The 57,671-nt window shown below is 43.1% G+C and carries 52 protein-coding genes, 3 pseudogenes and 1 riboswitch; of the genes and pseudogenes, 6 read left to right on the top strand and 49 right to left on the bottom strand.

Features of this window, described 5'->3' with window-relative positions:
• Positions 1–182 precede the first annotated feature (182 nt).
• The 4 genes and pseudogenes from ACTQWB_RS05115 to ACTQWB_RS05100 form a co-directional block, all read right to left on the bottom strand.
• A pseudogene (locus ACTQWB_RS05115) lies at positions 183–383 on the bottom strand (carboxymuconolactone decarboxylase family protein); the annotation flags it as partial.
• Positions 350–700, bottom strand: a pseudogene (locus ACTQWB_RS05110) (LysR family transcriptional regulator); the annotation flags it as partial. The pseudogenes ACTQWB_RS05115 and ACTQWB_RS05110, both read right to left, overlap by 34 nt.
• Before the next feature lie 37 nt (positions 701–737).
• On the bottom strand, positions 738–1,940 hold the full coding sequence (hydF, locus tag ACTQWB_RS05105; protein ID WP_441500850.1) for a [FeFe] hydrogenase H-cluster maturation GTPase HydF: 1,203 nt from the start codon (positions 1,938–1,940) through the stop codon (positions 738–740).
• A gap of 57 nt (positions 1,941–1,997) precedes the next feature.
• Positions 1,998–3,371, bottom strand: coding sequence for a sodium-dependent transporter (locus ACTQWB_RS05100; protein WP_441500851.1), 1,374 nt, complete (start codon positions 3,369–3,371; stop codon positions 1,998–2,000).
• A gap of 208 nt (positions 3,372–3,579) precedes the next feature.
• On the opposite strand from ACTQWB_RS05100, the gene ACTQWB_RS05095 reads away from it, so the two are divergent.
• The gene (locus ACTQWB_RS05095) at positions 3,580–4,101 is read left to right on the top strand and encodes a hypothetical protein (RefSeq protein ID WP_441500852.1); all 522 of its coding nucleotides are present in this window, start codon (positions 3,580–3,582) and stop codon (positions 4,099–4,101) included.
• A gap of 83 nt (positions 4,102–4,184) precedes the next feature.
• On the opposite strand, the gene ACTQWB_RS05090 is transcribed toward ACTQWB_RS05095, so the two are convergent.
• From ACTQWB_RS05090 to ACTQWB_RS05070, 5 genes are all read right to left on the bottom strand, one after another.
• A complete protein-coding gene (locus tag ACTQWB_RS05090) occupies positions 4,185–5,558 on the bottom strand; it encodes an MATE family efflux transporter (RefSeq protein WP_118580280.1) in 1,374 nt (457 codons plus the stop codon).
• 164 nt (positions 5,559–5,722) lie between these two features.
• On the bottom strand, positions 5,723–7,750 hold the full coding sequence (gene yicI / locus ACTQWB_RS05085) for an alpha-xylosidase (RefSeq protein WP_441500853.1): 2,028 nt from the start codon (positions 7,748–7,750) through the stop codon (positions 5,723–5,725).
• 25 nt (positions 7,751–7,775) lie between these two features.
• Complete coding sequence (locus tag ACTQWB_RS05080; protein WP_118580283.1) at positions 7,776–8,609, bottom strand: carbohydrate ABC transporter permease; 834 nt, start codon at positions 8,607–8,609, stop codon at positions 7,776–7,778.
• On the bottom strand, positions 8,606–9,502 hold the full coding sequence (locus ACTQWB_RS05075; RefSeq protein ID WP_295303885.1) for a carbohydrate ABC transporter permease: 897 nt from the start codon (positions 9,500–9,502) through the stop codon (positions 8,606–8,608). The genes ACTQWB_RS05080 and ACTQWB_RS05075 overlap by 4 nt, the downstream gene beginning before the upstream one ends.
• A gap of 94 nt (positions 9,503–9,596) precedes the next feature.
• The gene (locus ACTQWB_RS05070; protein ID WP_173717309.1) at positions 9,597–10,844 is read right to left on the bottom strand and encodes an ABC transporter substrate-binding protein; all 1,248 of its coding nucleotides are present in this window, start codon (positions 10,842–10,844) and stop codon (positions 9,597–9,599) included.
• Positions 10,845–11,053: 209 nt separating this feature from the next.
• Between ACTQWB_RS05070 and ACTQWB_RS05065 the strand changes: the two genes are divergently transcribed.
• On the top strand, positions 11,054–12,814 hold the full coding sequence (locus ACTQWB_RS05065; RefSeq protein WP_441500854.1) for a sensor histidine kinase: 1,761 nt from the start codon (positions 11,054–11,056) through the stop codon (positions 12,812–12,814).
• Positions 12,801–13,559 carry a response regulator transcription factor gene (locus ACTQWB_RS05060; protein WP_441500855.1) on the top strand — a complete coding sequence of 253 codons (759 nt, stop codon included), beginning with the start codon at positions 12,801–12,803 and terminating at the stop codon, positions 13,557–13,559. Before ACTQWB_RS05065 ends, ACTQWB_RS05060 begins: the two co-directional genes overlap by 14 nt.
• On the opposite strand, the gene ACTQWB_RS05055 is transcribed toward ACTQWB_RS05060, so the two are convergent.
• The 19 genes and pseudogenes from ACTQWB_RS05055 to ACTQWB_RS04965 all read right to left on the bottom strand — a co-directional run bounded on the left by ACTQWB_RS05055 (position 13,552) and on the right by ACTQWB_RS04965 (position 35,431).
• Positions 13,552–14,415, bottom strand: coding sequence for a YitT family protein (locus ACTQWB_RS05055; RefSeq protein WP_441500856.1), 864 nt, complete (start codon positions 14,413–14,415; stop codon positions 13,552–13,554). The genes ACTQWB_RS05060 and ACTQWB_RS05055 overlap by 8 nt on opposite strands.
• Before the next feature lie 131 nt (positions 14,416–14,546).
• The gene (locus ACTQWB_RS05050) at positions 14,547–15,647 is read right to left on the bottom strand and encodes an ABC transporter ATP-binding protein (protein ID WP_441500857.1); all 1,101 of its coding nucleotides are present in this window, start codon (positions 15,645–15,647) and stop codon (positions 14,547–14,549) included.
• A 1-nt stretch (position 15,648) separates the two neighbouring features.
• Entirely contained in the window at positions 15,649–16,701 is a 1,053-nt protein-coding gene (locus tag ACTQWB_RS05045; RefSeq protein ID WP_441500858.1) for a FecCD family ABC transporter permease, read from the bottom strand.
• Positions 16,702–16,809: 108 nt separating this feature from the next.
• Positions 16,810–18,009: an ABC transporter substrate-binding protein gene (locus tag ACTQWB_RS05040; RefSeq protein WP_441500859.1), complete on the bottom strand. Its 1,200-nt coding sequence runs from the start codon at positions 18,007–18,009 to the stop codon at positions 16,810–16,812.
• Between the two features lie 17 nt (positions 18,010–18,026).
• Positions 18,027–20,537, bottom strand: coding sequence for a hypothetical protein (locus ACTQWB_RS05035; RefSeq protein WP_441500860.1), 2,511 nt, complete (start codon positions 20,535–20,537; stop codon positions 18,027–18,029).
• A 209-nt stretch (positions 20,538–20,746) separates the two neighbouring features.
• Positions 20,747–20,938, bottom strand: a riboswitch (cobalamin riboswitch).
• 54 nt (positions 20,939–20,992) lie between these two features.
• On the bottom strand, positions 20,993–22,423 hold the full coding sequence (locus ACTQWB_RS05030; RefSeq protein ID WP_441500861.1) for a VanW family protein: 1,431 nt from the start codon (positions 22,421–22,423) through the stop codon (positions 20,993–20,995).
• A gap of 29 nt (positions 22,424–22,452) precedes the next feature.
• Positions 22,453–22,767: pseudogene (hisI, locus tag ACTQWB_RS05025) on the bottom strand (phosphoribosyl-AMP cyclohydrolase); the annotation flags it as partial.
• A 312-nt stretch (positions 22,768–23,079) separates the two neighbouring features.
• Complete coding sequence (hisB, locus tag ACTQWB_RS05020) at positions 23,080–23,667, bottom strand: imidazoleglycerol-phosphate dehydratase HisB (protein WP_441500862.1); 588 nt, start codon at positions 23,665–23,667, stop codon at positions 23,080–23,082.
• Positions 23,664–24,977: a histidinol dehydrogenase gene (hisD, locus tag ACTQWB_RS05015; protein WP_441500863.1), complete on the bottom strand. Its 1,314-nt coding sequence runs from the start codon at positions 24,975–24,977 to the stop codon at positions 23,664–23,666. Before hisD ends, hisB begins: the two co-directional genes overlap by 4 nt.
• Positions 24,978–25,044: 67 nt before the next feature.
• Positions 25,045–25,680, bottom strand: coding sequence for an ATP phosphoribosyltransferase (hisG, locus tag ACTQWB_RS05010; protein ID WP_441500864.1), 636 nt, complete (start codon positions 25,678–25,680; stop codon positions 25,045–25,047).
• Positions 25,677–26,813 (bottom strand): ATP phosphoribosyltransferase regulatory subunit, encoded by a 1,137-nt coding sequence (gene hisZ / locus ACTQWB_RS05005; protein ID WP_441500865.1) that lies wholly within the window; start codon positions 26,811–26,813, stop codon positions 25,677–25,679. Before hisZ ends, hisG begins: the two co-directional genes overlap by 4 nt.
• 244 nt (positions 26,814–27,057) lie before the next feature.
• Positions 27,058–27,603, bottom strand: coding sequence for a Holliday junction resolvase RecU (locus ACTQWB_RS05000; protein ID WP_226822611.1), 546 nt, complete (start codon positions 27,601–27,603; stop codon positions 27,058–27,060).
• Positions 27,604–27,605: 2 nt separating this feature from the next.
• Positions 27,606–28,175: a signal peptidase I gene (gene lepB, locus ACTQWB_RS04995; protein ID WP_226822609.1), complete on the bottom strand. Its 570-nt coding sequence runs from the start codon at positions 28,173–28,175 to the stop codon at positions 27,606–27,608.
• Position 28,176: 1 nt separating this feature from the next.
• Complete coding sequence (locus ACTQWB_RS04990; RefSeq protein ID WP_441500866.1) at positions 28,177–29,157, bottom strand: RluA family pseudouridine synthase; 981 nt, start codon at positions 29,155–29,157, stop codon at positions 28,177–28,179.
• A gap of 137 nt (positions 29,158–29,294) precedes the next feature.
• Positions 29,295–29,906 carry a hypothetical protein gene (locus ACTQWB_RS04985; RefSeq protein ID WP_226822605.1) on the bottom strand — a complete coding sequence of 204 codons (612 nt, stop codon included), beginning with the start codon at positions 29,904–29,906 and terminating at the stop codon, positions 29,295–29,297.
• Between the two features lie 10 nt (positions 29,907–29,916).
• Positions 29,917–31,842, bottom strand: a complete 1,926-nt coding sequence (locus tag ACTQWB_RS04980) for a YgiQ family radical SAM protein (protein ID WP_441500867.1) — start codon at positions 31,840–31,842, stop codon at positions 29,917–29,919.
• Positions 31,843–32,002: 160 nt separating this feature from the next.
• Complete coding sequence (locus ACTQWB_RS04975) at positions 32,003–32,845, bottom strand: GTP pyrophosphokinase (protein WP_295303843.1); 843 nt, start codon at positions 32,843–32,845, stop codon at positions 32,003–32,005.
• 123 nt (positions 32,846–32,968) lie between these two features.
• Positions 32,969–33,802: a M23 family metallopeptidase gene (locus tag ACTQWB_RS04970; protein ID WP_441500868.1), complete on the bottom strand. Its 834-nt coding sequence runs from the start codon at positions 33,800–33,802 to the stop codon at positions 32,969–32,971.
• A 177-nt stretch (positions 33,803–33,979) separates the two neighbouring features.
• Positions 33,980–35,431: an aminoacyl-histidine dipeptidase gene (locus ACTQWB_RS04965; protein WP_441500869.1), complete on the bottom strand. Its 1,452-nt coding sequence runs from the start codon at positions 35,429–35,431 to the stop codon at positions 33,980–33,982.
• A 145-nt stretch (positions 35,432–35,576) separates the two neighbouring features.
• Here ACTQWB_RS04965 and ACTQWB_RS04960 point away from each other — a divergent pair, with 145 nt between their 5' ends.
• Complete coding sequence (locus ACTQWB_RS04960; RefSeq protein ID WP_441500870.1) at positions 35,577–36,506, top strand: hypothetical protein; 930 nt, start codon at positions 35,577–35,579, stop codon at positions 36,504–36,506.
• 11 nt (positions 36,507–36,517) lie between these two features.
• Here the strand turns inward: ACTQWB_RS04960 and ACTQWB_RS04955 are convergent, their stop codons facing one another.
• From ACTQWB_RS04955 to ACTQWB_RS04905, 11 genes are all read right to left on the bottom strand, one after another.
• Positions 36,518–37,153, bottom strand: coding sequence for an ATPase (locus tag ACTQWB_RS04955; protein ID WP_441500871.1), 636 nt, complete (start codon positions 37,151–37,153; stop codon positions 36,518–36,520).
• A 17-nt stretch (positions 37,154–37,170) separates the two neighbouring features.
• Positions 37,171–37,659: a pantetheine-phosphate adenylyltransferase gene (gene coaD / locus ACTQWB_RS04950; RefSeq protein WP_441500872.1), complete on the bottom strand. Its 489-nt coding sequence runs from the start codon at positions 37,657–37,659 to the stop codon at positions 37,171–37,173.
• Positions 37,660–37,668: 9 nt separating this feature from the next.
• Positions 37,669–38,223 (bottom strand): 16S rRNA (guanine(966)-N(2))-methyltransferase RsmD, encoded by a 555-nt coding sequence (rsmD, locus tag ACTQWB_RS04945; protein ID WP_441500873.1) that lies wholly within the window; start codon positions 38,221–38,223, stop codon positions 37,669–37,671.
• Positions 38,220–38,615, bottom strand: a complete 396-nt coding sequence (locus tag ACTQWB_RS04940; protein WP_021926957.1) for a methylglyoxal synthase — start codon at positions 38,613–38,615, stop codon at positions 38,220–38,222. Before ACTQWB_RS04940 ends, rsmD begins: the two co-directional genes overlap by 4 nt.
• Before the next feature lie 149 nt (positions 38,616–38,764).
• Entirely contained in the window at positions 38,765–40,900 is a 2,136-nt protein-coding gene (locus ACTQWB_RS04935; RefSeq protein WP_441500874.1) for an ATP-binding protein, read from the bottom strand.
• 95 nt (positions 40,901–40,995) lie between these two features.
• Positions 40,996–41,424: a hypothetical protein gene (locus ACTQWB_RS04930; RefSeq protein WP_441500875.1), complete on the bottom strand. Its 429-nt coding sequence runs from the start codon at positions 41,422–41,424 to the stop codon at positions 40,996–40,998.
• 23 nt (positions 41,425–41,447) lie between these two features.
• A complete protein-coding gene (locus ACTQWB_RS04925) occupies positions 41,448–42,611 on the bottom strand; it encodes a MalY/PatB family protein (protein WP_441500876.1) in 1,164 nt (387 codons plus the stop codon).
• Positions 42,612–42,716: 105 nt separating this feature from the next.
• Complete coding sequence (locus ACTQWB_RS04920; RefSeq protein WP_441500877.1) at positions 42,717–44,282, bottom strand: Y-family DNA polymerase; 1,566 nt, start codon at positions 44,280–44,282, stop codon at positions 42,717–42,719.
• Between the two features lie 59 nt (positions 44,283–44,341).
• Positions 44,342–45,418 (bottom strand): endonuclease/exonuclease/phosphatase family protein, encoded by a 1,077-nt coding sequence (locus ACTQWB_RS04915; protein WP_441500878.1) that lies wholly within the window; start codon positions 45,416–45,418, stop codon positions 44,342–44,344.
• A gap of 95 nt (positions 45,419–45,513) precedes the next feature.
• A complete protein-coding gene (locus tag ACTQWB_RS04910) occupies positions 45,514–46,314 on the bottom strand; it encodes a MerR family transcriptional regulator (RefSeq protein ID WP_441514604.1) in 801 nt (266 codons plus the stop codon).
• A gap of 62 nt (positions 46,315–46,376) precedes the next feature.
• Positions 46,377–47,726 carry an MATE family efflux transporter gene (locus ACTQWB_RS04905; protein WP_441500879.1) on the bottom strand — a complete coding sequence of 450 codons (1,350 nt, stop codon included), beginning with the start codon at positions 47,724–47,726 and terminating at the stop codon, positions 46,377–46,379.
• A gap of 279 nt (positions 47,727–48,005) precedes the next feature.
• Here ACTQWB_RS04905 and ACTQWB_RS04900 point away from each other — a divergent pair, with 279 nt between their 5' ends.
• Positions 48,006–48,239: a small, acid-soluble spore protein, alpha/beta type gene (locus ACTQWB_RS04900; protein ID WP_441500880.1), complete on the top strand. Its 234-nt coding sequence runs from the start codon at positions 48,006–48,008 to the stop codon at positions 48,237–48,239.
• Positions 48,240–48,372: 133 nt separating this feature from the next.
• On the opposite strand, the gene ACTQWB_RS04895 is transcribed toward ACTQWB_RS04900, so the two are convergent.
• The 10 genes from ACTQWB_RS04895 to ACTQWB_RS04850 all read right to left on the bottom strand — a co-directional run bounded on the left by ACTQWB_RS04895 (position 48,373) and on the right by ACTQWB_RS04850 (position 55,978).
• On the bottom strand, positions 48,373–48,879 hold the full coding sequence (locus tag ACTQWB_RS04895) for a hypothetical protein (RefSeq protein ID WP_441500881.1): 507 nt from the start codon (positions 48,877–48,879) through the stop codon (positions 48,373–48,375).
• A gap of 31 nt (positions 48,880–48,910) precedes the next feature.
• A complete protein-coding gene (locus ACTQWB_RS04890) occupies positions 48,911–49,459 on the bottom strand; it encodes a GNAT family N-acetyltransferase (protein ID WP_441500882.1) in 549 nt (182 codons plus the stop codon).
• A 91-nt stretch (positions 49,460–49,550) separates the two neighbouring features.
• A complete protein-coding gene (locus ACTQWB_RS04885) occupies positions 49,551–49,733 on the bottom strand; it encodes a cysteine-rich KTR domain-containing protein (RefSeq protein ID WP_441500883.1) in 183 nt (60 codons plus the stop codon).
• Positions 49,734–49,781: 48 nt separating this feature from the next.
• On the bottom strand, positions 49,782–50,426 hold the full coding sequence (locus tag ACTQWB_RS04880; protein ID WP_441500884.1) for a TetR/AcrR family transcriptional regulator: 645 nt from the start codon (positions 50,424–50,426) through the stop codon (positions 49,782–49,784).
• A 165-nt stretch (positions 50,427–50,591) separates the two neighbouring features.
• Positions 50,592–51,590, bottom strand: a complete 999-nt coding sequence (locus tag ACTQWB_RS04875; RefSeq protein ID WP_441500885.1) for a helix-turn-helix domain-containing protein — start codon at positions 51,588–51,590, stop codon at positions 50,592–50,594.
• Between the two features lie 261 nt (positions 51,591–51,851).
• Positions 51,852–52,268 (bottom strand): helix-turn-helix domain-containing protein, encoded by a 417-nt coding sequence (locus ACTQWB_RS04870; protein ID WP_441500886.1) that lies wholly within the window; start codon positions 52,266–52,268, stop codon positions 51,852–51,854.
• Complete coding sequence (locus ACTQWB_RS04865; protein ID WP_441500887.1) at positions 52,261–53,367, bottom strand: acyltransferase family protein; 1,107 nt, start codon at positions 53,365–53,367, stop codon at positions 52,261–52,263. The genes ACTQWB_RS04870 and ACTQWB_RS04865 overlap by 8 nt, the downstream gene beginning before the upstream one ends.
• Positions 53,368–53,533: 166 nt before the next feature.
• Entirely contained in the window at positions 53,534–54,145 is a 612-nt protein-coding gene (locus ACTQWB_RS04860) for a GNAT family N-acetyltransferase (protein ID WP_441500888.1), read from the bottom strand.
• Positions 54,146–54,175: 30 nt separating this feature from the next.
• Entirely contained in the window at positions 54,176–54,658 is a 483-nt protein-coding gene (locus ACTQWB_RS04855) for a DUF2284 domain-containing protein (RefSeq protein WP_441500889.1), read from the bottom strand.
• A gap of 15 nt (positions 54,659–54,673) precedes the next feature.
• Positions 54,674–55,978, bottom strand: coding sequence for an HD-GYP domain-containing protein (locus ACTQWB_RS04850; RefSeq protein WP_441500890.1), 1,305 nt, complete (start codon positions 55,976–55,978; stop codon positions 54,674–54,676).
• Between the two features lie 545 nt (positions 55,979–56,523).
• Here ACTQWB_RS04850 and ACTQWB_RS04845 point away from each other — a divergent pair.
• A complete protein-coding gene (locus ACTQWB_RS04845) occupies positions 56,524–57,573 on the top strand; it encodes a GGDEF domain-containing protein (protein ID WP_441500891.1) in 1,050 nt (349 codons plus the stop codon).
• Positions 57,574–57,671 lie beyond the last annotated feature (98 nt).

The following is a 57,671-nucleotide window of genomic DNA, read 5'->3' as shown; positions in this document are numbered from 1 at the left end:
TAGTTTATTAATTCCTTTCTGTTTCAATATAATTATTTCTATTTTAATACTTAAAGTCTGGTTTATGTCAAGGTCTATTTATCATAATGTACCAGTACCCGCTTAAGAAGACTTTTAAATCAGGAAAAATAAAAACACCCACAAACAATGCTGATTGCAGGTGTTTTTATAAGAGTGTGTGATTACTTCAGTTTCCCATATTCTTCCGCTGAAACAGCTTCACACCATTCATTAGAGGTCTCGGTACCTGGTACCTCTACGGCCAGATGACTGAACCAGCTATCCGGTGCAGCGCCGTGCCAGTGTTTTACCTCTGCAGGAATGTTAATGCAGTCGCCTGGCTTCATTTCAATGGCTTCTTTGCCTTCTTCCTGGTTTTTGCCAGAATCTCAACTGCCATAAACTCACCACAGCCAATGGTGATCTTTCCCTCCATGGTTTCATTAGTGCCTTTGAACTCACTTAGGATCTTGTCTTCCAGATCTACGATCTCAAGAGCCCGTCTTTTTAACAGCAAGCCTTCATTCGTAAGGGTGATGCAGTGTCCGCTCCTGTTAAACAGCTTTGCTCCAAGATCTTCCTCCAGGGCAGCAAGCTGTCTGGAAAGTGTTGGCTGGGTGATATTTAATTGTTCTGCAGCTTTGGTAAAGCTCTGCTCTTTGGCTACTGTTAAAAAATAGCGTAATACTCTTAGAACCATAATGACTGCCTCCAATAGCTTTTTTCATGACATATGATCAAAGCATATCGTGGATTTCCGGGAATATCCGCAAGCTGCGTTCTAATGTTCCGGTAACCATTGCTATTACAGTTCCATAATTGGTAAAAGGAATTCCCTGGTCTATAGTACAACGCATACGGTACTGGACCTCCCGCTCTGTAAGCATGCAGCCTCCACAGTGGACAACCAGCGCATAAGGACTGACATCTTCCGGGAATTCACGCCCGGAACAAAATTGGAAATTCAGATTTTTTCCACTATATTCCTGCAGCCATCTGGGAAGCTTGACAGTACCGATATCATTGCACTGACGATGATGGGTGCAGCCTTCAGAAATCAGGACCGTATCTTTGTCTTTTAGATTTTTTAATGTGGAAACACCGCTGACAGCTGTTTTTAGAAATCCTTTATAATTTGCCATCAGTATGGAAAAAGAGGTCAGTGGAATGAAATCTGGAGTAACTTTTCCTACCAGGGCAAAGACCTGGCTGTCGGTGATGACCATAGCAGCTTTATTCTGAATGCGCTCCAGTGTATCCTGCAGCTCATGCTCCCGGACAACCAGTGCTACTGCACCAGCCTCCAGCACATCGCGGATTGCCTGCTGCTGAGGCAGGATCATTCTTCCCTTAGGAGCGGATTCATCAATCGGACAGACCAGAATTACGAAATCCATGGGCTTTAACAGCTGTCCAACCAGTTTGTGCGTTATAGAATCTGTTTTCATCAAAGAGCCAATCTGTTCTTTTAATTCCCAGATGTTAGTTTTTTTAATTGCACTTACCCAGATTTCGTTTTCCTTGGCTTCTGGCACAGATGGCATCAAATCAGCTTTATTGTAGACCACCAGATAAGGAAGCTCTTTCTGGCGAAATAAATTTACCAGCTGGCAGTCTGCATCGTTCATTCCAACTGTACCATCCACTACCAGAACTGCGATATCCGTTTTATTTAGGATTTTCTTTGTGCGCTGCACACGCAGTTCTCCAAGCGCTCCTGTGTCATCAATGCCAGGGGTGTCTATGATCACTACAGGACCAAGCGGTAAAAGCTCCATGGATTTCGTCACAGGATCTGTGGTAGTTCCTTTTATTTCTGATACAATGGAAAGCTCCTGATCGGTCACAGCATTGACAACGCTTGATTTGCCTGCATTGCGACAGCCGAAAAAGCTGATGTGCAGACGGTTTGCAGATGGAGTCTGGTTTAAATTGCTCATATGGTTTCCTTTCTGTAAGAACCAGCCTGAAGCGGGTTTGAAAATTATTCCTGTAAGTTACATGGAAATCCATCCAAATGCATTTGCCACAGAGCTAAGCAGAATGATCGCTACAAAAATCGGACAAAGATACCGGATCATAAAATTAAAAATTTTTTTCCTGCGGAAAGTTCCACCGGATACAGAAACCTCTTCTTCTATTTTTTCTACTCCGATAACTCTGGAGATTAAAAGGCAGGTTGTAAAAGCTGCAATTGGCATCATTACGGAATTGGTCAGAAAATCAAAGAAATCCAGGAACTGCATTCCGATGATCTTTACAAAGCCAAGAGGTCCGTAACCCAGTGAGGAAAGACTGCCTAACAGGATCATAATGATACCAACGATCACGGTAGCTTTTTTGCGGTTCCATTTCAGCTCATCCTGGAAAGTAGATACCGCACTCTCCGTAAGGGCAATGGAACTGGTAAGTGCTGCGCACAGCACAAGTAAAAAGAACAAAAATCCAATTGGTGTTCCAAATCCCATACTTGCAAAAACTTTGGGAATGGTAATGAACATTAATGCAGGTCCCGCTTGGAGAGTATCCGGATCTCCACCGGAAAAAGCAAATACAGCAGGAATGATCATAAGCCCTGCCATGATTGCAATGGCAGTATCAAATACTTCCACATTCGTTGTAGAACCTTCGATGGAAACATCCTTTTTCATATAAGATCCAAAGGTTACAAGAATACCCATTGCGATGGACAACGAATAAAACATCTGTCCCATTGCAGCTACTACCGTCATCCAGGAGAAATTCTCCAGGTTTGGTACAAGGAAATATTTCACTCCTGCAAGAGCGCCAGGCCTTGTTACCGAATAAATAGTGATCAGAATGGATAAAAATACGAGAACCGGCATCATAAATTTGGATACACGTTCTACTCCGTTGCGCACTCCGGCATAAATGATTGCAACTGTTAATAACGCAAATACCAGGAAACAGATCTCAGCAGATTTGCCATTTGAAATAAAATCAGAGAAATAGCCATTCTCTGCAAGCTTCTGACTGTTGCCTTTCATATATTCCAGGAGATATTTGATTACCCAGCCACCGATAACCGAATAATATGGAACGATCAAAACAGGTATGATCGCATTGATCCAGCCTCCAAAGGACAGCCATTTCGATTTGCCGAATTTGCCAAAAGCACCTACGGGGCTTTTTCTGGTCATACGGCCAAGTGCAGTTTCTGCAATGATCATAGAGTAACCAAAGGTTAATGCCAGAATAATGTATACCAGCAAAAATATTCCGCCGCCATATTTTGCTGCCAGATAGGGGAAACGCCATATATTTCCCAGACCAACAGATGCCCCGGCAGCAGCCAGCACAAATCCTAATTTTCCAGAAAACGAGCTTCTTTCATGATGATGTTTTTCCATAAGATTCTACCTTTCATTTCTTCATAAATTATAACTGTTCTGAGTCAGTTATCTAAAAATAATATTTCTTAGATGATACCATGGTTTTGGATTATTGGCAAATAATATATAAAAAAACAAAAAAAGATGTGTGGATTGTTGCTTTTGATGGTATAAACTCTTATAATGAAAGCATCAATTACCATATATGTTATGGAGGGTGCGGATTATGAACGAAGAACTTTTTAACGAAGCAACAAGATCAAATGTATTGACCAGGAAGCTGATCGACCAGCTTCAGGAGAGCATGACCTACAGCAGTATTTCCTTTATTAACTGGACAATTGAAACCTTGTCCCTGATCAAGGCACGTCTGCAGCGCGGGGACCGGATCACAGACGAAGTCAGCGGGGAAGTTTACACCTTGTATTCTTTCCAGCAGTTTGTGGAGAAGAATTTCTCTTCTTACATAGCAAGCCAGGTGTTTAAAGAGACTTCTAAGCCTGAGAAAATTTACTTCTCACTGAAACCATGTGAAGAAGGCTACTCTCTGGTGGCAGCTGACTCAGACAGCAATAAGACATATGCCTGGATTTCCAGCCTGAGCAAACGATTCTCACTGGTAGAAATGATCGCTACCGGAATTGTATATGTGAAAGATACTCGTACCAATACCTATCAGCCATTTATTTCCGGAAAGGGGAAATATTGTAAGTATGATAAGGAAAAGGGAATTCTGGTAGAAATCTAACCAAAATGGACACAGATCACAATGCCATTATTGGAGGTTCAGTAATAAAGACATTACAGTCTGTGTCCATTTTTCATCAGATCCTATTGTTCAAAAATATCTTCCCGGGTAATATTTTTCGCCCACTCTCCCTTTCGGTAATGATGGAAAACCCAGGGCCATTTCACGAATTCGTCTGTACAGAGCAGAAAGTAAACCCACAACACCGGAAGCTTCAGTACAAAGGCAGCGAAGAAACCTAGCGGCACCGCATATACCCACATATCTACCGTGTCACAGATTAAGCCAAATTTCGTATCGCCCCCTGCCCGAAAGACACCTGCAATCAGCGCAGTATTTACTGCGGATCCCATAATATAGTAGGTGTTAATGAGAAGCATGTATTTCAGATAATGCATAGCGGTGTCATTCAGGGAAGCAAATTTCATCACAAAAGGAGTGATGGCAAGGACGATCAGCCCTCCAAGTGCACCGGTGATCACAGTCAGCTTCAGCATTCTGGAAGCGTATCGTCTGGATTTTTCCAGGTCTCCTTTTCCCATGATCTGCCCAAGAAGAATGGTTCCCGCACTTGCAATGGCAAAACAGAATACAGAGCCAATGTTCCGCACCACAGTAACCAGGGAATTAGCGGCCACCGCGTCAGTGCCAAGGTGTCCCAGGATTACAGAATACATGGAAAAAGCAACGCTCCAGGACAGGTCGTTTCCAAGTGCCGGAAGTGACAAACGGATAAAGTCCTGAAACAATACTTTACTGCGAAGGAACATATATGCCAGATTCAGCTTCACATTTTTACTAAAGGAAGATACAACCACACAGCCAATCAGCTGGATCAGTCTTGATGCAGCGGTGGCGATTGCAACGCCGGTTGCACCAAGCTTCGGAGCACCGAACAGGCCGAAGATAAAAACTGCATTTAGGAATATATTCAGAATAAATGCCAGCATATTCAGCGCCATACTGATGGTTACTCTTCCAATACTTCGAAGAACTGCCAGATAGATCTCCGAGATTCCCCAGCAGATATAGGTAACGCCCATAATGCGGATATAGGAGGAACCAATGGTGATCAGCTCAGGATCATTGGTAAATAGCCTCAGCATCATCTGAGGCGCAGTAAATGCAACCAGGGCAACCAACAGGGAAATCAACACAGAGAAACGAAGTGCGATTCCCTCTACTACATGAATCGCCTGAAAATCCTTTTTACCGGCATATTGGGAGCACAAAAGAGAGGCTCCGGTACCGATGCCATAATACACCATAAATAAAATATTGGAATAATTGGCTGCCAGGGATACCGCCGAAATAGCGGACTGCCCCACGTAATTCAACATGATCACATCCGCTGAATTCACAGCCGCACTGAGCAGATTCTGTATAATAATTGGAACCGCCAGCCGGAAAATCTGCGGATAAAAATCATCTTTTCCAATTGAAAGTATTCTTTTCATTTTCCCTCCTTAGTAAATACCTATATTTAAATAAACTATTTGGTATTATACTGTTTTTCTGTCCCAAAAGCTATCCCTTTTCTGACAGAAAATAACAATATTTTGACATTAAAAAGGCACTGTCTGGGACAAACATGCCAGACAGTGCCTGTAAAATCTTTCTATTAAATAACTTTTAGTAAAGGATCTCCTTCTCTTACATACAATGGCAGACTGAAGTAATCAAAGGTTCCGGTATGCCACTGGTTTCCCTGTGCAGGTTCTTTGGTAAGAAGATGTACCCAGTTTCCTTCTGGAAGATAAAAATCCTGTTTTCCATCTGAGGAAAATACAGGTGCAACCAGAATGCGGTCTCCCAACATATATTGCTGATCCAGATATGCGCAGTTTCTGTCTTTTGGGTATTGCATGTGCATTGGACGCATTACGGGAAGCCCTTTTTCATGGGCAGTCTGTGCAAGGCTGTAAATATAAGGCATAAGCTTCCATTTCAGCTCGGTAAAGTATTTCAGAACCTCACAGGCCTCTTCATCATAATTCCATGGAACACGATAAGAACTGGATCCGTGTAAACGACTGTGGGAAGATAAAAGTCCGAAAGCCACCCACCTTTTGTACAGATCAGCTGAGCCATCATCCTCGAAGCCGCCAATATCGTGGCTCCAGAAGCCAAAGCCGCTGTCCATAAGGGAAAGCCCGCCCCTTAAGGTTTCGGCCATGGAAATATACTGGCTGGTTGAATCTCCGCCCCAGTGTACTGGAAATTTTTGTCCGCCTGGTGCTGCACTTCGTGCAAAAAGAACAGCTTCGCTTTCTCCTTTTTCTTTTTTCAGAAGCTCAAATACGCACTGGTTATAAAGATACGTGTAATAATTATGCATTTTTTCCGGATCAGAGCCGTCGAACCATTTTACATTGGTAGGAACACGTTCTCCGAAATCTGTTTTGAAACAATCCACTCCCACATCCAGAAGTGCTTTCAGCTTACTCTGGTACCAGCTGCATGCATCTGGATTGGTAAAGTCTACCAGTCCCATACCAGCCTGCCACATATCCCACTGCCAAACTCTTCCATTGTCTTTCATCAGAAGATAGCCCTTTTCCATGGCTTCTCCAAACAGAGGCGACTTCTGTGCAATATAGGGATTGATCCAAACACAGATTTTTAAGCCTCGCTTATGAAAACGTTCCAGCATACCTGCCGGATCCGGGAACATATCTTTATCCCAGGTGAAGTTGCACCATTCGAAGCCTTTCATCCAGAAACAGTCAAAATGGAAAACTGAAAGAGGAATATGGCGCTGTTCAAATCCATCAATAAAGCTGTTTACCGTAGCCTCGTCGTAGTTGGTGGTAAAGGATGTGGTAAGCCATAAGCCAAAGGACCACTTAGGCGGCAATGCCGGTCTTCCGGTAAGGGCTGTGTATTTTTCTATAATTTCCAAAGGGGTAGGACCATAAATAACAAAGTATTCCAGTTCCTCATCTTCTACAGAAAACTGTACGGTTTCCACCTTCTCACTACCTACCTCGAAGCTGACACGTCCCGGATGATTGACAAAGACGCCATAGCCTTTGGTCGTATAATAGAACGGAATATTCTTATAGGAAATTTCACTGGCTGTACCGCCGTCCTCATTCCAGATATCCACGGTCTGGCCATTTTTTACCATAGGGGTAAACCGTTCCCCAAGACCATAAACCAGCTCGCCAACACTTAAATTAAGTCCGGAGACCAGATAGTTCATGCCTTGTTTATGATGCATCATTCCCGTAGTTTTGCTCTTGATACAGGTAAGCTCCCTTCCATCTCCATAAAACTTCATTTCAGGGGAACCAGTTTCAAATTCCAGGGAAAGATTTCCTGACTTTAACGTCCATTTTTCTTTGCCGGAAGCTTTCTCACATTCACGTTCCGGACTTTTATCTAAATCACCATACAATTCAAATGATGGGCTTTTTACGTAATTTCCAGCGTGATTTACCATGTGGATTCCCAAAATGTCCTTTGCTGGTGCGGTGAAGGTATAGGTCATCATTCCAATGTTTAAAGTATCCCCACGTCCCAGGATCTGTTTATAGGGGGCAAAAGCCAGGAGTTCGTTTTCCCGCTCTTCTACCTCATAAATGTCTCTTACATAATCAGCCTGAAATTCATCTCTCACAAGCCAGAAGCCATTGGTAAACTTCATCTTCCATTCCTCCTTTGAAAATCGGTCAGCCTTTTACGGCTCCAGCTACAACACCCTTGATAATAGATTTCTGGAAAATCAGATACAGGATCAGCGCCGGGATAATGATCAGGATCGCAGCAGACATAATGTTCTGCCATTCCATTTTGTACTGTCCCATAAAGCTGTAGGCTGCAAGCTGCAGGGTTTTGCTGCTCTTTCTTCCGCCCAGCATAAGAAGGGGAAGAAGAAAGTCATTCCAGATCCACATTACATTGATGATCGTAACCGTCGCAGTACAGGATTTCAGCATTGGAAAGATAATACGGGTAAAAAGCTGAAACTGGTTGCAGCCGTCAATAAGTGCGCTCTCTTCCAGTTCCAGGGGAATGCCCTTGGCAAAGCCCTGATACAGGAAAATACTCATTGGGGCACCAAGCCCCCAGTAAATAATGGCAAGTCCCCATATTTTCCCATTGATATGTAAAGTGGTGGCTACATTTACCAGAGTAAGCATAAAGGACTGGAACGGGATCATCATAGGCGCAATGCAGAACAGGAAACAGAAACGGCTGTAGCGTGTTTTCACACGTGCCATTTTATAGCCTCCCATGGAAGCGATCACGATAATGCCGAGAGTTCCTATTACTGTGGCGATGAGTGTATTCAAAAAAGTAGCTGGATATTTCATATCATGAAATACATTTTTTATATTGTCAAGAGTAAAAGCAGATGGAAGGCTCATAACATCTGTCATGATTTCCTGATAGCTTTTAAAGGCATTGATTCCCACCAGGAAAAGAGGGGAAAGATATAAAAGCAGAAAAAGGATCAGGAATAACTGTATTACACCGTGAAGTGCTTTGCTTTTTTTACTCATGCCTCTACCTCCTTGCCTTTAAAGAAATTAACCTGAATTACGGAGATCACCAGAACGATGATAAAAAGAATTACACTTTTGGCGCTTCCATATCCATAGCGGCTGTTGTTAAATGCAGTGTTGTAAATATCAAGTGCAATTGATGTAGTGGATGTTCCCGGACCGCCGCCTGTCAAGCTGAAGATCAATTCAAACATTTTTAAGGAATTGGCAACAGAATGGAACATGCAGAAGGAAATGGACGGCATGATCAGCGGGATAGTAATTGAGAAAAATCTGCGGACTGCTCCTGCCCCATCCAGGTCTGCGGATTCATTTAGTTCCGTTGGTACTCCCTGCATACCTGCAACGTAGATCAGGATATAAAAGCCAAGGCTCTGCCAAACAGAAACAATGATGGTGGAGAACACAGCCAGTTGGGAGTCTCCCAGCCAGCTAAGACCGAAAATTCCCCATCCGGTTATGGACATAAGTGCTTCAAATACTCTGGTACAGATAAATTTCCAGATAAATCCAATGATAACAAGGCTTATGATATTGGGAATATAAAAAGCGGCTCTGAAAAATCCTTTGCCTTTGATCTTGGATTCCAGAAGTGCGGCAAAAAAAATGGCAAGTACATTTACGATCAGTACTGTTCCAATGGCATAGATAAAGGTATATTTCAGCGCACTGACAAAGGCTGGATCATTGGTAAAAAGCCGGATATAATTTTCGAGTCCGATAAATTCCGATGTTTTTCCAATACCGTTCCATTTACGGAAGGAATAATAAATACACATAACGAAAGGAATTCCTACAAACAGCGTGATGAAGAAAACTGCAGGGGCTACATATCCTGCGAATTCCAATGCTGTTTTTCTGGCCCTTCGTTTCTGGCTGTTTGCCTGCATAAAGAAACCTCCTGTCCTTTTCGGAAAAACAGGGCTGCCGAAATTGTCAGCCGCCCTGTTTTCGTTTTTATTCACGCGATCATTTTATAATAAATTACATTGCATCGTAAGCATCAACAAATAACTGGGTAAGAACCTCTTTTGTCTCGTCGCGGTCTGCATTTCCTGCAACATAGTTCTGGAATGCGGTACCAAATGGCTCTTCTACACCTTCTGGTCCTTTAAAGATCCACCATGGACATGTTACGGAATTATCCTGTGCAGCTGCTGTTTCTGCTGCAAGCTGTGTATCAGGTGCATCTGCTCCGGTAAGTGGGGAGATATCGCCGATAACTGATGGAACCCAGCTTCTTCCATAATCAGAAGTACACATGTAGTTCAGGAAATCAAGAACCGTATCAAGATTTTCGGAATCTTTTGCTACACGGAAGGTAAGGTTGGACTCAACTGCGAGAACTGCTTTTTCGTCCATGCGGGGCATATAAACATAACCCATATCAATATCAGGGGCAATGGCGCGGATACTTGCCTCGTCCCAGGAGCCATTGTGGATCATGGCAACTTTTCCTGTTGCAAAATCGGAGCACTGAAGATCATTGGTGGACTCCATTGGCTTGTCACCGCTGTACTCCTTGATCAGATCCAGAAGATCAAGTGCAAAATCAACCTGCGGAAGCTCGCCGAATTTCAGATCTCCGTTTTTCACATCTTCAAAGAGCTTGTCATAATCGCCGTCATAGGCATCACTCATAGACGGATAAACGGTCTGTGGAAGGATCCACCACTCACCAAATCCGGAGCTAAATGGCTGAATACCTGCATCTGTCAATTTCTCACAAACGGTGCGAAGCTCGTCTAAGGTAGTTGGAAGTTCTGTGATTCCAGCCTGCTCAAATAATGCTTTGTTATAGATAAAGCCATGGGACTGAACCAGGAATGGCATTCCTGTAATATGGCCATCTTCTGTTACAGATGTAAGGGTTGTCTCGGAAAAGTTTTTCATAAACTCTTCGTCATCCAGGTTATAAATATAATCTGCATATAAAGTATTGTCGCTGTATGCACTGGAAAGGAACAGGTCCGGAACCTCACCGGAATTTAATCTGGAACGGAGTACAGTCTGGTAATCATTCTGAAGGACTTCCAGCTCAATGGATACATTTGGATGTTCTTCTGTATAATGATCGATCAGATCATGGTAAGCGTCTGTGTATTCCGGACCATTAAACATGAAATAAAGCTCTACCGGATCATCGTCTGCCATTACGGTTACAGAACCCATTGTAAGAGAACTGACTGTCATTAAACCGGCCATTAATAAAGCAATTTGTTTCTTATGCATATGCATATCCTCCTTCTTTTTGCTGCTGCCCGTTTCGCCCACGGCAGCCTGCTTTGTTTTTGATAATCTAATCATACACTATGCAATATTACAAATAAATAGAAAAAATCAAACTGTTTATGGTAAAAGTTTGATATCTATAACCTGTTCTATTGTGAATAAATACAACAAGTTGTATAATATTGCCATAATAAAAAGGAGCTTTATGTATGAAAAAGAAAATAGAAAATTTATCCATGCAGACGCAGCTGACAGTTGTGATCCTGTCTGTGATCGTTCTTGCATTTGGAATTATTTTATATAGTGGTTATTCTGGTCAGGCAAGGTCTTTTGCAGAGGAATATACTTCTTCCACACAGACTATTCTGGAGATGGATGTGGCAAATCTGGATCAATATATTCAGGGTCTGCGGATCTTTTGCGTACAGCCCTGCCTGAATGTATCTGTCTATAATTCCCTGCTGAAGAGAAAACCTCTTTCCTCTTCTGAGATCAGTGACATAAAACAGGAAATCCAGTCTTCCTATCATAGCAGAACAGATATCCGTTCTTATTCCATTACAGCAATGAATCAGGATTTATGTTTTGAGCGGAATGCAGGGGTTGGGGGACAGCATATTTTATCGACCCCTGTAAAAGATACTGAAATATCCAGACCTTATATTGCCTGTGGAAGCAATGACAAATATGAATATCTGGCGCCCCCGGATTCAGAAGATGTGTTTTTCCGGTATTATCACTACCTGATCCGCCTGAGAAACCGGGAACCAGTCAGTTTGTCTTATGTGGATGTAGATACTACACAGCTGCGGCTGCTTATGAAAAACCATCAGGATTATGGGCAGATCTTATGCCTGTATAATTCAGATGGTGAACTTTTATATTCCAGTTCTGAGGATATCCGAAATCAGGAAGAAAAAGAAAAAAAACAGCTTTTTGGGCTTCATTCAGATGTTGAAAATGTAAATATCGGTGGAATTTCTTATCTTGTACTTCGCAGGACCAGTGAAGAGACGGGCATTGTCCTGCTTTCCCTGCTTCCTAAAAGCGCCTGGGATGACCGGGCAAGGGACTTTTTGCTTCCTCTGGTAATGCAGATTGCAGTGATCACTATCTGTCTGATCATTATTGTTACGCTCATGATCCGGATGATCACAATTCCATTGAAGAGGCTGTCTTACCAGATGGGAAAAATGGGTGAAGGAGACTTTTCTCCCACAGCTTTTGGCGGAGGCTGTAAGGAAACCTGTGCATTAACAGAAAGCTATAACGACATGGCAACCCACATTAATGAATTGATCGAGACCAACTATATTTCCAGCATCAATGAGAAAAATTCCAGGCTCCAGGCGTTGGAGGCCCAGCTGAATCCACATTTTCTCTATAACACTCTTCAGGCGATTGCTACAGAAGCATTGCTTGCAGATTGCCAGGAAATTTATGATATGATTGTGTCTTTGTCTGCAAATCTTCGTTATACCATTAAAGGCAGAGAGCTCGTCCACTTGCAGGAGGAACTTGATTATGTAGACCGGTATATTCTTTTGCAGAAAACAAGACTAGGCGGGCGTCTGGAAGTGACGAAGAAAATTAATCCAAAGGTAAATCTGGCAGTGATTCCAAAAATCAGTATTCAAATGCTGGTGGAAAATGCCATTATACACGGAATGCCGGAGGACGGAGCTGTTCTTCATATTATTATCCGGGTGTGTATGGAAAATAACCGGCTGCTCATCAGTGTATATGACGATGGAAAGGGAATTCTCCCAGAAAAAGTGAAAGAACTGAATGATATTTTTTCCGGAAAATCAGCAGATACTGGCAATTCCATCGGACTTCCCAATCTTGCAAGCCGTCTGAAAATACTCTATCAGGGAGAGGCTGGTCTGTTTCTGGAATCACAGGGCGATCAGTTTACAGAAGTAAAAATGGAACTTCCAATCAGAAAGAGGGGAAATGAAAATGTATAAAGTACTGATTATTGACGATGAGGCACCTGCTAGAATTGCAATAAGCAGGCTTGGGCACTGGGCAGATTATCATATTACAGAACTTTATCAGGAAACCAACGGTGTTGCAGCTTTAAAAACCATGCGGGAAATAAAGCCCCAGATTGTTTTTGCAGATATGCAGATGCCGATTATGAATGGCATGGAATTCCTGGAAAAGGCTTCACGTGAATTTAGGGATACCTGTTTTATTGTAATCAGTGGGTATGATTATTTTGATTACGCAAAGGCAGCTTTGAAATGTGGTGCCATTGATTATCTGTTAAAACCAATTGCACGGGAAGAATTGAATGCTGCCATTGATAAAGCAGTCCAGACATTGGGAAATACTGGTACCTGTTTAGAAAAAGAAGTGCCAAAGCTTTCCCCTGATGAAGTTGTCGCCAGGATCCGGCAGGATATTGACCAGAACTATCCACAGCCCCTTAAGATTAGCAGTTATGCGAAGAAGTACTTCTTTACCCAGGAGTATCTGACACGCCTTTTTCGCCAGCATTATGAGATGACCATTCAGGAATACCTCCTTATGGTCAGAATGACCCGGGCGAAAGAACTGCTGGAAAATCCTTCTATTAAGATCCAGGAAGTTGCTGCCCGGGTTGGATATTCCGATAATAACTATTTCAGTAAGGCATTTCGGAATTTCTTTGGAATTACGCCCACAGATTGCAGAAATAAGTGTTTCGTGAGCAGAAATACTAAATAGACCGAAAGCCTTTTCCAATGATCTCACTGCTGTTTACAATGGTAATGAAAGCGTGGGAATCGATCTGTCTTAAATGAATGCGAAGGCGGTTGGTCTCGCTTCTGGTGAGAACAGTCATCAGTACCTTCTGCTCCTGTTTGGTATAAACACCGAAGGCATTTTGCTCAGTTGCAGAACGGTGAAGATCGTTGATAATAAAGTCTTCCACCTGATCTGGGTACTTGCTGATAATGGTACAGACCTTTCGCAGGTTCAGGCTCTCAATGGCGCTGTCTACGACGGTACATTTCAAGATCATTCCCAGGATACAGTAAAGTCCGGTCTGTGCACCGTAAAGGTAAGCGGCGATCAGTACGATTCCAAGATCGCTGACCAGAAGGGCGCGTCCAATCTCCAGACTGGTATATTTGTGCAGGATTATGGCTACAATATCGGTACCACCAGTGGAAGCACCTACGTTAAATACCATGGCCGCTCCTACTGCTGGCAGGATAACCGCGAAGCACAGCTCCAGGAATACATCATGTGTCAGCGGGAAACTAAGCGGATAGATCACTTCACAGGCACTTACATAAAAAGACAGGGCAAAGGAGGAATAAATAGTCCATCCCATAGAACGGATTCCCAGAAAGAAAAATCCGAGTATAACTAGCGCTGCGTTGACGATCCACATGAATGCGCCTACATTCCACTTCGGAAACAGGGTAGACAGGATAATGGACAAACCGGATGTACCGCCAAATGCGAAGTGGTTTGGCGTTTTGAAAATGGAAATTCCAACTGCTGTAAAAATTAATCCCAGATTCAGAATTAAAAAGAAAATCAGGTTATCTTTTGTAAAAATCTTCTTTTTCATAAGTTATTTTATCTCCTCCCTTCAGTAAAATTAGTATAGCGTAAAACATGTGTTCCGTATAGAGTGTTTTTTTCTGTTTTTTATATAATGAGCTTAAAATCCCTCACTGCTTTTGATATAGAGTTTTTTCTTTATACAAACTGCACTTTTCTGCTTTTCTTTGCTGCCTTGATAAGCTCTCCCAGCCGCTTATTGCAGCTTCCAACAGGTACGCTTGTACAGATAACTCTGTCACAGCTTTCCATGGCTTTTAAAGCCTTCTGGAAGGTTTCCTCGCTGATTTCCATAAAGGGCTTCTCTGTGATCACCTGATTGGCCAGCAGTCTTGCCAGGCGGTAATCCACATCATTGGTGTATAGAACGCCTGCAATAAAAGGAGTATGCTCCTTCTGAAGCTGCCGGAATATGGGAATACCAGTGCCGTTTCCACAGATCACAAAAGTTTTTGCTTCTCCCTCCGGCTTTGGAAGCTCGATGCTTCCAAACAGCGGATCAAAAAAACCATTGTTGATCTCATAAAGATCCCGGATCATATTCTCCTCAAAAATTTCCTCAGGTTTTCCAAAATGGGAAATGGTATCTCCCTTTACACAGATGATCTTATCAGCAATCTTCTGTGCAAGGTCAATTTCATGAAGAGACATGATAACAGTTATCTGCTTTTTCTTCGCCATATCCCGAAGAATAGATAAAAGATCCAGCTTATGTTTAATATCCAGGAAAGAAGTAGGCTCATCCAGGATAATAATATCTGGTTCCTGGCAGATAGCGCGTGCAAGAAGCACTCTCTGGCGCTGTCCGTCACTGATATTGTTAAAGTCACGGCTGCCAAGAACTTCTGCATGTACCGCCTTCATGGCCTCTTCTACCTTTTCTTCATCTTCCCTTGTAAGAATGCCAAGCCTTCCAGTATAAGGATAACGGCCGGTTGCCACAATGTCATGGCAGGTCATCAGCTCCGGCTTCATTCTCTCAGTAAGAACTACCGCCATACGGGTAGAAAGATCCCGGAAGGAAAAGGACATCAGATTCTGGTTATCAAAATAGACCTTTCCGCCAATGATCTGCAGCTGTCTTGTAATACTTTTTAAAATTGTGGATTTCCCCGAACCGTTGGGACCAATGAGAGTTACGATCTCTCCCTTTTTTATTCCAATACAAATATCGTGGATCAGTGCCTTTCGATTGTAGCCAACAGAAAGGTTGTCCATATGAAAATAATAATTGTCCATTTTAGTTTCCTCTCTTCTTTCGCAACATCATGAAAATAACAACTGGTGCTCCAAAGATGGAGGTAACGGTGCTGATGTTCAGCTCCAGAGGCGCGAACGCCATTCTGGCGATCAGGTCACACATCATACAGAAAACAGCACCTCCCAGGAAGGTTCCCGGAATGATGATCAACGGTCTGGATGTACCAAAGCTTCTTTTCATCAGGAATGGAACTGCAATTCCAACAAAGGAAATAGGTCCTGCAAAAGCAGTTACTGTTGCAGACAAAATGCTGGAAAGCAGGATTAATGCAACACGGAAAAATTTAATATTCACACCCATACTCTGCGCATAAGCTTCTCCCAGCTGATAAGCCCCGATGGGCTTTGACAGCAGGAACGTAAGGAGCAGGGTGACACCCACAACTGCACAGGAAATGTAAACATTGCTCCAGCTCATACCAGAGAAACTTCCCTGTGACCATCCATGAAGATTTACAATATTGGAATCATCTGCAAAGGTTATCACAAAGTCTGTAACTGCGGAACAGATATAACCGATCATGATTCCCGCAACCAGAAGAGTAGCCATGTGCTTGATCCTTTTGGAAATCAAAAGAATAAAGCCAATGGAAATCAAGGAACCGATAAAGGCAGCGATGATCAAAGTATAAGAGGTTACATTCTGGGCGATTTCAAGATAGTAGATCATAGTAAGTGCGACTACCATTTTGGCGCCCGAGGAAATTCCCAGAACAAAAGGTCCTGCAATGGGATTTTCAAAAAAGGTCTGAAGAAGAAAACCAGATAAAGATAATGCACCTCCAAGGATGGCTGCCATCAGGATCCTGGGAAGACGGATCTTCCAGATGATGCTGTATTCCTTGGTGTCAGTGGCTTTTTTCAAAAGGATATTTACGATCTCAGACAGGGAAATGTGAACATTTCCTGTATTGATATTCAAAACTGTGATCAGGCCAAACGCCAGGATCAACAGAACAAAAACCAATGTATAGCGAGATCTTCTCTTAAAGTTCTCCATGTGGAAACTGGTTCCATCGGATTGTCTGTTCATTCTAATTATACTCCATTTATGTTTTGTCTAAGGAAAGCGGACTACTTATCAGAAGTCCGCTTTCAAAGTCTGGTATCTTTTATGTAAATCGCTTATCCGGCAACACAATCAGCTCAGCTTGTGAAGGAAGGTCATATCCTCCTCGTTTCCATCTGTGAACATCAGGTTGAGGTCATTGATCAGTTCTCCGATAGTGTCTGTATGCTGATACATGGAATCATCTGTTACCCAGACATTTCCCTCTTTTACAGCTTTAAAATCAGCCATCAGACTGTCTTTTGCAAGGAGATCATCAATGCTCTTTACAGAGGAATCAATACTGGAATTGTAGATCAGGTAATCTGCGTCTACAGCTGTATTGTAGAACTCCTCCATTGTAATCGATACAGAAGTTTTTCCACTGTCATCCTGAAGATCTGCAAAAACATTTCTTCCGCCCGCAACCTCGATCATGCTGGAGATATAATCTTTCGGGCTGCGGACCACTGGAGAACCGCTGGTATTGATATAGAAGAATGCCACTGTTTTCTCCGTATTGGTGAAATCCTTTAATTTCTCAATGATCTGGGCCTGCTGATCAAAGAAGGTATTTGCTTCCTCTTCCTTATTCATCATCGCACCATAAAGCTTGATCCATTCCGTACGTCCAAGAGGCTGGCTCTCATAACTGGAACGGTCGATGAAAACCGGGATTCCCAGAGTTTCGATCATCTCCTGTACCTTGGGGGCATGCAGGATCATGGTTGACTCAATGGCAAGATCACAGTCATCCCCAACCAGAAGCTCATAATCCGGTTCATCATATTTTCCGGCAAAGGTCATATCCCCGTTGTTGATGGCATCTGCTGCAGCCTGGATATACCAGCCGGAAGCATCCAGACCGGATAATTTAATAGAATCAACACTTCCAATGGCATCAAACAAAGCCATTGGAGAAGTTGCAGCCATATAGATGGTATCAAGAGGCTGCTGCAGTACCCTGATATCTTCATCCAGACCGTCCGGTGTCTCTTTTCCTTCCGGAACTACCAGATACCTGGCATCATCATGGACATCCAGAAGTTTATAGCCATCGTTGTAATAATAAACGTCAAAGCACTCTGCAAAAGAAAGATCCATAGTGGACTCATAAGTAAGTCCGGGAATTTCCGGTGCGGTGCTTTCACTTTCATCAGAGGAACCGTCAGCAGAAGCCTCTGTGGTTTCTGCATTCTCCTCTTCTGCCCATACTGGAGTAATGGCGGTGAACGTCATTACCGCTGCTGCAAAAACACTTAAGATCTTATATTTCAGCTTTCGGTTATACATCTCGTTCTCTCCTGTAATTAAGCCTCATCACTTGTTACAAAAACAGCTTCGTATGCTTTTTCCCACTCAGCCTTTGCTTCCTCATCCTTTTCATCAGAAGAACGGTCTACAATAAATGGAATCTTCAAAGTAGAATATTTCTCTGCCGCATCCTTCAGCAGTTCCATCTTATCATTTACCTCAGATTCTTCAGCCGGAAGAATATCAGAGGAAAGAATCGCAAGTCCGCACTGGCTCTTTACAAGTGTCTTATAATCTGTATCATCTGATTTTCCCGCAAATACAACAGAGCCATTTTCCAGTGCTGCTGTAAGGCTGTCTACTGTACAGTCCTCTTTCTCCATTCCAAGGCTGGTAACCTTGTCTGTAAGATTCAGTTTATCCAGAATATTAAGGGCATCTGTGGAAGCTACATAAGCAGATTCAACTGGCTGCTGGATCAGAATCACGTCTTTATCAAGACCAGCTGGAATAACAGCACCATCTGGTACGATCAGGTATTTTACAACGTTTCCAGTATAAAGCTGATCTGTGCTGGCAGTCTCATTGGAATCCTGTGCCTTTGTTGTTTCATCAGCTGTTTCTGCTTTTCTTGCTGTATCTGTGGTCATATCTACTTCCAGAAGGGTAATGCCCTTTGCATAGTGATACAGTTTGAAGTATTTTGCATGCTCCAGTTTAGTTTCTTCTTTATACTCGAGTCCTGTGATCTCTGGCGCCTCTTCGTCTAACTTCTTGTTTCCTGTGGAAAGCATGCTGTTATCAGAAGCCGGATTCTCTTTATCGGTCTTCTTCGGATCGTTGGCACCCTTTAAGGCAATGTAAATGGTATATGTAATCTCATGAGCCTGGGACATTCTGGTGGTCATACCGATAATGGTATTATTCTGGTTTAATGCCACCGGAATGGTGAAGGTGGATGTTCCGCCGCCGCATGCTCCGTAGTATTTATTTCCGTTTGCTTTTACATATCCATAGTATTCACTGCTGAATACGATCGTCGCATAAGCCTGTCCGCCGGTTACGGTGATCTTGCTGCAGGAAATGCTTACTTTTCCAGTTCCGCCAGACCAGGAGAAGCTGTCCGGAGTATAGGTTCCGTCTGCCAGAGTAGTGGAACTATTTACCGCTGCTGTTCCGCCGCTTAAGTCAGATTCATATTTAGACTCTTTTTCCGGTTTTTTATCTGGTTTCGGAGACGGTGTTGGGGTTGGGGTACTGCTTGGGGTTGGGGCTGCTGTAGGTGTTGGGGTAACTGTAGCCGGAGTATCCGTGTTATCATCTGGTGTTTCCGGGTCATCCTGCACATCACCGATTTTGTTCAGGGTTTCTGACTGGAAGGTAAGGATCCTGTCATACCAGATCTGATTTTTATGGGAAAAAGCAGCGACTGCAATTCCATCATCAAGAGACTCTACCGGAATCTCATAGGTATACTTACCGTCAGCATTTACTACATATGGAACCCATTTCGAGGAATCTGCTGCGGCAGCTTCTTCCTTTGTTCCAAGAAAGAGATAATCGTATCCTGTACCGCTTAAAGTAAGGACAGCAGTCATTTTGCCATTCTTGGAAGTAAGCACACAGTTTACTACACGGAACATGGTTGCGCTGGAATTTACAGTTACGTTATAAATTCCGCTGTCGCATACGTTACCGGCTGGTTTAACAGCAGGGGTTGGGGTAGCGGTTGGTGCCGGAGCTGGGGTCTCGCTTGGAACTGGTGTAACCGTTGGTGTGGGTGCCTTATTGCCTGGAATTGTAATGGTAAATTCTCCGCCTTTGGAATACTGATACCATACGCCGCCCTCTTTTTTACGGATGGCTACCTGATATTTCTGGTCTTCTTCTGTGGAAGGAACTGCAAATTCAAAGGTATAGCCCTCTCCTGTAGGAGTTCCTACACATACATTTTCTGGATCGCTTTTTGCATCTTCCACGCTTCCGAGATAGATGGCATCGTATTTGTCTGTAGCGGTTACGATAGTAACAATTGTTTTGTCTCCCTCGTGTCTTGCAGAAGAGCTTGCAATCTTAAACATACCAAGGGCGCCGGAATCATCTGGCTTATCAATTGTGATGTCCGATCCGTCTGGTTTTACATCTGCTTTTGTTGTGTCATCTGTCTTTCCGGTTTCTTCTTTGGAATCGGATTTTTCGGAAGTTTTGGTATCCTTTGCCTCTTCCTTTTTCTCTTCTACCGGAGTTACAGTTGCTTCCGGTGTCTGCTCTGGTTCCTGATCCGCTTCTGCTGCAGGAGTCTGCTCCGGAGCTGGTGTTTCGGAAGGGATTTCCTTTGCCGGCTCTTCCGTAGCCGGTGCTTCCTCTGAAGAGGCTGTATTAGAAGTATCTTCAGAAGCAGTTTTCTGATCATCCATGTCCGCAGCTTTTTCCTCTGCAGCTGGTGTAGGGGTAGTTGTAATCAGCACATTTACATCCTCTCCCTCTGCCTGTGTGAGCACAGCCGGAGTGATCGTCATTGCTACAGAAAGAAACAGTGCCAGAAAGCGTTTTGAATTTCTTTTCATTTTTCTCCCTCGATTCTTTATAGTTCATTTATATGGTTCTGAATAAATCCAGGCAGTTTCTTGTAAAGAAGCTCATCTGTATACATCAGAAAATTCCAACGGAATATTTTATTACACAAAAATGCCTGCTCCAAACAAAGAAGCAGGCACTAAAATTTAAATATTCTGCAGTCAGATATATCATGAGAATGAAGTGCTTTCTTCGGAAGCTTTCATTAACGGATTCAGCAGGTTTCCTGGCTTACAGATCATTACGGAATCTAACCTTCTCAGTAAAATACAAATGGCACGAACAGATTCCATTCCCTGTTTACAGTGACCGGATCGCTCAGGACTTTCACCTGATTCCCTCTTAGCCTGCAGTCTATTCCTGCAAAGGCACTGAAAACGGATTTATTCAATTCATTTCATTATAGCAGACTGCTTTGTCGAAATCAATAGATTGACCTGGCAAATTATTGTTTATATTGGCTGTAGCCAACTTCTTCCTTGCGAAGAAGGGTACCTTCCTCATCATAGACGCTGCGATAGGTCCGGCAAATATTGGCATCTGAATGTTCGGTAGTGATCTCCACCCGGTTGTTATCTGTTTTCGTACCGTAGATGGATACTGTCACTGCTTCTTCTTTCTCATCGTAGGAAGCGGTGATCTTAACCGGATATGCACTGTTATTCTGGAAACGGAAATCCTGTCCGCCCCATACTACTGCTGCATCCAGTCCATCCTCCACATAATCGATCCGCGCCGCGTGATTATGGCGCTCCACAATAGCCAGATCTGACTGGAGACATGCCATATATAAAGTGGTAGAAATCTGGCAGATTCCGCCTCCGATATCCTGGGCATGCTCACCGCCAACGATCACAGTGGCTTCCCGGTATCCTCTTTCCTCTGTTCGTGGTCCAAGGGTATCGTTATAGGAAAAAATCTGTCCGGGCTGAAGCTCTACCCCGTCACATGCTTCCACAGCCAGTTTCAGGTTGGCTACACGGTTATCTGTTCCTCCGCCGTATGTGGTATAAGTACCAAGCAGGTTCAGGTAAGGAAGGGCTTCAATTTCTTCTGTGGACACATCTGGTAAAGTGATTTCCAGCGGAATTGTGACAGTTTCTCCTTCTTTTGCTTTTTTCAGTTTCTTTTCAGCAGATTTTACATTGAAGGAAATGCCCGTAACAGCTGGAATGATCTCATTATTTTCCCCTAAAGAAGCATCCTGTGCCTCTGTATGTACCTCTTCATAATAAGCTTCCATATCCAGTTCGTCTGGCGGAGTTTCCTTCGTTGGGCACTCAATAACTGCCTCATAATCCTCAATGGAAATCGCCCTCAGGATTTCCTCCTTTAAAGCATCCATATCTGGCCCGATTCCGGTTTTGCCTTTGGTGATCACTAAATCTGTGTCTGTGAGTTCACAGGAAGTCTGTACGGTGGTGGAGCCATTTAAGATCCCGGCCTCATCCAGAACAGTATCCAGTTCGTCCTTGTTTCTGGCTTCCGGCATAAGAGTGACCTCTTCCTTGGTCTTATTGTTCATAAGCTCAATGCGGTCTGTCCCGTGGGTATACCAGGCACCATGTCCCAAAGAGTAGGCACTTTCTACGATGGACTTCACGTCCAAACCAAGTACCGGATAAACAGATACCTGGAATTTCTTCCCGTTTAAAGTGACAGTCATCTGGGTATCCTGATACTTTTCCTTAAAGTCCCTAGAAATGGCGTCAATTGCCTCTTCCTTTGTCATTCCCTGAATGGCAATGCCATTGACTTTCAATTTCTTCCAGATCACATTATCCGTAAGGAAATGACACCACAGACCATAAGCGCCCACAAGAATCAAAAGCAGGATCAAAACCTTGATCATGCCATTTTTCATTTGTTTTTTCATATAATAATTTTACCTTTGACTGTTTTTTAGAGCAGTGGGGTAAAAAAGCATGTACGGTTTCCAGTGTGACATGCAGCTCCTACCTGCTCTACTTTTGCCAAAATTGTATCATTATCACAGTCAATCGTCAATGATTTTACATATTGAACATGACCGGAGGTCAGTCCTTTGGTCCAGAGCTCGTTGCGGCTGCGGCTCCAGTAGGTCATTTTACCAAGCTTCAATGTAGTGAGATAAGCTTCTTCATTCATATAAGCCAGCATCAGAACTTCACCGGTTTTGTAGTCCTGTACAATGACAGGAATCATGCTGTCACTGTTTAGTTTAAAATCAGACCAGGACATTTTACTTTTTAATTCTTTCGAATCCATAGTTGATAAACTCCTTTTCGTATTTTAAATGTAACTGTCCAGTATCTTCACAGTTACACGCTTCGCGATGCACAGAAATCATGCAAAGCATGATTTCGCGCTGCAATCTTCGGGTTTTCTGTGAACTACGTTCACAAAAAACACCTCGCGGAATACTGCCTTCTGAATAGTTACTTTTGAACGCAAATAATTATGCCACTTGCCTCCATTCAGAAAACAAGTGGCAGTATACGGTATTTATTCTTTTATAAGTTACAGTTTTCCCTTTTTGGGTGGAGTATAACCCTATAGGCTGCCCTTTGTAGAAAGTACGTCTGAAATCCGCGGATCATAAGCCACCGCCATATCCAGTGCTTTGGCAAAGCTTTTGAACATTGCTTCTGCCATGTGGTGGTTATTTCCCTGGGTGAGCACCTTGATATGCAGGTTCATGGCCGCTGTATAGGAAATGGCATAGAAAAATTCTTTCACCATTTCTGTAGACATATCCCCTATTTTTTCACTGGTAAATTCCCCGTCAAAGGAAAGGTAGGGACGTCCTCCAAGATCAACAGCGCAGAGCACCAGACATTCGTCCATGGGAAGGATGCAGCTTCCATAACGGCGGATTCCCTTTTTATCTCCTACCGCTTCTTTGATCGCTGTGCCCAGGACAATTCCTGTGTCCTCAATAGTATGATGATCGTCTACCTGAAGATCTCCCTTTACCTTTATATCCAGATCAAAAAGCCCGTGGCGGGTAAATCCATCTAACATGTGATCAAAAAAGCCCACACCTGTATCCAGGCTGCTTTTTCCAGTTCCGTCCAGCTTCAGCTTTATGGCAATCTTAGTTTCTTTTGTATTACGTTCAACAGTAGCTTCTCTTGTCATGACTGCTCCTTTTTATCCTCGTCCTCAAAACGGACTGCAATGGAATTGGCGTGTGCCGTAAGCTGTTCAGATGTTGCAAACTGGATAATATCCTTGTGGATATCCCGAAGGGCAGATTTGGAATAATACACGATGCTGGATTTCTTGATAAAGTCGTCAACGGAAAGTGCAGAGAAAAATTTAGCAGTTCCGTTGGTTGGAAGAACATGGTTCGGCCCTGCAAAATAGTCTCCAAGAGGCTCGGAGCTGTATTCGCCAATAAAGATCGCACCTGCGTTTCGAACCTTCATCATAACCTCAAAAGCATTCTTAGTCACAATTTCCATATGCTCAGAAGCAATCTCGTTAGCCGCTTCAATGGCTTCGTCCATGTCTTCTGCAATGAGAATATATCCAAAATTCTCCAGGGATTTCTCAATGATCTCTTTTCTGGAAAGAACTTTCAGGTAGCCTTCAATCTCTTTTTCCACATTCTGTGCCAGTTCTGTGCTGGTGGTGATTAAGATCGCGGAAGCCATCTCATCATGCTCCGCCTGGGAAAGCAGGTCCGCTGCTACATAATGTGCATTGGCGGTTTCATCTGCCAGAACCAGGATTTCACTTGGTCCGGCAATGGAATCAATGCTTACATGTCCGTATACGGCCTTCTTTGCCAAAGCTACAAAAATGTTTCCAGGGCCGACGATCTTGTCAACCTTGGGAATGCTTGCCGTACCATAAGCAAGGGCACCGATGGCCTGGGCACCGCCCACTTTATAGATTTCGTCAGCACCTGCCTCCTTTGCCGCTACCAGGGTGGAAGGATTTACCATTCCGTCTTTTCCAGGAGGTGTGGTCATCACGATATGGGGTACGCCAGCAACCTTCGCCGGCACAATATTCATCAGTACAGAAGATGGATAAACTGCCTTTCCGCCAGGAACATAAACGCCTACACGGTTTAACGGGGTTACTTTTTGTCCAAGCATGGTGCCGTTCTCTGTGCTGGTAAACCAGCTGTTCTGACGCTGCTTTTCGTGATAGCTGCGGATGTTTACAAGGGCTTTGCGGATAACTTCAAGCAAAGAAGCATCAACCGCTTTATAGGCGTCTTCGATTTCTTCTTCGGTTACGCGGATGGTCTCCGGGGTAACTTCTACTTTATCAAATTCTTTGGTATAGGAAAAAAGCGCCTCATCCCCTTTTTCCTTTACATTTGCAAGAATATCGACTACTGTGGCTTCAAATTTGCCGTAATTATTAGGGCTTCTTTTTAAAAGATTTTCCAGAATATCCTTGGTAGATTCCTTTGTTAATCTTACTGTACGCATTGTGATCGGTCCTTCCAATTTAATTATTTCGACTTCATTTTCTATCGCGTAATATCAGATACCTCTTTTAGATTATTTTACGCAAATCATCGATCAGTTTGCTGATCCGTTCATTTTCCATCTTCATGCTTACCTGATTTACAACCATTCTGGCAGAAAGTGGGCAAACCTCTTCCAATACCTTCAGACCGTTTTCCCGAAGGGTACTTCCGGTCTCCACAATATCTACGATCACCTCAGAGAGCCCCACAATGGGAGCCAGCTCAATGGAGCCGTTCAGCTTGATGATCTCAACGGTCTGGTGCTTCTTATTATAGAAATAATCTTTGGCAATGTTGGGATATTTGGTTGCCACACGGATCAGCTGGTTGGAACTTAAAAGCGGCCGCGCACTCTCTGGTCCGCATACACACATACGGCAGGCTCCAAAGCCAAGATCCATTACCTCATAGAGCTTACGGCCTTCTTCAAGAATCGTATCCTTTCCCACAATTCCAATATCGGCAGCACCATATTCTACGTAAGTAGGCACATCTGGTCCTTTGGCAAGGAAAAAGCGGAGCTTTAATTCTTCATTTACAAAGATCAGTTTACGGGAATCCTTATCTTTCATCTCTTCGCAGGTAATCCCGGTTTTTTCCAGCATGGAAAGGGTCTTGTCTGCAAGTCTTCCCTTGGTAAGAGCAAAAGTCAGATATCTCATAATTCCACCTCACAAACCTTCGTTACTTTCTCCGGACGAAGAGCCACATTCTTACCCTGGGCGCGAAGCTCCTTTGCCTTCTGGATTGCCTGAATGCGGTTGTTCTTACGGTAAGTGATCACCGTAACGCCCTCTTCTTCCTCCATTTCAATTTTCTGTCTGGACAGTGCCATGAGAAGGTTGTCCACTACAATTGCAAATCCGATGGAAGCAGCCGGTTTTCCGAAATGCTTCATCAGCTGGTTATAACGTCCTCCCTTGATCAGCGCCTCACCAGTACCATACGTATAGGCCTGGAAAATAATTCCAGTGTAGTAATGGTATTTACTTAACATGGAAAAATCAAATGTAACATATTTCTCATAACCATAAACCTTTAGAAGCTCATAAATCTCCTCCAGACGGGCAACTGCCTTTAATGCCTGGGGATTGTCGGTAAGGACTTTTGCCTTCTCCAGAATTTCTGCGGAACCGAACATCTGGGGAAGCTGGGAAAGGGCTTTCGCAAGGGATTTATCCATATGCTTGCTTTTTACAAGCTCCTCTACGCCGAAGTAATTCTTCTGGGAGATCAGCTCCCGAAGCTCTTCTTCCTCTTCCTGGCTCATGCCGGTCTGTGCCAAAATGGCCTTGTAATAGTCCACCTGTCCTACGCTTACCTGAAACTCGGTAAGTCCGGCAGCAAGAAGACACTCTACAGTCATGGCGAGAATCTCTGCATCTGCTTCCGCTGAATCGTCTCCCATACGCTCTACGCCCATCTGGGTGGTTTCTTTTAGTCTGCCACGGAAACTGGAATTATTGATAAAGGTATTGCCTGTGTAACACAGGCTGACCACTTCTTTTTCCGGATTAAAATAGGTAGCACATGCTCTGGAAACGGATGGCGTAAAGTCCGGACGGAGCACCAGTGTATTGCCCTCTCTGTCGAAAAACTTATAAAGCTCCCTGGAGGGAATGGTTCCCACTTCTTTGCTGAATACTTCGAAATATTCAAATGTGGGAGTCTCTATATCTTCAAAGCCATACTGGTGGAATACATGATGGAGCTTCTCCTGAAGCTTTTGTTTCCTGCTGCATTCCTGACTGTAAATATCCCGTACACCTTCCGGCGTATGAAAAATCCTCTGCATATAATGTTTCCTCCATGATGTTTCTTGTTTATTTCGCAGTCTGCCCTCCTCTTCTGATCTCTCAGAGAAGGGGTTGTTAATTACATAACACTTTATCACACTACCACGATAATATAAAACCAATGTCGATTATAATGGAATCTGATTCCATTGTCAAGATGAACCTTCTTGTGACAGGTACAAGCGTGCAAACTTGGGTTACTGTTCACTCTGGGACCAGTAACCGCTTTGCGATGCACAGAAATCATGTATTCCCATGATTTCGCGATTCCAGATCCAGCTTCAATCCCTCTAAATAAGGAATCAGAAAGCCGCCTTTTTTCGGCAGATAGTATTTCTCGTCCAGTTCCTCCCTGCGGAAGCTTTTCCGTCCGCCCTCTTCCATCCGCTTCCAGAACACCAACAGATCACGGAAGGGCAAATAATAGAACAGGTTCAGATGACTGAAAAATATAAGAAAAAATGCCACGCCGTTCTGTTTTTCAAAGTCCTCCATAAACTTCACCTGATGGGGGTGAATGTTCGCCAGAGGAAACGTCTGGGCGCTGCATTCCTTTGCGTCAAAGCAGACAGGGATACCCTGTACTGCACCTATGTAGTCAACGGTACTTCGCTGGTCAAAGTAGGCCAGGGTAATGTGGCGGTTCTCCTTATCCATGCGTACCGGAGTGATGGGAGTTGGGATCTTCTGCACCAGTGCAAGTCCCTTTTCCCTGTATTGTTCATTTGTACGGTTTACAAGATCCTCCAGGGTAGAACCCCGGAGGCCTCTGCTGTTCCATGTTGCCATGTTTACGGCTCCTCATAGCCAAGAAGCTTAATGGAAGGATAATATCTTACCATTGCCTTTCCCACAATCTGGTCAAAGCGGACGAAGGTATTCTGCCAGTAACGGGAATCCTTGGAATTGTTTCGGTTATCTCCTAACATGAAATAGCAGTTGTCCGGAACCGTATATGGTCCGAAGCTTCCTTTCATCTTCTCTGGAATAAAGGAGTCATCAAGTGCTGTCTCAGACCCATCAATGTATACCTTTCCATCCTTGATCTCAACAGTCTCTCCTGGAAGTCCGATCACACGTTTGATGAAAAGCTGGCTTTCGTCATCCGGATATTTGAAGATCACAATGTCAAAACGCTCAGGATCTTTGACCTTCTTGGAAATCTCATGTCCGAACAGATCCAGGTTAATTCCATACGCCAGGCGGAATCCAAAGATACGGTCTCCGGTCATAATGGTTTTCTCCATGGAGGGAGACGGAATTTTTGCGTTGATCAATACTACGTTGTTGATAACCAGGACTACTGCCACTACAATGATGATCATTTTTATGTAGTCCCATACTTCATGCCAGATTTTCATATTATTTATTCTCCTCTACGTGTTCCTCTTTCAGGATATTTTGAAACAGCTGGGGCAATGGCGCTATGTACTGCCTGCCAGACAAATAGGAAAGCCTTCCTTCTATCCTGGGAATCTCCAGTCTGTATGCGTGGAGCAGCTGGGATTTCAGGCCATATTTCCTACGATATTCTTCATTTAGGGAAGGCCGCCCGTACTTGTAATCTCCAATCAGGGGATGTCCAGTACTGGCAAGATGTGCCCTGATCTGATGGGTACGCCCTGTGATCAGTTCTACCTCAAGCAGTGTAACCTTACCGTTATCTCCAAGAGGATGGTATCTGGTCTCAATGGGAAGTGCCTCTGGTGTTTCATTTTCCTGTACTGTTACTTTATTACATTTTTCGTCTTTATGCAAATATCCTTTGATATATTTTTCATTTTTTAGGACACCTTTTACCAGACATCGATAGAATTTATGAAGGTTTCTGTCATGGAAAAGGGTGGAAAGCTCCTGAAGCCCTGCCAGGGATTTTCCTGCGGCCACAAGACCGCTGGTATTTCGGTCCAGGCGGTTGCACACAGATGGGCGGAAGGTGTGCAGGGAGCTTTCCGTAACGGCTCCTGACTCCAAAAGATAGCCGGTCAGATATTCTACCAGAGAAGGTTCCTTATCATCCGCAGGCTGGGAAAGCATTCCAACAGGCTTATTGATCAGAAGAATATTGTCATCCTCATACACAATGTGAAGCTTCTGGTGGGCTCTTGCTACGGTTTCCTGCGCCCTGGCGAATTTCTCAAAGGTTTCGTCGGAAAGAAAAAGCTTTACATGGTCACCGGAGGTGAGCTTCTCATTCCCGGTGGCTTTTGCTCCATTTAAGGTGATATTCTTTTTGCGGAGCATTTTGTAAAAAAAACTTTTGGGTGCTTCCCGAAGGAGCTTTCCAAGATATTTGTCAAAGCGCTGCCCCGCTTCGTTTTCATTTATAATAAATTCTTTCATATGGATATCCTGTCAAATGTGGAATTAAATTCATTATACTATACTGGAAATATATTCTGTATTTCTCAAATACTGATGTTTCATAAATTAAGCTTCTGCATCTATGGGGAAGCTGCTTAGTTTACATTATTTTAGCATCAGATACACAAATTCAATATCACATGCTTCACCATGTCATCCCTGGTAAAATCAGGATATCTTTCGTCCGGAGTAAAGCGAAGTCCCTCTTCTAAGGATTCCCTGTGCTCGTTCATGGAGTCCAGCCGCTCCAGGAAAGGGCGAAGCTCACTTAAGATCTTCACATCTACCTTATAACCATTTTTACGGATCAGCTTCTGGGCTTCTGCCGCCATAAAATTCGTATCAGCTTTCGGATCACTGGTGTAACCCACAACTGTATTTCCGCATACGGCAATGGCATCTATGGCGCACTTCTTTTCATAAAAAGTCATGTACATCTCATATGCCATTACAAGCTCTCCCTGATGAGCGTTGATCTTCTTGTACAGAGCCGGATCTACGGGCCTGGCCAGATAAACCATGATCACATCTACCACTGCCTTACAGCCTGGAAGGGAGCCAACCAGTGCAATGATGGTCCAGATGGAATTTCTGGTGCCAAGATAGATCCACATACTGATGAAAATAAAAACGGGGACGCCAAGCATGATCGCGGCAATGATGATCCTCCGTTTCCGCTCACGCTTCAGGTATCCGAATTCTCCTTTGTTCGTCTGCGTTAATTTCATGAAAACACTCCTATTTCTGTTTTTTTCTTGTGTGATTGTTGCGGATGGTTTTCCTGGGGGCAGGGACACGATTCCCTGTACTATGTCTTGAAGTTTTACTGCGTCCGGAATTTTTAGGATATCTGTCTCCGTCATGACCTTCCCGGATCGGTCTGATCAGGCATTTTTCCCCATATCCAACCAGATCCATGCGTCCTGCAATTTTCAAGCCCTCCAACACCAGCTCTCTGTTGGCTGGATTTTTATACTGCATCAGGGCGCGCTGAATAGATTTCTCATGGGCGTTCTTAGGCACATAGACCTTCTCGCCCGTAAGCGGATGGATACCCGTATAATACATACAAGTGGATAAGGTAGATGGTGTGGGATAAAAATCCTGCACCTGTTCCGGAGTAAAGCCAAGCTCACGCACATACTCCGCCAGCTTTACCGCTTCCTTCATAGTACATCCCGGGTGGGAGGACATGAAATAGGGAACTGCAAACTGCTGCAATCCGGCTTTCTGATTCGCTTTATCAAATTCCTCTAAAAACTTCTGGTATACTTCATGAGACGGCTTTCCCATATATTTCAGCACCTGGTTTGAAACATGCTCCGGTGCCACACGAAGCTGTCCGCTTACGTGATATTTGGCAAGCTCATTGAGAAAGGTCTTGTCTGGATCTGCCAGCACATAATCAAACCGGACCCCGGACCGGACAAATACCTTTTTTACCTTTGGAAGATTACGCAGCTTTCGAAGAAGGGACACGTAATCTTTGTGGTCGGCAGTCAGATTCTTACAGGGCTCCGGAAACAGGCAATGCCGGTTCTTACAAACGCCCCTGGTCAGCTGCTTCTGGCAGGAAGGCTGGCGGAAATCTGCGGTAGGTCCGCCTACATCATGGATATAGCCCTTGAAATCCTTCTCTTCTGTCATGTGAACAGCTTCTTTTAGAATGGATTCGTGGCTTCTGGTCTGCAGGATTCTTCCCTGATGGAAGGTTAGGGCGCAAAAGCTGCAGCTTCCGAAGCAGCCCCGGTTGCTGGTAAGACTGAACCTGATCTCCTCCAGTGCCGGGATCCCGCCGTCTTTTTCATACATGGGATGATAGCTTCCTACATAAGGAAGATCATATACATCATCCATTTCATTCTGGGTAAGGGGAAGGGCTGGCGGATTCTGGATCACATATCCCTTATTTCCATAAGACTCTGCCATGGTTCCTGCTGTAAACGGATCCGTATTCTGATACTGGATGGCAAAGCTTTTGGCATAAGACATCTTGTCCTCTTTTACTGCCTCGTAAGAGGGAAGCACAATGGGGGCATAGGCGCGGGACAGATCTTTACACTTGTAAACCGTACCTGCCACATAAGTGATCTCCGCCACAGGAATGCCGCTGTCAAGAGCCTCTGCAATTTCAATTATGGAATGCTCTCCCATCCCGTAGGAGATCAGATCGGCACCGGAATCTATAAGAATGCTGTGCTTTACCTTATTTTCCCAGTAATCGTAGTGTGCCATCCGCCTGAGACTTGCCTCGATTCCCCCAAGAATAATAGGAGTTTTCTTAAAAGTCTGACGTATGAGATTACTGTATACGATTACGGCCCGGTCCGGGCGCAGACCCATTTTACCGCCAGGAGAATAGGAATCCTTCTGGCGATGCTTCTTCGCAACGGTATAATGATTTACCATGGAGTCCATATTGCCTGCGCTTACAAGGAATCCAAGACGAGGCTCCCCAAGTACGGCTATGCTCTCTTTGCGTCTCCAGTCCGGCTGGGGGATGATTCCCACCTTGTAGCCCCGGCTATCCAGAAGACGGCTGATGATGGCTGTTCCAAACGAGGAATGATCCACGTAAGCGTCTCCTGTCACGTAGACAAAATCCAACTGCTCCCAGCCTCTGGCCTCCATATCTTTTTTTGTAACTGGTAAAAATTGTGACATCTATATTTTTCTCCTATGTACTGCCCTACTTCTATCCGCCTGTGGATGCTAAAACGCGAATGGACTGGACAGTCATGTATTATCGGGTTTTCTGTGAACTTTTTCACAAAAAACACTTCGTGGAATATTACCAGCGAACAGTAATATTTTTCGGACAGCTTTACGAAATACAGCTCTTACCCGGCTGGTGTCCGACCTCATGGTAGACAGCCTGGGCACGGTAGCCTTCCGCAATAATATCCAGCTGTCTGTGAAAACGCTCCAACTGTTTCAGATCCTTGGTATGGAAAACCCTGAGGAATTCCGTCTGGATCTTAATCACCTCCCGCTCGCTGGATACACGGTAAAGGTTCTCTATATTATTGAGAATATCTTTCACAAGATTCGACTGCATCTGTGAAGAATTCTGAGCATCCATAATCTCATTTCGAACAGAGGACATCTCCTGATCCAACAGAATAATGGCATCTGCCGCATTGGTCAGACGCTCTGCCACATGAGGCGGCATGTCTCCTTTATACTTGTACTGAAGAGAATGCTCAATGGTAGCCCAGAAGTCCATTGCCATGGTACGGATCTGGATCTCCGCCTGCAGCTTTCGGGGACCATTTAAGGTTTCCACCGTATAATAAATGATCAGATGAAGACTTCTGTAACCGCTCTGCTTCACATGCTTCAGATAATTCTTCTCGCTTTTGATGGTCATATCAGACCGGTTCTGGATCAGAGACGCTACTGTCTCAATATCTTCCTCAAACTGACAGATAATGCGGATTCCAGCAATGTCTTCTACTTCCTCCTCCATGCGCTCCATGGGAATATGCTTGCGCTGCATTTTCTCCAGGATGCTGGATACGCTCTTCACACGTCCGCTTACCTGTTCAATAGGGGAATACAGATCATTTTCTCTGTGTTCACTGATAATGTGCTCAAATTTGACGATCAGTTCCCTGACCGCCAGTTCGTAGGGGCATAAAATGCTTCTCCATAACTGTATTTCCATATAATTCGCTCCTTACCGGATATGGGCAAAATAACAGAGCCTATAAAATCTGTTCTGCTGCTAAATATTGGTGAGCTGCCCATATGTCTAATTATTATAGCATATATTTCGAAAAAATTGTTATCAATATGTATACTTTTTTACTTTTTTCTCCATGGCACGTAAAACATAGTAAGGGTTCACACTCAGCTCCTCTTTTCCCTTTGGATTTACATAGATTCCAAGATGAAGATGGACTGGAAATTTTCCGGAAGTGCCTTCCTCTCCATATCCGGTATTCCCCATAAATCCAAGGATCTGTCCGGCCTCCACCGTTTCTCCTATCTGGAAATTTTTTTCATAGGATTCCAGATGTGCATAATAAAAATACCCACCATGGGAAGAACGGATCCCGATCCGATATCCCCCAAGAGGAAGCCATCCGATTTTTTCTATGCTGCCAGAAGTCATAGATATCACAGGATAAAATCCGGACTGAGAAATTGTGCCAAAGAGATCACAGCCTTCGTGCTTCCGGCTTCCACCATAGCTTCGGTCAGCCCCAAAGGTGTTTTCATAAAAAATCTCTTCTTCTATTTCTCCATCTGCCCTGACAGGAATGGGAAACGTTTCCAAATCTTTCCAGACAGCCAGGTAACAGCTTCTCAGATCATAATAGTCTTCGGGCTTGAAGCGCAGGTAAGCTTCATTGTTCCGGGAAAGACGTCTTGGAAAAAATTTTCCATTTAACATAGTTGCAGTAAGAAGATCAGCAAATTCCCTGTCCGGATATTCTTTTTCGTCAAGCTGCGCATAAAGCTCAGGTCTCATGGCCTGTTCCCGGAAGGCTTCTGTAAAACAGGTATCCGAATTTAACAGGGAAGTCTGGCTTCTTTGCTGAATAAAATTCTGAAGCAAGGTAAGTGACAGCAGGAGAAAAAGAAGAAGGAGTAGATATTTTCCGGTCTTTCTTTTCATGGCATTTCCTCTCTTAAACATATGGGAAACTATAGGGTGAATTTTTTACCCTCAGATAATATATGGGAAAATAAAAAAAATAGAACAAAAAATCAGCTGCACTGAAAATATGTAGTACAGCTGATTTGTATGAGGATAATTCCATAGATTAGAGCGTGTTTGCAGACAATAAAAACATCAGTCCTTCAAGGCTTCCAGAACCTTCACCAGGTACTCCCAGACACGTTTTACAGATGGCATGTCCAGGCGTTCTTCGTAGGTGTGAATATCCAGGATGTTCGGACCAAGGGAAGTACAATCCAACCCTTCCATTCTCTCATAGAAAAGGCCACATTCCAGTCCGGCGTGGATGGCAACCACCTGCAGATCCTGGTGATACATCTCCTTGTAAACTTCAACCATTTTATCACGAAGTCCGGAATCCTTGCGGTATTCCCAGGCTGGATAATTTCCCTCCGTATCATACTCGCCGCCAAGAAATTCGCTGAGATACTGAATTTTGTGGGAAAGGGCCTCTTTTGCAGAACCAACGGAACTTCGGATACTTGTCTGCACAAATAATTCGTCCCGGTACAGCTTCATAATTCCAGGGTTGCAGGAGGTTTCTACCAGCCCCTCAATGGTACCGCTCATTTTCTTCACTCCAAAAGGAAGGTTCATAAGGAAGAAAATCACCTTTTCCTGGCTGGTTGGGTGAAGAACCTCTGCATCTTCATTGCCCTCTTTTATTACCTGAATGGTAATGTTCTCATCAGAGCCTGCATATTCTTCCCGAAAAGCAGCCTGCATTTTCTCTGCCTGGGAAGTGACCAGGGAAACCTCTTCTGGCAGGACCAGAAGTGCTGCGGTACATTCTCTTGGAATGGCATTATCCTTCAGACCGCCTTCCAGGTCCTTCAGGGCATAGCCGCAGATTCTGCCAAGCTCATAAAGAAACTGTCCAATAAGAATATTGGCGCTTGCCCGGCTTTTGTGAATTTCTGCACCGGAATGCCCACCGGTAAGACCAGTAATTTTTACAGATACTTTTTCGCCAGAGGCTTTTACCCTCTGTACCGGAAGATAAGAATTGCCGCTTACGCCGCCTGCACAGCTCACCCAGAGGCGGCCCTCTTCTTCAGAATCCAGATTGATCATCCTTCTGCCCTTTAATACGCTGCAGTCGAATCCATCTGCGCCAAGAAGTCCGATCTCCTCGTCAACTGTAAAAACAACTTCCAGTGCCGGATGGCTTAAATCAGTACTGTCAAGGATTGCCAGCCCGTAAGCAACTGCGATTCCGTCATCTCCTCCAAGGGTGGTTCCCTCAGCAGATAAATAATCCCCATCCACTTCTAACTTCAAGCCCTCTGCCGTAAAATCATGCTCCACATCCAGGCGCTTTTCACAAACCATATCCATATGTCCCTGAAGGATTAGGGTCGGGGCATTCTCATAACCAGGGGTGGCTGGCTTATAGATTACAACGTTGTTCATCTCGTCCTGTACATATCTGAACTGATGGGCTTTGGCGAAATTCACCAGATAATCGCTGATCTGCTTTGTGTTTCCAGAACCGTGTGGAATACTGCAGATCTCTTCAAAATAATGAAAAACATTCTTCGGTTCATAATTTTCTAAAATAGCCATGTGAAATTACCTCCGGGTTTTGTATTCTTTTATGTGTTTTACGGTATTTAAATGAAAAGTTATAATATAAATTTTATATACGGCTTTTCGCTTCCAAAATATTTATCTTCAAAATAATGCAGCTTTTATAAAGTGTGAGGTTAACATGAAGAAAAAAATCTCCCTGCTTCTCATTTTTCTACTGTTGCTTTTCTTTCTATGCTTTCCAGCGGAAGCACTTGCTGCTTCCAGAGACGGACTGAAGCTGTGGCTGGAGACCTTGCTTCCCACTCTTCTGCCTTTTATGATCCTTACTGGGATTTTGGTCCGTACAGATGGAATCACAAAAATTTTACATCCAATTGCGCCTTTTTTTAAGACGGTTTTCGGACTTTCTCCAGGGGGAACATATGTCTTTCTTCTTGGACTGCTTACCGGTTATCCTATGGGTGCAAAATTAGCGGCAGACCTGTATTATGCCGGGAAAATCAGCCGTCAGGAAACCGAGTATCTTTTAACCTTTTGCAACAACCCAAGCCCTGCATTTCTGATCACCTATGTAGGGCAGATCTGCCTGGAAGGACAGATAAAGACCAGCGTGCTTGTGGGGATTTTGTTGCTGGCAGATATGATCTGTATGTGTTTTTTTCGTTTTGTGTTATATAAAAAACATTCTGCCCCATCCTTTTATCCCGAATGCAAAAGCCCCATAGCTCAAACTACAGCCGGGCTTCTTGATTCTGTGATTATGAACAGCTTTGAGACAATGACAAAATTAGGAGGCTATATTCTGCTGTTCTCCATCCTTTCAGCAGCTATCGGACATTTCTGGTTTCTGCCGGAAACGGGAAAATATCTTTTCCTTGGAACACTGGAAATAACCACCGGACTTCACGGTCTTTTGTTATCTGGTTTTCCCTATCCATTGCGTATGCTCCTGGCCCTTTGTATGAGTGCATTCGGTGGGATCTGTATAATGGCACAAACAAAAAGCGTACTTGGAAAGGAGATCTCCCTTCACCTGTACGCTTCTGCAAAATGTATGAACACAACAATCACAGCTGTGCTCACACTTATATTCTTATGTCTGCTATAAATGCAGCAGAATTAGTTGTCTCCAAGCTCGTCCAGAAGCGCCTCATCTTCCTTGGAAGCCTCTGTGTCTGCCGGCTGATAGGAACCAGACATAGCTGCAGCCTGAGCAGTCTGCGGAGCAAGCTCCTGACGGTTATGATTTACAACATCCATGCAAGCCTGAAGGGCATCAATAAATCCTTTATATTTGCCGCCGGCATCCTCAAGGGTCTGTGTAAGAACAGAACCGATGTTCGCCATCATATCGTCTGTATAAGTGATCGCGCTGAGACGAATGCTGTTAGCATCCTGTGTGGCGGAATCCAGGATCTCCTGGGCCTGACGGTTTGCTGCATTGATGGTCTCATTTGCCTGGGCATATGCTTTCTGCATGATCTCATGCTGGGTAACAAGCTCCTGTGCCTTGGTCTGTGCATCTGCGATCAGTGCGTCAGCTTTGGTCTGCGCATCTTCAAGAATCGCATCCTTATTGCTGATGATCTTCTGATAACGTTTGATCTCATCTGGTGTCTTCAGACGAAGTTCACGAAGAAGTTCTTCGATCTCTTCCTTATTCACTACAATCTTAGTAGTAGAAAGCGGCTGATACTTACAGCTGTCTACATACTCTTCGATTTCTTCAATAATCTGTTCAATTCTGCTGCTCATAGTAAACTCTCCTTATTCTATTTCTTCAAATCGTGCATCTTTTTCTTAACTGCTTCGGTAATTTCCGGTGGAGCAAATTTGCTCAGGTCGCCATCATAGCTTGCCACTTCTTTCATGATCGTAGAACTTAGGTAAGCGTATTCCAGGCTTGTAGTCAGAAACACGGTGTCAACATCCGGAGCAAGTACCCGGTTCGTCTGTGCCATCTGCAGTTCAAACTCGAAATCCGTAACTGCACGAAGCCCACGCACGATCACCTGTGCATGATTTTCTCTGGCAAAGTTCACAGAAAGACCTTCGAATGCCTTAATCTCTACATTCGCCATGTCCTTTGTTGCCTTTTCTAGTATATTAACACGTTCTTCCACAGAAAACAACGGACTTTTTGCAGAATTATGCAAAACTCCTACGATTACTTTGTCGAAAGACACGCTTGCACGTCTGATTACATCCAGATGGCCATAGGTGGCCGGATCAAAACTTCCTGGATAAACAGCTATTACCATGTATTTTACTCACTTTCCCCGGCATAAAAAGATATGCTTATTGGTTTTATATTCTTTGGAACGCAGCTGCCTGTAACCAAGATCCTCTACATAACTGAAATCTGTAGCAAGATCAGCTTCTACAATGATCAACGTGTTCTCATCAAGAATACTGCTGTCCTGAAGATATTCCAGAACCTGGCGCTCCAGCTCATGGTTATATGGCGGATCCATAAATATGCAGTCAAAAACGCCCTTTCCCTCTAGGGAACGAAGGGCCTGCAGCACGTCCATGTTCAGCAGTTTACCACTATCTGCAAGTTTTGTAAATGTAAGATTTTCTCTTATGCAGTTACATGCCTTGGGATTTTTCTCAACAAAAACAGCCTGAGCAGCTCCACGGCTTAATGCTTCAATGCCGATGGCACCACTTCCACTGAACAGATCAAGGAAGCGGCAATCCAGTAGTTCAGGCTGAAGAATATTAAAAAGAGTTTCTTTGATGCGGTCTGTGGTGGGGCGTGTATCCATGCCCGGCACAGTCTTAAGGTTCAGTCGTCTTGCTTTTCCTGCGATGACTCTCATTTCAGATTCAGTCTCCAATCCAGATCTCCACGTGCCAGACCCAGGATAAGAAGTTCTGCTGTAGCGATATTAGTGGCTACAGGAATGTTATACTGGTCACAACGCTTCACAATGGCTGTGATATCCGGCTCCTTCGGATCTATCATAACAGGATTATAGAAAAGTATTACCATATCCAGATCCTGTCGCTCTACCATCTCCATGAACTGCTTGTCGCCTCCGATACTGCCCGGTAAAAATTTGTGGACATGAAGGCCGGTAGCTTCCTCAATTCGTCTTCCTGTAGTGCCGGTAGCATATACTTCATGCTTGGCCAGGATGTTCTTATAAGCGATACAGAAATCTTCAATGAGAACTTTTTTACTATTATGTGCAATGATTCCTAAATTCATAGTTCACCTCTCCCATTTCTTTCTGTTTATTGTAACAATTATAGCAAATTGACAAAAGAAGTGCAAGAAAAACGTTTGAATATATACAAAATTCATTGAATGTTAACATTTTTTACATGCAACAGGCTTTGTATATTTTGACGAAAAACTCAGGAATGTTCCTGGTGCGTGTTTGAATAAGATCCTAATATGCGTTTCATGGTGTCCAGAAGCACTCGAAGATCAAAAGGTTTGGCAATATGTGCATTCATTCCGGCACCCATTGCTTTCTTTTTATCTTCATCAAAGGCATTGGCAGTCATGGCAATAATCGGAATCTGTGATCTGCTGTTTCCCATTTCGCGGATTATTTTGGAAGCTTCGTATCCATTCATATTTGGCATCTGTATGTCCATCAGGATCAGGTCATAATAATGCTCTGGTTTATCTTTTAGCAGGTTCACACAGATCTGTCCATCTTCTGCCCGTTCTACCGTAAAACCGTTTTCTTCCAGAAGGGTCATGGCAATTTCGGCATTCAGATCGTTATCCTCGGCAAGAAGAATTCTCTTTCCTGTAAACTCTTTTTGTTTTCCGGTAATTGATTCATTTTCTGATGGAATTTCTTCTTCGGAAATCGTATCCGGGCACTTTGCTTCAGCCTCATGAGAGACAGACATATTTTCTTCTGGCAAAGGAAACGAAAGCTCTATGGTAGTTTTGGTGCCTTTTCCAGCTTCGCTTTCCACTTTTATAGTTCCATTCATCAGTTCTACCAGTGATTTTACGATGGGAAGTCCAAGTCCGGAGCCTACAACTTTGCTTTCTGTACTGCTATGTTCCCTGGTAAACTCTTCAAAAATATGAGGCAGATATTCCTCGCTCATTCCAATTCCGGTATCTTCCACAACAATTCTGGTCGCTGCATATCCAGCAGCAGAATACGGAAGCTCTGTAACACGTAAGGTAACCTTGCCGCCATCCGGGGTGTATTTCACAGAATTTCCAAGAACATTCAGAAGAATTTCCCGCATTTTTGTTTCATCGCAGATCACCATATCGTGTCTGATGTTAAGCTCACAGGAATACTGTAATGCTTTATTTCTGGTAGCTGGTTCAAAAACAGCTTCCAGGGATTCCATAAACTCTTTTATATTTACGATTCCTGGATTCAGCGATGCCTTTCCACTTTCAATCCTTGCCATTTCCAGCATATCATTGATCAGGGAAAGCAGGAATTCACTGGAATACTTGATTTTCTGAATGTAATTTACTGCTTTTTCATGCTCATCAATATGTTCTTCCAGAAGATCAGAAAAACCAATGATCGCATTCATAGGTGTGCGGATATCATGGCTCATGTTAAAAAGAAAACGGGTTTTTGCTTCATTGGCACGCCTTGCTTTTTCCGCAGATCTTTCAATCTTTCTTGCATAAACCTGGTCTTTGTAACGCTGAAGTTCAAACTGCCAGTACCAGAGCGATACCAGGGCAGCAACCACCAGAGAAAAAAGAAAGTCTGCCCAAACGACATTATTGGAAATCCATCCTTTTTTAGGGGAAATCTCAAAATACCAGGTATCATTTGGGACTTCACAGGCAACTTCAAGAGCACTGGAAAGATTGATATCCTCGCACTGGGCCAGTGTCACATCCTCTTCTGTGGTCATGTTGCGTTTCCAGATCTGATAGTCGTAGCCAGCATTTTCCAGGGAATCCAGACCTAATCTATCTACGAATTTCCCCCAATTGAGAACCAGAATGGAAAATCCCCAGAACTGCTCATTTCCGGATGAATCAGATGTATAAATAGGGTCAAAGAGCAATGCGCCGGTTCCACCCTGAACCAGCTCAAAGGGACCTGCTATGGTATATTGTCCGCTGTCCCTGGCAAGTCTGGCCTCTTTTTTTCGTTCGGGATGCTCCAGCATATCAAGTCCGAAGGCCTCTTCGTTTCCCTTGACAGGATACACCTGGGATACTGTACCACCTGCAGCCAGTTCAAAGGCCTCTACCACATGAGTTTCATCCTGAAGAAGCCTGCACAAGTTTGCATAATCTTCTGCTTCGATACTGACTCCGTCCTCTATGATGTTTTTCAGAAAATCAGATGCTACAAGATACTGGTTGATCTGGGATTCAATTCTGTTTACAGTGGCTTCGGCAGTGTACCGGGCTTTCATTTGCTCTTCTTTTATCTGATTCCGATTCAAAAGACAGGTACAGATGATTGATATTATAAATACGATACAAAAAACAAGTGCGGTACGCAGTTTGATCGTTTTCCGGTTTGTTTTTATTTCCATTTCCAGATAAAACTCCTTAGTTACATTGGTAATGGATTTATACTACCATATTCCTGATATTTTGTCTATTTTCAGAACTGATCTGATAACTTAAACTAAATTTCCAGATTGATTATATTTTCAATTGGTATTTCCACATCCGTATCAAGTAGGATTGTTCTTTTATATGGATCAATTTTCTGTATTTTATCCGAAACTGTATGATAAGCGCCTCCATCCTTTTTGCTATCAGGGACAAAATAAGTAAGTGTCACTTCTGGTTTTATTTCCGGACGCATGGTCAGATTTTTCTCCAGAAGCTGAAGCTTTTCGTTCAGGAGCTGTTTCTCTGATTCATCCAGCTCGATTTTCGGCTGGGTAAGACGACCGGTTTCTTTTACGGCAGCTTCATAGCCTGTCAAGGCTGCAAATGGGGAAAACTGGGCAGCTCTGTCCATAATATCCATTTGTGGATGAGTTTTGGAAACATGATGTGGTAAATTTATAATATCATCATATTTATGATTGAGAGACAAATGAGACATAGTTCTCCCTCCCCTTTATCACATTATTTACAATACGCCTGAATACTCTTTTTTAATCGCTGTAATCCATCTTTTAACACATCCATTCTGCAGGCAAGATTCATTCTGAGAAAGCCTTCTCCATTGTGATAGGCCCTTCCATCAGACAGGTATAACCCACTGGTTTCACGAATGAATTCACAAAGATCCTGCTCTTTTCGGAAAATCCGGGTGCAATCCAGCCACAAAAGATAGGTCGCATCTCCTTTTACAGCATAAATCTGGGGAATTTCCCTGCTGATATATTCTTCCGCATATTTCCGGTTTTTCCAGAGATATTCTTTTAATCCGTCCATCCATGCTCCGCCTTTTTGGAAGGCTGCCACTGGGGCAATGGCTGCAAAAACATTCGGTTCTGCAACCTCATCGGTATTTAAGCCACGGTTCACCTTATGACGGATAAAAGGATCCGGGATGATCACTGCTGCAGTCTGGATACCCGCCAGGTTAAAGGCCTTGGTCGGAGCTACACAGGTAATGCTATTGTTCCGGCAGTTTTCAGAAACGGAGGCAAATGGAATATAGTCTTTATCTGGTCTCGTCAGGTCACAGTGAATCTCATCTGATAAAACAAGTACATGATATTTCACACAAAGATCACCGATTTTTTTCAGCGTTTCTTTATCCCATATTTTTCCGACCGGATTGTGGGGATTACAGAAAATCATCAGTGAAGTCTGTGGATCAGCCAGCTTTGTTTCCAGATCCTCCCAGTTGATATGATATTCTCCAGCTTTGTATTCCAGTTCACATTCCAAAGGATTCCGGCCGTTATTTACGATCGAATTAAAGAAAATATTATAAACCGGTGTAAGCACCACCACCTTTTCAGCAGGAGTGGTCATTTTGCGCACGATACTGGAAATTGCAGGAACCACACCAGTACAGAAAATCAGCCATTCTTCTGGAATTTCAAAATTGTGGCGGTTTTTCCACCAGCTCTGGTATGCATGATACCATTCCTCTTCAATAAGGGTGTAACCGAACACTCCGTGTTTTGCCCGGTCTATGATAGCTTCTGTAATTTCCGGTGCAGTCTGGAAATCCATGTCTGCAACCCACATAGGAAGCTCGCCATCTTTTACATCCCATTTCATACAACCCGTGTTTCTACGGTCTACAATCTGATCAAATATAGTATTCTGCATATACAATCTCCCTTGTCACTTATTAAGACAGTCATATTAATTATTAAAACACTTCTTCATAAATAATTCTTTCAATTTATGATAAACCATAAAGTATGGTTTAAGTCAAGCCTTGTGACCGCCAATCTGACCATTGCGTTCCCTGGCAGTCGCCCCTTCCTGCAGATTCATACCCTTAAGAATGGCATTTTTTCCAAATTTTTTCTTAATATCGAGAACTGCCTGCTGCATTTTCTTTTCACGTTCCAGCACAGCAGCTTCCTTTTTTTGCTGCATTTCCAATGCTTTATAATCTGTAAAAAGATCCAGCTGCTCCCATGAGATATTCAGGCTTTTTTCATCCTCCGGAATAAGGTTATTGGCTGTCAGGTAAATTCTCCGGATCAACAGGCTGGGATTTATGATCCGGTCATACAGACGCAGAACGGCTTCCGTGATCAGTCTTGTGGAGGAGGTCTGGCTGTCCAGATTTTCTGTTCCATGGGCGTGCTTCGGAATCTGACGTCCATAGTGGTCTGTAGTCACAGGACCATGATATCGTTTGCGGATTGCAGGATCTGTCAGATTCTCTTTATCATACCCCACTGTGAGAACCAGCTGGTCGGTAACGAGCTTTTTATCCACCAGATCCAATGTAAGAAGATCTGCCATTTCCTGAACCACCAGCCGGGCTTTGTCCGCAGTGTAAGCACATTGCAGAACCTGTCCGGAACAGATACTGTTAGATTCCGGTTTATAAGCCTTAATATGGGAAATCTGGCATGGTTCCCAGCCCCAGGCATGGTCGATCAGAAGCTCTGCATTGATTCCAAACAGCTTGTACAAAAGCTCTTCATTGTAATAATCGCTTTGTCCACCCAGAGAACAGCGGGCAATATCTCCCATGGTAAAAAGACCATTTTCTTCCAGCTTTTTGGCGTACCCTCTTCCAACTCTCCAGAAATCTGTAAGGGGCCTGTGACTCCACAGCTGTCTGCGGTAACCCATTTCATCCAGACTGGCAATCCGAACACCGTGTTCGTCTGCGGGAATATGCTTGGCAACGATATCCATGGCAATCTTCGCCAGATACAGGTTTGTGCCAATTCCAGCTGTAGCTGTGATTCCTGTCGTATTCAGAACATCCAGAATCATCTCTCTTGCAAAATCCTGAGCTGATTTTCCGGAAGCTGGCAGATAATCGGTAAGGTCGATAAAAACCTCATCTATGGAATAGATGTGGATATCCTCCGGCGCAATATATTTCAGATAGAGCTTATAGATCCGTGTGCTGTGTTCCATGTAATGGGCCATTCTGGGAGGTGCGGTAATATAATCAATGGCATATTCAGGATGGGCAAAAAGCTCTCCGGAATTACTGGAGGAGCCAGTAAATTGGTGTCCGGGTGCATGCTGCAGGCGCATGTGGTTGGCCTTTTTGATCTGCTGCTCTACTTCAAATAATCTGGCTCGTCCAGAAATGCCATATGCCTTCAGTGCAGGGGAAACTGCAAGACAGATGGTCTTGGAGGTGCGGGATGGGTCTGCAACTACCAGATTGGTGGTCAGGGGATCCAGATGACGTTCTATGCATTCCACAGACGCATAGAAGGATTTCAGGTCGATGCAGAGGTAAGTGCGGTCATTGCTCTTATTTAATCTTAACGAATCTGTATTCTTCGTAATTTCCATGCCACCGCTCTCCTTTCTCAATTATCAGCCTGTAATTGTCAAAAAGGCCGTTATAGATTTCATTTTAGTCTAAATTTCATAAACACTGGATCGTGGTCAGAATAAGAATACCCGGTATTAATATTTTCATACGAAGTACATTCAATATTGTCGGAAATAATAAAGCCATCTAATGTGACGGTATATGTTACATCTGGCACGTATTCCATATCTGCATTTCTGGCACTGTTCCACAGATTCTCTTTCTCTTCTTCCGGCAGAAGATCCAGTCCGAATGAGAAGTGCTCAGGCAGCTCCTCTCTTGGAAAAGGATATGCCCAGGATTCTTTTTCGGACACGTCATCCTCAGATGCTTTCAGATCATGGTTAAAGTCGCCGCCGCATAATACATAATTACCAGCTTCATACTCTTTTTGCATATCTGCTGCAAGCATTCCAATCTGACCTTTGCGGATCTCATCACTATTGCCATATGCAGACATATGTAATGCAAAGATCACCAGTTCTTTCCCGTTCTCTACCGGTACTCTGGAAATACTGTAGCATCTGTCCAGGTCGAAAAATTTTGTAAAAGAGGTAGATACCGGAAAGCTTCTGCGAAGCGCTGAAGTAACCGGATATCTGGAAAAAAGCCCGATTCCGGATCGGCTTTTCCCGTGAGGCTGGGTAAAGGGATAAAACAAAAAGGCAGAATCGTAGTTCTGTGCAAATACATAATAATAATCCGGGAAACAGTCCTTCAGAAGGGAATATTCATCTACATGGTAGCTTCTTGTAGAATCAAGATCAACCTCTTCGATCATGGCAAAATCAGGATCATAGGAGGAAGCAAGCGTCCCTGCTCCCTGAACGGCATCCAGGACACTTTCTTTACTCTTAGCCCAGGAAGATTTCCCGCCGTCCATAAAGAAACTGAAATCCGGGGTATATGCCCCAAAACCAATGTTATAAGTAAGGGCAGAATATTCGTTACCGACAGTAAGAGTATCTGATGAAGCGGCGGCTGCAGTCTCTACTTCTAGTTCCTGGTTGTCCGGAATACGGTGATAGCTTGCAAACAGATAAATCAGATATCCGCCAAGTAAAATGATGATTGCTCCAAGAAAACAGCCAAGGATTTTTAATATTTTTTTCATGTATTTGTACTCCAGTCTTTTTCTTAAAAGGTACCACACGGAGTGCAAAAAAGCAATAAAAAAGAAAACAGTTGTTCGAAAAACGACCCAACTGTTTAACATTTTACAGGAATACTGATTTCTGTCACAAATTTATCAGTATCATTTGTAAATCCGTAATCGATCATGGTTATTTCCCGTGAAAAACCGATTATCTTTAAATGATGCTTCTGTATATAATCCATCAGTTTTCCATACTGTGCAGGCGCTTCCCCATGGCTTCCGCGGAAACGGACACGTACGCATAAGGTCTGCGGAACCTGGATTACTTTGCCCTCGTACTGGTCTTCCTCATCCAGAATAAGGAAAATCCCATTGTATTGCTGGTACAGTCCATTTTCCAGGTTTTCCGGGGATATTCCAACTCCCACTTTTCCCAGAAAGATCAGGGCTTCATTCTGCTTCTGCTCCAGTTTGCGGATAGGTGTTTCCATATCCACAAATTCCCGGATGGTAAGGGTATCCTCAATCCACACCAGGCGATATGCATCTGCTGTTATAAGGGAAATAACGTCCAGGGTTGAATTTCTGGCATCCGTTAACTGATTTAGCCGGTTCTCAATTTTCCGTTCAACCCGTTTTAATTCCAGTTCCCGCTGTATCACAATTTCTTTTTGCTGTTTTAATTTTTCTTCGATTTTGTCCAGATCACGGTTTTGGAGAAAATCTGCAATTTCATTTAGTGGCATATCAAGGGCCCGAAGGTAACGGATGGTGTTTAATGGCTCAAACTGTCTGGTACTGTAATAACGGTAGCCTGTATCCGGATCTGTTACCTCAGGGATGAGAATCCCCATTTTCTCGTAATGGCGGAGACTGCTCACACTTAAATGAAACATTCTGGCTACTTCGCCAATCTGGAATAAAGCTTTATTTTCGATGATCGGTCATCTCCTTTTTGTAATCTGTGTATTTGGTATTATATTGTAGCTTTAGAAGTTTTCTTTGTTTTGTTATTTATCACAGTATAAGCAATTACGCAGATAATAACAGACAAAAGCGATCCTGCGGCAGTGGCAAGTCCCATTGGGAGCAGGCTTGCCGGAAACAGTTTAGAGGTAAGATACACACCTGGGACTCTGACCAACGTGATTGCGATTATATTATGCATGAAGGACAGGCCGGATTTTCCACATGCGCAAAAATAACCGCTGAAGCTGAAATGGATCCCGGCAAAAATAACATCCAGAATATAGCCTCTTAAATACTGTTCACCAGCCAGAATAACAGCGCCGTCAGCTGTAAACATTCCAACGACCGGTCTGGCAATGAGCTGGATCAGAATTGTTACAAAGATTCCGAAGCCAACTGCTATCATAGCTGCATAACGAAGAACCTCTTTGGCTCGTTCCGGCTTGTTTGCCCCAATATTCTGTGCCCCAAGAGCGGATACCGTAGACAGCATGGAGGAAGGAACCAAAAACAGAAAACTGATCACTTTTTCCACAATTCCAACTGCTGCAGCATCTGTCAGACCGCGCCTGTTTGCGATAATGGTAATAATGATAAAGGCAACCTGGATCAGACCGTCCTGACAGCAGATGGGAATTCCAATCTGCAGGATTTTCCCCATGGTCTGCCTGCGTGGCTGAAAATCGGTACGGGATAGGGAAATCCCAATTTTTTTCCTTGTGATTACATAAAGGGAAATGATCACACTGATTGTCTGGGAAAGAGTTGTACCAAGTGCTGCTCCGGAAGGGCCAAGATGAAGGGCGCCTATGAACACATAATCAAGTGCAATGTTTGCAGCACAGGCAATTGCAATAAAGTACATTGGACTTTTGGAATCACCCATTCCGCGGAAAATGGAGCTGATAATATTATATGCTGTAATAAACGGAATACCAATAAAGCAGATGGTCAGATAAGAGACCGTGCCTGCTACTGCTTCCCTGGGAGTGGACATAATGGCAGTAATCGGTTTTACAAATAGTAATAACAGAATTGCAAGCACAATAGAAAGTGTCATAAACAACGTGACAGAATTTCCAATATCAAGTGCTGCCTGCTTTTTATTTTTTCCACCAATTGCCTGGCCGATGGTAACCGTTGTTCCCATGGCAAGGCCCACGATCATTACCGTCAGCATATGCATAACCTGGCTTCCCACCGATACAGCTGTTGTGCCTGCAACGCCCTCAAACTGACCTATGATAAACAGATCTGCCATACCATAAAGTGTCTGTAAAAAATAAGATAAAAGATATGGCAGTGAGAAATAAACAATATTTTTTAATACACTGCCTGAAGTAAGATCATTTTCCATGGAATTTTGCCTCCTATGTATGAAATGCGGGATCACATCGTTTTTCTTTTGACTGGCATTCTGATTTTGACATAATCCTTAATACAACTATCTTACCATAAACCCTACATCTATTGTAGAGTCAAGTTGAATAACAGTTTTTTCTTTCATTATTGAAATTTTTCTGAGCATATGATGAAAATCTGCCCCAGTTATTCCCAGTGTATTTTTTTTTCGGAGAACACATACTAGCAATGTAACATCAAACAAAAAAACAATGAACCAAGGAGGAAAATGATTATGTCTAACAATACTTCTTCTAACAAAGCAGCTGTACCTGAAGCAAAGGGCGCATTAAACCGTTTCAAATTCGAGGTTGCCAATGAATTAGGTGTGCCGCTTACAGACGGATATAACGGAAACCTGACTTCCAAACAGAATGGTAGTGTTGGAGGTTATATGGTGAAAAAGATGATCGAGGCGCAGGAAAGATCCATGTCTGCAGGACAGGGCGGCCAGAGTGGTCAGTATTAATTTAATAAGAACCTGATTAGAAAAAATACAGGGCATTACCTGCTTCTCACTGAAGAAGCAGGTAATGCCCTGTTCCATATTTCCAATGGATGCGTCATCGTCAATGATCAGAATCGTCTGCATAAATTTCTCCTTATCTTGCCCGCCTGTACCAGGCAAGCATTTGTGCCAGGTTTTCTGTTTTTACACGGCTTTGTCTATTTTGCATCATTTCCAGCAGATCCTCTTCTTCTGGTGTACGATCCTTTTTCTGGGCAAGGGACTTTCCTGCTGTTTTTACCATAAGTTTCATCATCATTTTGTATATACCATGAAGTTTTTCAATATCAAAATTTCCCTGAAGGGTAAATACCTGGGTTTCTTCTGGAATGGTGTTCTTTTCCCGGATTTCTTTTATCTGCGAACCAGTCTGTCCCATACCAACTGCACAGACAGCCAGGATTTTATATCTGTTTCTTAGTTTTTCATATCCTTTAACCTTACCGGCCATCACCCAGCCCAGATACAGAAGTTCCACATTCGGGGATAATCTTCTTTGCGCCTCTTCCAGACAATAGACTGGTAGCCCCAGCTCATGACCGAGTATACTGGCATACTGCGCCGTACTTCCAGCATTTGATTTGTAAACAATTGCTTTCATTTCCTATTTGCTCCTTTGAATATTTAAAACATTACAATTCCAGTCTCATAAGGATCAACTCCTGGTAACAGCCAGAATTCCTGGACAGAAATCCCTTTGGATTCCTGCCGTATTCCTGAAAGCCAACACTTTCATACAGACATATTGCCTTTTCATTACCAGCTACCACTTCCAGTTCAAGCTGCTTATATCCGGCTGTCCTGGCGCATTCGATACAGGCGTTCGTTAATGCACGTCCGATCCCGAGATTCCAGTATTCTTTTAATATGGCGATTCCAAAGTCCGCGCGGTGTTTAACTTTATATTTGTTTCCAATGGGTTCAATCCCTGCAGTCCCTACAAGTTTTCCATCCCAAAATGCCAGGATCTCGATTGCATTTTCACTTTCTGTTTTTTTCTGTAGGAATTGAGCTTCCTGCTCACTGTCAAAACTGTTTTCATCCGGATAGGATAAAAGATAGTCGGTCTGGGCATGTGTCTGGTTAAAAACTTCAGAAACTGCCTTCCCGTCTGAATAAGTGCCATTCCGAAGCTGCAGTCTGGCTTTGTTTTTTAAGATAACGATATGGTTGTATTCCATGTTTTTCACTCTTTTCCTTATGTAATGTTTCAAAATTAATTTTCCATACAAAAAGACGCAGGCAGTATAATGTTCATTTCTGCTCTGCGTCTTAGCGTCTGGCGTCTAATCGGTATTCCATCATATGATGTTTGCTGCTAATGATAAAGCTTCTTTTACATTTTGGACAAAATAGCGGAAAATTCTTCAGTTCTGTATCATCCAGTATCTGGATCCTTGTTTTTGCCCCGCAGGCAGGACACAGAATCCATTTATCAGGTATTTTTATTAACATCTGGATCACCTCCTGTTGTAGTTGGTATTTCCATCTCTTCGATTTCTTCTAAATTCCTTTTCCTTTCTCTATTTCAGATTCTTTATCCACGGCATTTTCTTTACAGAACCATTCCAGATAATCATTGAGCAAAGCAGGAGACGGTTCTGCCGTAGGGACATCTCCATTACACTGATCCAGCATATAGTCCATAAGTCCATGCACTGTCATGGCAAAACTGAGGGCACTCATGTCCGGATTCTGAAAATGCAGGATCTTGTGGATTTCCATTGCATAGAACATCTGCTTGGTTGCCAGGATCATCTTATCTGTTTCTTCTTTCATGATTTTAGCTGCCATCGGGGTAATGGCCCGTTCGGAATAGATCACTTTGTAAAACATGAGCATTGGTCCCTGCTGGTTTATTTTTAAATATCCCCCGACCGTCTGCTGTAAGATCTCCAGTGCAGTTTTCCCTGCGAAAAAGGAACTGTAATCCACCATCTGGGAGACGGATTTCTTTTTGGCTTGCTCACGCAGGAACTGGTACAGGGCTTCCACCAGTTCTTCTTTTGAAGAAAAATGGTTATAAAGGGATGGTTTCCGGATTCCGACCTTATCCGCAATCATGTTTAAGGAGACACTTCCAAGTCCTTTTTCGGAAGCCAGTTCCAGGGTTGCAAGGAGAATCTCTTCTTTTCGATTGTTACTCATAGCATTCCTCCATTTCAATCGCTATCTTTTGATATTTCATAAACTACCTTTAGATAGTTTTACGTATACCACAAAGTTGTGTGAAATGCAAGCAGAATTTATAATTGCATTGTTATATTTACCAATGTTACTTGTCAAGGCGATTTCATTTTCAACTTCTATTTCCTAAATTTCTTTTTCGCTTCCGATTACTATTTTTACAATCCCAAGTATTGCCGCGAACAGAACCCCTGCTACCGGCCAGATGATCCAGGTGATATCCCAGCGGGTAGTCCAGAAGCTCCAGCCAAGATAAATAGCTGTGGCAAGGCACCAGTACGCACTGGAGAAAGCGTCTGTTTTTTTCTTCAGATGTTTTTCCTCTTTTGTAAATTCTCCCTCCTGAAGAAGGGTATCATAGCTGCCTTTTACCATGCTTACCCGGATGATCTGGTTTACTCCGATTCCGATCAGAAATAAAAGAACACCTACAAATATTCCACAGATATAATCCGGCGCTTCCATTGCTCCTGCAAAGATAAGGGGAACAACAGACAGAATACAAAAGACCACACCGATTGCAATTCCCCTGGTAAATACAGGTTCATAAGCATTTCTTTTCTCACGGACCATTCCTGAAACTCCATATTCTGTTTCAAAATTATCCTTTTCCAGATGTTCCAGATGACTTTCCCGTATTCCGTAGGTAATAAATAAAAAGACTGCGGCTGCAATAAGGCCAAACAGGAAAACACAGCCAAAACCAGCAGCAAATGTTTCCTTAATGTGAAACACCCGGTCATCGGCCATAGTTCTCAGAATCACTAAAAGAACCGGGCTTAAGATACACATGGTTGTGGCATTGGCAACTGTTCTGGCGCCGTTTCGCTTTAATTCCAGAAATTCGTTCGCTTCTTCCATGGATACCTTTTTCAGTGAACCGGAAGGTTCGTTATAATTTCTGCTTATACTTATAGTTTCTGGAGCTATCTCGTCTTTCAAAAGGTAGTCGGTGCTGACATCAAAAAGCTCTGAGAGCTGGAGAATCTTCTGAAGATCCGGGACTGCGCCTGCACTTTCCCATTTCGAAACTGCCTGTCTGGAAACTCCAAGATGGTTTGCCAGTTCTTCCTGGGACCAGCCATTCTTTTTTCTTTCTTCTGCTATTTTTTCCGCTAAGATCATTTTCTCTTTCCTCCTCAATGATTTATACCCATAAGTATAACTATCTCACCGGTTGCATACCACCAGGTAGGGCTTGAAATCTGTCAACCAGTGGTTGCGGGGGCCTTTTTTCTCGTTGTTACTTATAGTTTAATGAAAGAACAACTTGGGGGATACCCTTATTTTCTATGGGATTGTGTCTTTTTTATAGGAAAAACAGGCAGTCTGATTTTTTACTTCCTGTTTTCTATTATGAAATCGGTAGAAGTTTTCAAGATTATCTTACTCCTGCTTCTGCAGCATATCCAGCAGACTTTTTTCTTTTATGATCGCAATCCCCTGTCCTTCATCCCCAAGAACGATCAGATTATCTCCGGGCTGGATATCAAATATTTTTCTTGCTTTTGCCGGGATTACAATCTGCCCTTTCTCTCTCACCTTTACGATTCCAAAGATATGCTTTCCTTTTGGTGGGACTCCCAGTCCGAGATTGTCACCGTCTTCTTTGTCATAATTCACAAGGTCATCTATACTGACATCCAGTACGGCTGCCAGAAGTTTACATTTTTCAATATCCGGTAAAGATTCCCCCGTCTCATATTTCGAGAGAGTCTGCCTGGTTACTCCTATTTTTGCTGCCAGTTCATCCTGTGAGAAACCATTTAGTTTCCGAAGGGAAATAAGATTTTCCTTAAACATGTTTTTTCTCCTTTTTGATTCCAAGTACACACCAGCGGATTCCCGGAATCCGGCTGATGACCTCATTTAACAAAAGTGCACCGGCAACAGAACTGATTCCGACAAGAAGGTATACCAAAAGCGCCGGCAGCTCTGGAAAATACTGGTGCAGATAATAAGCTGTCATCGCAAGAGGAAGATAATGAAAAACGTAAAGTCCCCAGGATTTTTTTGCCATCCATTTTGAAACAGGATTTGACTGGTTCCCATACTTTTTCATGAATGCAATTATGGCAAGAACTGCAAACCAGCAGTAGACACAGGCTGGGATATTGTTCAGTACCGGAGCTACAGCATAATTTTCTCCAAAATAGTGAACTGCATAGAAAATACCAATCAGGGCTGCTGCAATTGCGAAAATCCACCACCATTTGCTTAGGCGCTCCACTACCTCGTCATGGGAGAATACAAAATATCCCATAAAAAAGCAGAAGCCATAAATCCCAAACCGGTAAACCGTTATAACGGGGGTATTCAAAATCTGGGCAGATCCATATGCGAAAATAACAAATAGAGCCAGCATCCAGACCGGGGGCTTTGCACCAAGATTCCAGAGACGTTCTTTTTCTAATTTTCTTACTACAAGCAGCAGCATGGAAAAGATCCACAATACCTGTATGTACCATAAAACGCCAATTCCGGACACCGCCATGATCCCATATAAAACAGGAAACGGAACTGCAGGCAAGGGGTCAAATGCCCCACCGATCCTCATATTATAGTATCCCAGGATCCACTGGAAAACAAACAGTCCCACAGTGGAAGGAACCAGCAGCTTACGTGTTCTGGATCGGACAAATTCCCTGGTATTATGTGTTTCCAGGCAGTACCTGGCACTCATCCCGGATATTACAAATAAAAGAGCCATGAACCAGGGATACACCAGATATTGGAAGGCATCCTGATACTGAAGTTTCTGGAAAGGTCCGATCACACCATAAGGCTGAACACCATTAAACATATAGATTACATGATATACAACAACGATAAAGACTGTGATCCAGCGGATATTATCCATAAACGGTCTTCTTTTTGCCTTCACATCTGTTTTTATCTCCATACTTTTCTCACCTTTGCTCTCATTTTTAACACATTTTACCATAAAAGAAGCTGGTACGCGACCAACTCCTTTTAACATTTTCTGGCAAATTTTGTTAAATATCGTTGCCAGAAATTTCATTTGGCTTGTAACTAATAGGCAAGCAACTGAAAATATGCTTGAATTTCTAAAACATCTGTCCTGGTAGTTTTTCCTTTTTCTTATACGGAAACTTCTGATCAAATACTTCAGCTTCCTTTTCATTCACCAGATATCCGGCAGGGGTGGCATATTCTCCTGTTATTCCATCCAGATATCCGGGTATCAGTTCTTTACATAGGAAAAAGGAAGTATCTGCACTTTCTTCCAAGCCATGATAACGGATTCCAAATTCACTGGCCTGTTTAAATCCGCTTTTTCCATAAAAGTCTATATTTCCCTCAAAACACAATGCTCCACATCCAAGTTCTTTCGCTTTTTCTAAAGAATAATCCAACAAAATCTTTCCATATCCCTTTCTTTTCAGTTCCGGTGTGATACAGATCGGTCCCATTGTCATAATCGGGATACTTCTGCCATCATCGGCTGCAATCTCTGCATGCATAAACATATTCTGACCAATCAGCTTTCCATCCAGGGTCATAACAAAATCCAGTTCCGGAATGAAGGCCGGATCATTTCGAAGCTGATGAATCACATAATGTTCCAGGCATCCAGGCCGGTACACATTCCAGAAGCTCTCCCTTACCAGATTTTCGACATCCCGGTATTCTGTTTCTTTTTCTAATCGAATGATCATGTTTTTCTTCATATTACCTACTCGCTTTTCTTATATCTTTGAGCCACATGGTTCAAAAAGAATTTGGGAAAAATACCGGATTTTGTCATCCGTTCCCCAACAGGCCATTCCAACTGCATCTGCCATTTTCTGTGCATCCACACAATACGCAGACATACAGGAATAATGCTTGTAAGGACCTGCACTCATAATTAAAATATCCTCATTTCCAGAGTCCACCATTTGCAGTGCCAGTTTCTCTGTAAGTTTATTATGGGACAATTTTGCCTTCTTATAATCCGTATCTTTATCCTGGATTGTCTGAAGAACAAGGGTTTTTTGATATTTCAAAGCTTCCTGCATCATTTCTTTCACAGTTCCGCTCTTTGGCGGGCACGCAGGATTTACATTGTAACAACCACACCTGTTTTCCTCACAGAATTTCCGGTATTCTGGTTTAAATACAAGGTCTCTGGTGTTCATTATCGCAGCATCTGAGAAGCCAAGAAGCTTGGCTGTTTCCATATAATTCATTCTAATTTTCTCCAATTAATTCTTCTTATATTTGATCTGTTTCATCAGTTCTTCTACCTCTTCTCTGGCATTCAGAAACAATTCTGCCAGACGGGGATCAAAATCTGTACCAATTCCATTTTTTATAATAGAAAAGCTTTCATCCAGTGACATTGCCTCCCGGTAGCATCTTTTCTGGGAAACTGCGTCAAACACATCCGCAATCGCCATGATCCTGGCGTGAAGAGGAATCTGTTCCCCCACCAGTCCATCCGGATATCCATTCCCATTATATTTTTCGTGATGGAATCTTGCCACTTCGTAAGCAATCTGACGGAATTCCTTATCATCCAGGTTATAGAAAGTATGTAAAATAATATCGCCGCCTGTTGCAGCATGTTCTTTCATGATTCTATACTCTTCATCTGTAAGTTTTCCTGGCTTTTGCAGGATATTGTCAGGCGTAGCAATCTTGCCAATGTCATGTAAAGGTGCTGCGTTGCTTACATTTATCATATAGTCTCTATTCAGAATATCCTGGTAATGTTTATCTTTTTTCATTTTTTCCAATATCAGATTTACATAAGCCCTGGTACGCTTAATATGACCGCCTGTATTGTTGTCCCTGCTTTCAATCATGGTAGCAAAACCATCCAGCATTTCTTCATTATGCAGGGTCAGTTTTCTGATAAACGGATTTTCAAAATCCAGATAAATTACAAGCAATAAAACCATTGGAAAAATAGAGGTAAGCAGTACCTCTGGAAAGCGGATCTGAACAGCAAGTATCACTCCGGCAATCAAAATAAAGGACAGGGTGCTGATTACTTTTTCCTTCGGCAGAAAACGGTGCCTGGTGAAAACCAGAAATAGAATCGTGCCATAATACAGCACTACTGTCCCATAACATACATATACCGAAAATCCCATGGAATACCAGGTTGTTACGCCTTGGATATAATCCAGTTCCCCGATTCCGGCAATGATCAGCAATAAAGAAACAGCTCCCGGCAATTCAAGAAGCAGACGGTCTTTTTTCGAAGCTTTATGAAATCCGATCAGCTGGTCATACATATATTCTGATGTAATAATAATGGTGAGATCCATCCAGATAAAAAAGAACAAATGCGCCAGTCTGTTCAGATATCCAGGCACAATGTCCAGATGATTTACAGTCCAGGCGGTAAGTCTATCAAAAAATACCGCAAATGGAGCTGTCAGCATTAGCAGTTCAAACTGCCGGTTATAAGAAAAATGTTCTCTTCTTGATTCCCTCAGATAAGTGATTTCAATAAACAGAATGACTAAAAAACATCCCAGTTGTAATTTAATAGACTGCATTTTTATCTTTTCCCCTTGTTATTTCGTAGCTTGCCCTGCGCCATCTAAAGCAGCAAACACACAGTAGCTGCAAGTAAAGCAACAACGATTATGATGCTTGTTTCAACACCATAAGCTCCTCCGTTGCTCTCATTTCATTTTATTTCGTACCACTTTGTAGCGCAATCGAAGATAAGAATTTTCCAGTGGCGTACAACTTTCCAGCTTCGGAATACCAAGTTTTCTCAGATCTTCTTCCGTTTTTAAAGAATTTCCGTCAATCAAGGTAGGGGTATCCCTGCCGCCAGACTGGATTGTTAATTTCTCACAGCCTTCCTTTTCTGCCAGATATCATTTTCTATTTCAAATAATATTCTATACCCAGAAAGCGAACTTCAATAGACCCATTTTATATGGGATTGTGTCATTTTTATAGGAAATTATGTTTGATGCAATTTTACAAATATTTAACTTTTTTCCTATATTGTAAACCAGTTTCCACAGTGATAAAATAATAACGATTTTGTAACCCATTTACCTATCAAACAAAAGAAAGAATGATCACTATGGCTGGAAAAATCAGAATCCGTTCCGTAAGCAACTGGAACATTGTAACTACCGTTATACTCGCTGTTTTGTGTGTTTCCATTTCTGTATTTGGCTTTACGCAGTACTCTGTTCTGCGCTCCGCCATGCAGGATTACATCTCCTGTGAAAATGCCGCCCATGAATTACAAAATGGCTCCGACATCTTAACAAAGCAAGTACGTCTTGCTGCTGGAACTGGGGATTCTAAATACATTGATGCCTATTTCCAGGAGGCCAATATAACAAAAAGCAGGGAAAAAGCGCTGGAAGATCTTTCCGCCCTGGAGAACAGTTCTGAAGCTGTTGAGGAGCTTAAGAAAGCCATGGAAGCTTCTGTAGACCTGATGCAGACCGAATTCTACTCCATGCGTCTTGTAGAAGAAAGCATTGAAAGTGATCCATCCGCCTGGCCACAGGAATTACAGACAGTCGAATTATCGGAAAATGATGCCTCTCTTTCTTCATCAGATAAATTAAATAAAGCCCAGCAGATGGTGATCAGCCTTGAGTATGAAGAAGCCAAGGATCTCATTTCCGGAGACGTAAATGCCGCAATTGATTCTCTGACACAGATTATCAATAACCGCCAGAACCATGCTGCAAATGTTTTTACAAAAGTATTTGTTTTAATCATTATCTGTGTCCTTGTTTTTTCTGCTATGATGCTTTTGGTCTGTCTTCTTATGCGGTACTGGATTGTCCGTCCTTTGATGACATACAACACTGCGATCCAGCGCGATGTGCCACTTGTTGTCCGTGGTGCAAATGAACTTCAGGTTCTCGCGCAGACATACAACAGGCTATACGAGGAAAATGAAGAACGTCAGAAACTGATCCAGCACCAGGCGGAACATGACCCTCTGACGGATCTTTTGAACCGAGGTTCTTTTGACCGTATTTTAAACTTATATGAACAGGAACAGAATTCTTTTGCCCTGATCCTTGTGGACGTAGACACCTTTAAGAGCGTAAATGATACATACGGACATGCAGTCGGTGACGTGATATTAAAAAATGGTGTGGTATAAAAAAGTTGACATCTTATTCTCAAGGATTTCATGATAGAATCAAGAGAATAAGGAGGTACTCAAAATGGCACGTAAATATGACCATGAATACAAAGTAC

The sequence above is a fragment of the Blautia sp. HCP3S3_H10_2 genome, from assembly GCF_052122375.1.
In the GTDB taxonomy this organism is placed as follows: domain Bacteria; phylum Bacillota; class Clostridia; order Lachnospirales; family Lachnospiraceae; genus Blautia_A.
The sequence above is the reverse complement of the archived record's forward strand: the minus strand, read 5'-3'. Positions and strand labels throughout refer to the sequence as shown.

Bases quoted from the DNA above. Each gene is read 5' to 3' on its own strand.
- hydF (WP_441500850.1), bottom strand. From the start codon at position 1,940: ATGAGCAATTTAAACCAGACTCCATCTGCAAACCGTCTGCACATCAGC.
- ACTQWB_RS05100 (WP_441500851.1), bottom strand. From the start codon at position 3,371: ATGGAAAAACATCATCATGAAAGAAGCTCGTTTTCTGGAAAATTAGGA.
- ACTQWB_RS05095 (WP_441500852.1), top strand. From the start codon at position 3,580: ATGAACGAAGAACTTTTTAACGAAGCAACAAGATCAAATGTATTGACC.
- ACTQWB_RS05090 (WP_118580280.1), bottom strand. From the start codon at position 5,558: ATGAAAAGAATACTTTCAATTGGAAAAGATGATTTTTATCCGCAGATT.
- yicI (WP_441500853.1), bottom strand. From the start codon at position 7,750: ATGAAGTTTACCAATGGCTTCTGGCTTGTGAGAGATGAATTTCAGGCT.
- ACTQWB_RS05080 (WP_118580283.1), bottom strand. From the start codon at position 8,609: ATGAGTAAAAAAAGCAAAGCACTTCACGGTGTAATACAGTTATTCCTG.
- ACTQWB_RS05075 (WP_295303885.1), bottom strand. From the start codon at position 9,502: ATGCAGGCAAACAGCCAGAAACGAAGGGCCAGAAAAACAGCATTGGAA.
- ACTQWB_RS05070 (WP_173717309.1), bottom strand. From the start codon at position 10,844: ATGCATAAGAAACAAATTGCTTTATTAATGGCCGGTTTAATGACAGTC.
- ACTQWB_RS05065 (WP_441500854.1), top strand. From the start codon at position 11,054: ATGAAAAAGAAAATAGAAAATTTATCCATGCAGACGCAGCTGACAGTT.
- ACTQWB_RS05060 (WP_441500855.1), top strand. From the start codon at position 12,801: ATGAAAATGTATAAAGTACTGATTATTGACGATGAGGCACCTGCTAGA.
- ACTQWB_RS05055 (WP_441500856.1), bottom strand. From the start codon at position 14,415: ATGAAAAAGAAGATTTTTACAAAAGATAACCTGATTTTCTTTTTAATT.
- ACTQWB_RS05050 (WP_441500857.1), bottom strand. From the start codon at position 15,647: ATGGACAATTATTATTTTCATATGGACAACCTTTCTGTTGGCTACAAT.
- ACTQWB_RS05045 (WP_441500858.1), bottom strand. From the start codon at position 16,701: ATGAACAGACAATCCGATGGAACCAGTTTCCACATGGAGAACTTTAAG.
- ACTQWB_RS05040 (WP_441500859.1), bottom strand. From the start codon at position 18,009: ATGTATAACCGAAAGCTGAAATATAAGATCTTAAGTGTTTTTGCAGCA.
- ACTQWB_RS05035 (WP_441500860.1), bottom strand. From the start codon at position 20,537: ATGAAAAGAAATTCAAAACGCTTTCTGGCACTGTTTCTTTCTGTAGCA.
- ACTQWB_RS05030 (WP_441500861.1), bottom strand. From the start codon at position 22,423: ATGAAAAAACAAATGAAAAATGGCATGATCAAGGTTTTGATCCTGCTT.
- hisB (WP_441500862.1), bottom strand. From the start codon at position 23,667: ATGACAAGAGAAGCTACTGTTGAACGTAATACAAAAGAAACTAAGATT.
- hisD (WP_441500863.1), bottom strand. From the start codon at position 24,977: ATGCGTACAGTAAGATTAACAAAGGAATCTACCAAGGATATTCTGGAA.
- hisG (WP_441500864.1), bottom strand. From the start codon at position 25,680: ATGAGATATCTGACTTTTGCTCTTACCAAGGGAAGACTTGCAGACAAG.
- hisZ (WP_441500865.1), bottom strand. From the start codon at position 26,813: ATGCAGAGGATTTTTCATACGCCGGAAGGTGTACGGGATATTTACAGT.
- ACTQWB_RS05000 (WP_226822611.1), bottom strand. From the start codon at position 27,603: ATGGCAACATGGAACAGCAGAGGCCTCCGGGGTTCTACCCTGGAGGAT.
- lepB (WP_226822609.1), bottom strand. From the start codon at position 28,175: ATGAAAATCTGGCATGAAGTATGGGACTACATAAAAATGATCATCATT.
- ACTQWB_RS04990 (WP_441500866.1), bottom strand. From the start codon at position 29,157: ATGAAAGAATTTATTATAAATGAAAACGAAGCGGGGCAGCGCTTTGAC.
- ACTQWB_RS04985 (WP_226822605.1), bottom strand. From the start codon at position 29,906: ATGAAATTAACGCAGACGAACAAAGGAGAATTCGGATACCTGAAGCGT.
- ACTQWB_RS04980 (WP_441500867.1), bottom strand. From the start codon at position 31,842: ATGTCACAATTTTTACCAGTTACAAAAAAAGATATGGAGGCCAGAGGC.
- ACTQWB_RS04975 (WP_295303843.1), bottom strand. From the start codon at position 32,845: ATGGAAATACAGTTATGGAGAAGCATTTTATGCCCCTACGAACTGGCG.
- ACTQWB_RS04970 (WP_441500868.1), bottom strand. From the start codon at position 33,802: ATGAAAAGAAAGACCGGAAAATATCTACTCCTTCTTCTTTTTCTCCTG.
- ACTQWB_RS04965 (WP_441500869.1), bottom strand. From the start codon at position 35,431: ATGGCTATTTTAGAAAATTATGAACCGAAGAATGTTTTTCATTATTTT.
- ACTQWB_RS04960 (WP_441500870.1), top strand. From the start codon at position 35,577: ATGAAGAAAAAAATCTCCCTGCTTCTCATTTTTCTACTGTTGCTTTTC.
- ACTQWB_RS04955 (WP_441500871.1), bottom strand. From the start codon at position 37,153: ATGAGCAGCAGAATTGAACAGATTATTGAAGAAATCGAAGAGTATGTA.
- coaD (WP_441500872.1), bottom strand. From the start codon at position 37,659: ATGGTAATAGCTGTTTATCCAGGAAGTTTTGATCCGGCCACCTATGGC.
- rsmD (WP_441500873.1), bottom strand. From the start codon at position 38,223: ATGAGAGTCATCGCAGGAAAAGCAAGACGACTGAACCTTAAGACTGTG.
- ACTQWB_RS04940 (WP_021926957.1), bottom strand. From the start codon at position 38,615: ATGAATTTAGGAATCATTGCACATAATAGTAAAAAAGTTCTCATTGAA.
- ACTQWB_RS04935 (WP_441500874.1), bottom strand. From the start codon at position 40,900: ATGGAAATAAAAACAAACCGGAAAACGATCAAACTGCGTACCGCACTT.
- ACTQWB_RS04930 (WP_441500875.1), bottom strand. From the start codon at position 41,424: ATGTCTCATTTGTCTCTCAATCATAAATATGATGATATTATAAATTTA.
- ACTQWB_RS04925 (WP_441500876.1), bottom strand. From the start codon at position 42,611: ATGCAGAATACTATATTTGATCAGATTGTAGACCGTAGAAACACGGGT.
- ACTQWB_RS04920 (WP_441500877.1), bottom strand. From the start codon at position 44,282: ATGGAAATTACGAAGAATACAGATTCGTTAAGATTAAATAAGAGCAAT.
- ACTQWB_RS04915 (WP_441500878.1), bottom strand. From the start codon at position 45,418: ATGAAAAAAATATTAAAAATCCTTGGCTGTTTTCTTGGAGCAATCATC.
- ACTQWB_RS04905 (WP_441500879.1), bottom strand. From the start codon at position 47,726: ATGGAAAATGATCTTACTTCAGGCAGTGTATTAAAAAATATTGTTTAT.
- ACTQWB_RS04900 (WP_441500880.1), top strand. From the start codon at position 48,006: ATGTCTAACAATACTTCTTCTAACAAAGCAGCTGTACCTGAAGCAAAG.
- ACTQWB_RS04895 (WP_441500881.1), bottom strand. From the start codon at position 48,879: ATGAAAGCAATTGTTTACAAATCAAATGCTGGAAGTACGGCGCAGTAT.
- ACTQWB_RS04890 (WP_441500882.1), bottom strand. From the start codon at position 49,459: ATGGAATACAACCATATCGTTATCTTAAAAAACAAAGCCAGACTGCAG.
- ACTQWB_RS04885 (WP_441500883.1), bottom strand. From the start codon at position 49,733: ATGTTAATAAAAATACCTGATAAATGGATTCTGTGTCCTGCCTGCGGG.
- ACTQWB_RS04880 (WP_441500884.1), bottom strand. From the start codon at position 50,426: ATGAGTAACAATCGAAAAGAAGAGATTCTCCTTGCAACCCTGGAACTG.
- ACTQWB_RS04875 (WP_441500885.1), bottom strand. From the start codon at position 51,590: ATGATCTTAGCGGAAAAAATAGCAGAAGAAAGAAAAAAGAATGGCTGG.
- ACTQWB_RS04870 (WP_441500886.1), bottom strand. From the start codon at position 52,268: ATGTTTAAGGAAAATCTTATTTCCCTTCGGAAACTAAATGGTTTCTCA.
- ACTQWB_RS04865 (WP_441500887.1), bottom strand. From the start codon at position 53,367: ATGGAGATAAAAACAGATGTGAAGGCAAAAAGAAGACCGTTTATGGAT.
- ACTQWB_RS04860 (WP_441500888.1), bottom strand. From the start codon at position 54,145: ATGATCATTCGATTAGAAAAAGAAACAGAATACCGGGATGTCGAAAAT.
- ACTQWB_RS04855 (WP_441500889.1), bottom strand. From the start codon at position 54,658: ATGAATTATATGGAAACAGCCAAGCTTCTTGGCTTCTCAGATGCTGCG.
- ACTQWB_RS04850 (WP_441500890.1), bottom strand. From the start codon at position 55,978: ATGCAGTCTATTAAATTACAACTGGGATGTTTTTTAGTCATTCTGTTT.
- ACTQWB_RS04845 (WP_441500891.1), top strand. From the start codon at position 56,524: ATGGCTGGAAAAATCAGAATCCGTTCCGTAAGCAACTGGAACATTGTA.